Raw genomic sequence first — 41406 nt, 5'->3', positions numbered from 1 at the left:
CTCGCGTCGGTCGGCCGCGCCGACGGCCCGCTGCTGCCGGGTGCCGCGCCGCTGTCGTTCGACGCGTTCGCGCGGCGCGCGCTGACCGAGAAGTTCGACCTGTGCCAGTTCGAATTCGAATCGCAGCCGTGGCGCTTCGACCGCGCGACGGTGAAGCGCCTGCGCGTGCCGCTCGCACTCGCCGCGGCGACGCTCGGCGTGGCGGTGATCGGGATGAATCTGCACTGGTGGAAGCTGTCGCGCGAGCGCGATGCGCTGTCGGCACAGATCACCGAGACGCTGCTGTCCGCATTCCCGAAGACGACGACGGTGCTCGATCCGCCCGCGCAGATGCAGCGCCAGCTCGACCAGTTGCGCGTGGCAGCCGGCGAGCTGTCGCCGAACGATTTCCTCGCGCTGTCGAGCGGGCTGTCGCGATCGATGGGTGCGCTGCCGCTGAACGGCATCGCGTCGCTCGACTATCACGACCGGCGGCTCGACGTCGGCTTCAAGCCGGAGGTCAAGGTCGATCCCGATTTCACGCAGCGCCTCGCGCGTAACGGACTGTCCGGCGAAGTCGACAGCAACACGGGCAAATGGACGATCCGGAGCCGCTCATGAAGACGGAACAACTGAACCAGACGCTGGCCCAGTTCTGGGGCGAGCGCTCGCCGCGCGAAAAAATGCTGCTCGGCTGGGGCGGCGCCGTGCTGGCGGTCGCGATCGCGTATTCGGTGCTGTGGTCGCCCGCGCAGGAAGGCCGCGCGCGGATCCAGCGCGAGCTGCCGACGATGCGCCGCGAGCTCGCGCAGATGACCGCGCAGGCGAACGAGGCGAAGTCGCTGGCGGCCGCCGCGCAAGGCGTGGCACCGACCGGCCTCGCGCTGAAGGATGCGCTGACCGCGTCGCTGTCCGATCACGGGATGCAGGGTGCGCAGGTGCAGATCGTCGGCAACGGCGTGCAGATCCAGATGAAGAACGTGTCGTTCCCGGCGTGGACGCAGTGGCTCGACGATGCGCGCCGGCAGTTCAAGGTGCAGGTCGGCGAGGCACATGCCACCGCGCTGAAGGACGACGGCCAGGTCGACCTGACGGCCGTGATGCAACCGTCTACGCAGAAATGACGCAGTGGATGACGCAAGTGGCGGTCGGCCGATGAGGCCGGGGATGAAGCGGCTCGCCACCGCATTGCCGTGGGTACTGGCGGGCGGACTGGCGACGGCGGTGACGCTCGTCGCGCTCGCGCCGGCCGCGTGGATCGCGCCGCAGTTCGCGCGCGCGACCGGCGGGCACGTGAATCTCGTCGATCCGGACGGGTCGCTGTGGCACGGTTCGGGCACGCTGATGCTCGCGCCGGGGGCCGACCAGAGCGCGGCGACGCTGCTGCCGGGCCGGGTCGAATGGACCACGGGCTTCTGGCCGCTCCTGACCGGGCGCGTGCAGATGCGCATGCGGCAGACCGACGCGATGCCGGATGCGGTCACGCTCGATGCGACGTGGCGCGGCGCGGTGTTGTCGGCGGGCACGATGGCCGTGCCGGCGTCGCTGCTCGCGGGGCTCGGCACGCCGTTCAACACGCTCGACCTGCAAGGCGACGTGCGGCTCGGCTGGAGCGACTGGCGCCTGATCGGGAACAACGCGTTCGGCCAGCTGACGGTGACGATCGACTCGATGAGTTCGCGCATCTCGCGCGTGAAGCCGCTCGGTTCGTACCGCGCGGTGCTGCAGGCGAAGGGGGCCGGCGCCGATCTCGACCTGTCGACGACGCAGGGCCCGCTGTTTCTCGACGGCCACGGCAACTTCGGCCCCGGCCAGGGATCGTTCCGCGGCACCGCGCATTCGGCGCCCGAGCAGCAGGCGAACCTCGCCGGGCTCCTGAACCTGCTCGGCCACCCGATCGGGAACAACGAGGTTTCGCTGATCTTCGGCGACGCGCAGCGCTGACGCGCGCGTCGCCCTTTCCTTCCTACTTCTGCGCGAGCGGCGCGGCGACCGACGGTGCGGTGGCCGCCGGCGCGGCCGCACCGGACGCCGGCACGGGTGCGGGCGCGGCCATGTCGCCGTTCTCGCGCGCCATCTCCGCGACGTTCCACCCGCCGCCGAGCGCCTTCACGAGCCCGACCGACGACACCATCCGCTGCCCGGCGATCGTCGCGAGCTTCTGCTGCGCGGTGAACGCGGTGGTCTGCGCGGTCAGCACGTTCAGGTAGGCGACCGTGCCGGCCTTGTACTGGTTCGTGACGATCGCGAGCGCGTGCTCGGCGCTGTCGACGGCCTGCCGCTGCACGTCGATTTCCTGCGCGAGGATGCGTTGCGACGCGAGGTTGTCCTCGACGTCCTGGAATGCGGTGAGCACCGCGAGGCGGTACGCGGCGACGTCCTGGTCGTAGGTCGCACGCGCGGCGTCGGTCTGCGCGGCGCGCAGCCCTGCGTCGAACAGCGTGGCCGCGAGCTGCGGGCCGACCGTCCAGAAGCGGGCCGGCAGCGTGAACAGCTGCGACCACACCGAACTCTGGAAACCGCCGGTGGCCGACAGCGTGAGAGTCGGGAAGAACGCCGAGATCGCGACGCCGATCTGCTCGTTCGCGGCCGCCGCACGGCGCTCGGCCGCCGCGATGTCGGGCCGGCGCTCGAGGATCGCGGACGGCACGTCGACCGGCGTGATCGGCGGCTCGGCCGCGAGCGGATTCGGCGGCAGCGAGAAGGTCGACGCCGGTTCGCCGATCAGCGTCGCGATCGCATGCTCGTACTGCGCGCGTGCGACGCCGTTGTCGATCGACGCCGCCTGCGCGCTCTGCAGTTGCGTCTGCGCCTGGATCACGTCCGCGCGCGCGGCGACGCCCTGCGCGTACTGGTTCTGCGTGAGCGTCAGCGACCGCTGGTACGACTTCACGGTGTCGTCGAGCAGCTTCTGCAGCGCATCGGACGTGCGCAGCTGGTAATAGGTTTGCGCGAGCAGCGCCTGCTGCGACAGCCGCGCGTTCGCGAGATCGGCCGCGGCGGCCGCTTCGCCGGCGCGCTGCGCGCTGACGGTACGGCTCACCTTGCCCCACAGGTCGGGTTCCCAGCTCGCGTCGAGGCCGACGCTGTAGCTGTTGTTGATCGAACCGGACGAACCGCTGCCGAAACCCGACGACGAACCCGACGATATCGACGTGCGCGGCGTGCGGGCGCGCGAGCCCGACGCGGTCAGCCCGACGGTCGGGAAATACGCGGCACGCGCCTCGGTGACGAGCGCGCGCGCCTGCCGGTAAGCGGCCGCCGATTGCGCGATGGTCTGGTTCGATGCGTTGAGCTTGCCGATCAGCGCATCGAGCTGCGGATCGTTGTAGACCGTCCACCACGGGCCGCGATCGGTGCGGTCGGCGGGTTGCGCGACCTTCCAGCCGGCCGGCGCTTCCTTGTATGCGGCGGGGATCGACGTGTCGGGCCGGTGATAGTCGGGCCCGACGGCGCAGCCGGCGAGCAGCACGGCCGTCGCGACGGCGACGGCGGCGCTCAGCGGGCGAAGGGCGCGCGGGAGGGAGGCGTACGGCATGGTGATATTCCTGTCTGGGCGCGACGTCCGGCGAACGGCGTCGCGCGATGCGGTCGTCGTGCCGCTGGCGGACAAATGGTAACTGACGGCGGGATAGCTGCGCAGCCCAAAGGGTACGGTGCGCGGCGACAGGAATGTGTTACCGGCGCGAGCGGCCGGTTTACCGGCCATTACGGCTCGCTGGCCGGAAGACGGGCGGGCGATGCCGGCCGTGCGGGGCGCGGCCGGGGTTCGGACGGAACCCGGACGAAACAGTCAGGAAGACAGGCGGGAGGGCGCGCCGTCAGTGGCAGCGTGCGGGCAGCGGGAGCGGTTCGGCGGCGGGCCGCCATGTCGACGGCTCCGTCGCGGCCGGCTGGCCCGTGCCGCGCGCACCGTCTTTCGCGTTGCGCTGCCGGCGATGATCGAACCATGCCACCCCGAGCGCCGCGAGCGAGCCGCCCGGCACCACCAGCATCGTCACGTACAGCGCGATCTTCCAGCCGCGGTGCGGCCCGGAAAACACATGGTGAGCGGTATCGGTCAGGTTGCGGCGCAGCGCGCCGGCGGCATTTTTCAGGAACAGCATCGCGAACATCCTCGGGTGCCCAGCAGCGCGGGCGAATCGGTCAGAACATAGTCTCCGGCAGTGCAACATGCACGTCGTAACTGGTAGTCTCGAATAATATTGACTAAGCAATCAATTTTCAAGATACTGGGCGCGTCCAAATCCGAAACGCACTATTGCTGCGCGCGCAATCGCATGACCGGCGGCCTCTACGATCCCGAGAACATCACGCTGGAAACGAGCCTCGGCTATTACCTGTCGAAGGCGAAGCAGGCGCTCGTCGAGCGGATGGATCGCGCGCTCGAGCCGCTCGACCTCACCGCGCAGCAGATCGGCGTGATCCTGCTGCTGGCGCGCGGTTATGCGCGTACACCGTTCGAGCTGTCCCGCAAGATGTCGTACGACAGCGGCTCGATGACCCGAATGCTCGACCGGCTCGAACGCAAGGGGCTGATTGCCCGTTCGCGCAGCGAGCAGGACCGCCGGATGATCGAGCTGACGCTGACCGAACGCGGCGCCGAAGCCGCCCGTGCGCTGCCGTCGCTGATCGCGACCGCGCTCAACGCGCAGCTCGACGGTTTCTCGGCCGACGAGCTTGCGACGCTCACCGGCCTGCTGCAACGCTTCATCGCCAACGGGCCCGGCACGGCCGGCTGCCCGAAACCCGACGACGAAGCGGACTGCTGATGTGCGCGGAGGCCCCCATGTCTAGGTTAAGCGTTCGCTTATTTATCTGTCTGGGCAGAAGATGACAGGGCACGCGCTCCCCTTTTCCCTTTATCCGTTCCACCCGGCCGGGCTGCGCTGCGGCGCACACCCGTGCGTTGTGCCGGCGCGTCGCGCGCGCCGCGTCTAGGAGATTTCGATGTCCGCCACCACGGCATCCGCCGCCTCCCCCGCCGCCGAACCCGCGCCGCTGTCCGGCGGCGCACTCGCGCTGCTCACCGTCGGGCTGGCGCTCGGCACCTTCATGGAAGTGCTCGACACGTCGATCGCGAACGTCGCGGTGCCGACCATCTCGGGCAGCCTCGGCGTCGCGACGAGCGAAGGCACCTGGGTGATCTCGTCGTACTCGGTCGCGTCCGCGATCGCGGTGCCGCTTACCGGCTGGCTCGCGCGGCGCGTCGGCGAGGTGCGGCTGTTCACGCTGTCGGTGCTCGCGTTCACGATCGCGTCGGCGCTGTGCGGCCTGGCGACCAACTTCGAGACGCTGATCGCGTTCCGGCTGCTGCAGGGCCTCGTGTCGGGGCCGATGGTGCCGCTGTCGCAGACGATCCTGATGCGCAGCTATCCGCCCGCGAAGCGCGGGCTCGCACTCGGGTTATGGGCGATGACGGTGATCGTCGCGCCGATCTTCGGCCCGCTGCTGGGCGGCTGGATCAGCGACAACTACACGTGGCCGTGGATCTTCTACATCAACCTGCCGATCGGCATCTTCTCGGCGACCTGCGCGTATTTCCTGCTGCGCGGCCGCGAGACGAAGACGACGAAGCAGCGGATCGACGCGATCGGCCTCGCGCTGCTCGTGATCGGCGTGTCGTGCCTGCAGATGATGCTCGACCTCGGCAAGGACCGCGACTGGTTCAACTCGACGTTCATCGTCGCGCTCGCGCTGATCGCGGTCGTGTCGCTCGCGTTCATGCTCGTGTGGGAGGCGACCGAGAAGGAGCCGGTGGTCGACCTGTCGCTCTTCAAGGACCGCAACTTCGCGCTCGGCGCGCTGATCATCTCGTTCGGCTTCATGGCGTTCTTCGGCTCGGTCGTGATCTTCCCGCTGTGGCTGCAGACGGTGATGGGCTACACGGCGGGCAAGGCCGGCCTCGCGACCGCGCCGGTCGGGCTGCTCGCGCTCGTGCTGTCGCCGCTGATCGGCCGCAACATGCACCGGCTCGACCTGCGGATGGTCGCGAGCTTCGCGTTCATCGTGTTCGCCGGCGTGTCGATCTGGAACTCGACGTTTACGCTCGACGTGCCGTTCAACCATGTGATCCTGCCGCGTCTCGTGCAGGGGATCGGCGTGGCGTGCTTCTTCGTGCCGATGACGACGATCACGCTGTCGAGCATCTCCGACGAGCGGCTCGCGAGCGCGTCGGGGCTGTCGAACTTCCTGCGCACGCTGTCGGGCGCGATCGGCACCGCGGCCAGCTCGACGTTCTGGGAGAACGACGCGATCTACCACCACGCGCGGCTGTCGGAATCGGTGAGCGTGTATGCGCAGAGCACGACCGACTACCAGGGCGCGCTGTCGCAGCTCGGCATCGTCGGCCAGACGGCCAACGCGCAGCTCAACCAGCTCGTCACGCAGCAGGGCTTCATGATGGCGACCAACGACTTCTTCCTGCTGTCGGCCTTCATGTTCGGCGCGCTCGCGGCGCTCGTGTGGATCACGAAGCCGAGGAAGGGGGCGGGGCCGGCGATGGGGCATTGAAATCGGCAAGCGGTTCGAGGGTGACGCATGAAGTTGCTGCTCGACACACGCCTGCTTCTTCGGGCGGCAGCCGGTGCGGCCGAACTGCCCGCCCGCGCCGGTGCGCTCATCGAGGATCCCGCCTGTACACCGCTTTTCAGCGTCGCGAGCCTCTGGGAGATCGTCATCAAGCGTGGCCTGGATCGCGACGATTTCCAGGTGGACCCAAACGTGCTCCGTCGCAATCTCCTCGATGTCGGCTACGTGGAATTGCCGATCACGAGCGCACACGCACTTGCAGTCGAACAACTGCCGTCGATCCATCGAGACCCGTTTGACCGTCTCCTTGTCGCGCAGGCGATCTCGGAAGGCATTACGCTGCTTGCGCACGACCATACCGTCGCCCGCTATCCGGGCCCGATCAGGCACGTCTGAGTGCGCCGGGCATCGCCCGGCCGTCACGCCCTCGCCCGCAACCCGCCGAACGCCAGATCGTCGCCGGGCGCGATGGGCAGCGTCGCCCGCGCGACGTCGAGCCACGCGCGCGCCGCGTGCGACAGATACCCCTTCTTCAGCCAGCCGAGCGCGATCGCCCACGTGATTTCCGGCTCGACGATCGGCCGGCACGTGAACTGGCCCGCGTCGAGCCGCCGGCAGTACGGCTCGGGCAGCAGCGCGATGCCGACCCCCGCATGCACGAGCGCGGCCATGAAATCCCAGTGGCCGCTGCGGCTCACGATCGACGGCGTGAAGCCGGCCTGCCGGCACGCGTCCAGCACCGCGTCGTGCAGCGCGAGGCTTTCCGCGTAGAACACGAACGACTCGCGCGCGAGATCCGCGAGCGGCACGGCCGCGTGATCCTCCCAGCGCGACTCGCGCGGCGCGACGAGCCACAACGGCGCACGCACCATCGGCAGCCGCTCGAAGGTGCCGGGATCCACCGGCTCCAGCAGCCCGCCGAGTTCCAGTTCACCCGACGTCAGCGCGGCCTCGATCATCCGCGCGCCCTGCTCGAACAGCTTCAGCTCGATGTTCGGGTAGCGCTGCTTGTACGCGGCGATGATCGGCGTGAACAGCGAGCCGCCGAGCGGCGGGATGCCGATCGTCAGCTCGCCGCGCCCGAGCGTGCCGAGATCGTTCAGCTCCGACTGCAGCTGCGCCTGCGCGGCGAGCACATCCTGGCCGCGCTGGAACACGATCCGCCCGGCGTCGGTCAGCACCATCTGCCGGCCGTCCCGCAGCAGCAGCGGCGAACCGATCTCGTCCTCCAGCGCCTTCACCATCTTGCTGATGGTCGGCTGGGTCACGAACAGCCTGTCGGCGGCCGCCGTGAAGCTCTGCTGGCGAACCACCTCGACGAAGTACCGCAGTGCGCGCAATTCCATCGATCACTCCCCAGATTGGTGCAACAAACTCAATCAGAATTCCGAATTGGAATGATAAGGATAGAGACAAGTCATTTTATTTATGGTTAGGGGAAACCCTATACTCCTCCCATCGACGCAATATCTGTATGGAGCCTGCCATGACCAAGACGACCGCTACCGCCGCCGCCCGCCCCGCCGCTTCGGGCAGCATCGCGCACACGGGCCGGATCGTGCTGCAGGCCGCCGCGCTCGGCGTGCTGTGGATGGCGGTCGACTGGGCCGTGCGCAGGATCGGGCTGCCGATTCCGTCCGGCGTGATCGGCCTCGCGGTGCTCCTCGTGCTGCTGTTCTCGGGCCGCGTCGCGCCCGCGTGGGTCAAGGACGGCGCGAACTGGCTGCTGTCCGACATGCTGCTGTTCTTCGTGCCGGCCGCCGTCGCGGCCGTGCAGTACGGCGGGTTGTTCCGCGAGGACGGCTGGCGCATCGCGCTGGTGATGCTCGCCGGCACCGCGTTCGTGATGGTCGCGGTGGCCGTCGCGGTCGACCTCGCCGCGAAGCTCGAGCGCCGGCTCGCCGCGCAGCGCGTGTTCGCCGAACGCCGCCGCGCGCGCCTCGCCACCGTGTCCGCCCACTGAGCCGGAGCCCGCCATGTTGCCGCTGCTGTCGAGCCTGTCCGCCGACCAGGTGAATACCGCGATCTCCGTCGGCTGCTTCGTGCTGACGGTCGCGCTGTATTTCGCGTCGAAGCGGCTCTACGCGTACAGGAAGACGCTGCTGTTCTCGCCGCTCGTGTTCGTGCCGGGCGTGCTGGTGCTGCTCGTGCTGCTGACCGGCATCCCGTATTCGGTCTACTTCCGCGACACGCGCTGGCTGATGTGGCTGCTCGGCCCGGCGACGATCGCGTTCGCGGTGCCGATCTACGACTATCGCGACCTGATCCGCCGCCACTGGCTGTCGCTGTCGGTCGGCGTCGCGGTCGGGATCGGCGCGGGCGTGTGCGGCTCGCTGCTGCTCGCGAAGCTGCTGCACCTGTCGCCCGAGCTGCAGCGCTCGCTGATGACACGCTCGGTCTCGACCCCGTTCGCGCTCGCCGTCTCCGACAAGATCCATGCGCCGAAGGACCTCACCGCCCTCTTCGTGATCGCGACCGGCATCTGCGGGATGCTGCTCGGCGAGATCGTGCTCGCGCTGGTGCCGATGCGCACGCGGCTCGCGCGCGGTGCGCTGTTCGGCGCGGCCGCCCACGGCGTGGGCACCGCGAAGGCGCGCGAGATCGGCAGCGAGGAAGGCGTCGTGTCGAGCCTCACGATGATGATCGCGGGCGTCGCGATGGTGCTGATCGCGCCGCTGCTGTCGCTGTTGCCGATCTGACGTTGTCCGGGCGGGCGCCACGGCTCGCCCGCCCCACCGCTCCTCGCCTTTCCCGCCTGACGGAGCGCCGGCCCGCCGCCTCCGGCCGGTTTCCCCCGCCGTTCCTGCCCTGCATCGAGCCGCGCCGGCCGACAATCGGCTGAGATAGCCGCAAATCCCCCCTCTTTTCCGCCCATCAGGCTCGGCCCGGATGCCGAACAATGCATGCTACGAGACATCACGCACGCATCCACATGGCCTCCACGACCGCAAACCCGACCGCCGACAAGCCGGCTTCGTCCGGCAAGTTCAAGCGCATCGCGCTCATCGCCGTCATCGCGCTGGGCGCGGCGGCCGCCGCAGCCGGCGGCATGTACGTGTTCCTGAGCAAGGAAGGCGTCGGCCATGCGAGCGCGCCCGCCGAGCCGGCGCCGCTGGCCGCGCCGGTGTTCTTCCCGCTCGACCCGCTGACCGTGAACCTGCAGTCCGACGACGGCGCGCAGCACTACCTGCGCGTCGGCCTGTCGCTGAAGCTCACCGACCCGAAGGCGCAGGAGCAGCTGACCGCGCGGATGCCCGAGATCCGCAGCCGGATCCTGCTCGCGCTGTCGAACAAGCATCCCGAGGATCTCGCGACGCCGGACGGCAAACGTTCGCTCGCGAAGGAACTGCGGGAACTGATCGAGCAGCCGACGCAGCCGGGCAACCAGCGCGCGAAGGTCGACGACGTGCTGTTCACCGAATTCGTCGTCCAGTAACGCGGCCGAGAAAGGAGCGCGTATGGGCCACCAGGAGTTCATGTCCCAGGAGGAGGTCGATGCCCTCCTCAAGGGCGTCACGGGCGAAACCGATGCAGTCGACGAGCAGCGCGACACGTCGGGCGTCCGCCCCTACAACATCGCGACGCAGGAGCGGATCGTCCGCGGCCGGATGCCCGGCCTCGAGATCATCAACGACCGCTTCGCGCGCCTGTTGCGGATCGGCATCTTCAACTTCATGCGGCGCACGGCGGAAATCTCCGTCAGCCAGGTGAAGGTGCAGAAGTACAGCGAGTTCACCCGCAACCTGCCGATCCCGACGAACCTGAACCTCGTGCACGTGAAGCCGCTGCGCGGCACGTCGCTGTTCGTGTTCGACCCGAACCTCGTGTTCTTCGTCGTCGACAACCTGTTCGGCGGCGACGGGCGCTTCCACACGCGCGTCGAGGGCCGCGATTTCACGGCCACCGAGCAGCGGATCATCGGCAAGCTGCTGAACCTGGTGTTCGAGCACTACACGACCGCGTGGAAGAGCGTGCGGCCGCTGCAGTTCGAATTCGTGCGCTCGGAGATGCACACGCAGTTCGCGAACGTCGCGACGCCGAACGAGATCGTGATCGTCACGCAGTTCTCGATCGAGTTCGGGCCGACGGGCGGCACGCTGCACATCTGCATGCCGTACTCGATGGTCGAGCCGATCCGCGACGTGCTCGCATCGCCGATCCAGGGCGAGGCGCTCGAAGTCGACCGCCGCTGGGTGCGTGTGCTGTCGCAGCAGGTGCAGGCCGCCGAGGTCGAGCTGACCGCGAATCTCGCCGAAATCTCGTCGACCTTCGAGAAGATCCTGAACCTGCGCGCGGGCGACGTGCTGCCGCTGGAGATCGAGGACACGATCACCGCGAAGGTCGACGGTGTGCCGGTGATGGAATGCGGCTACGGAATTTTCAATGGTCAATATGCGTTGCGCGTGCAGAAGATGATCAGCGCGGGCGATTCGATGAAGGAAGGTGGATATGAGTGAGCTGAACCAGACGCCCGAGGACGACGCGCAAGCGATGGCCGACGCGGCCCTCGCGGCCTCGGCCGCCGCCGCGCAGGCGGCGCCGGCCGCAGCGGAGGAAGATCCGGGCATGGACGACTGGGCCGCCGCGCTCGCCGAGCAGAACCAGCAGCCGGTGCAGCCGGGCGCGACGGGCGCCGGCGTGTTCCAGCCGCTGTCGAAGGCCGCGGCCAGCTCGACGCACAACGACATCGAGATGATCCTCGACATCCCGGTCAAGATGACCGTGGAGCTCGGCCGCACGAAGATCGCGATCCGCAACCTGCTGCAGCTCGCGCAGGGTTCGGTCGTCGAGCTGGACGGCATGGCCGGCGAGCCGATGGACGTGCTCGTGAACGGCTGCCTGATCGCGCAGGGCGAGGTGGTGGTCGTCAACGACAAGTTCGGCATCCGCCTGACCGACATCATCACGCCGGCCGAACGCATCCGGAAGCTGAATCGATGAACGTGGCGAAGCCCGGCCGCCGTGCGCGCGTCGCGAGCGCGGTGGCGGCTGTCGCGGCCATCGCGGCGTCGCTCGCGTGCGCACCGGCCGGTGCCGCCGACATGAACGCGGTGAACAACGCCGGGGCGATCGCGTCGAGCGTGACCGTCGGTTCGGCCGCGCCGTCGCTGGGCATCGGCGCGGTGCTGCAGACCCTCGTCGGGCTCGCGGTCGTGATCGGTCTCGTGTTCGCATGCGCGTGGCTCGCGCGCCGCTTCGGCTTCCAGCACGTGCGCCGCGGCGGCCCGCTGAAGGTCGTGTCGAGCGTCGCGGTGGGCGCCAAGGAAAGCGCGACGATCGTCGAGATCGGCGACACCTGGCTCGTGCTCGGCGTCGCGCCGGGCAACGTGCGACTGCTGCATGCGCTGCCGGCCGGTTCGGCGGCGGCCGGCGCGACGACCGCCTCGACCGGCGCACCTTCCGGCGCCGCGCCGTCCGAAGGCGGCCTGCCCGGCACGTTCGGCTCGCGGTTTCGCGACGCGCTCGCGGGCGAAGCCGCGAAGCGCCTCGGTCGCGGGAAGGACCGCTGACATGGCGCCGCGCCCTCTTTCCGATCCCGCATTCCGATGAAACACGCATTCCTGCATCGCGCGGCGCGCTTCGCGCCCGTGCTGATCCTCTGCCTCGCCCCCGCGCTCGCATGCGCGCAGGCGAACGGCCTGCCCGCGTTCAACGCGAGCCCGGGCCCGCACGGCGGCACCACCTATTCGCTGAGCGTGCAGACGATGCTGCTGCTCACGATGCTGTCGTTCCTGCCGGCGATGCTGCTGATGATGACGAGCTTCACGCGCATCATCATCGTGCTGTCGCTGCTGCGCCAGGCGCTCGGCACCGCGACGACGCCGCCGAACCAGGTGCTCGTCGGCCTCGCGATGTTCCTCACCTTCTTCGTGATGTCGCCGGTGCTCGACCGGGCCTACAACGACGGCTACAAGCCGTTTTCCGACGGCTCGATGCCGATGGAGCAGGCCGTGCAGCGCGGCGTCGCGCCGTTCAAGACCTTCATGCTGAAGCAGACCCGCGAGACCGATCTCGCGCTGTTCGCGAAGATCTCGAAGGCCGCGCCGATGCAGGGCCCGGAAGACGTTCCGCTGTCGCTGCTGGTGCCCGCGTTCGTCACGAGCGAGCTGAAGACCGGCTTCCAGATCGGCTTCACGGTCTTCATCCCGTTCCTGATCATCGACATGGTCGTCGCGAGCGTGCTGATGTCGATGGGGATGATGATGGTGTCGCCGTCCACCGTGTCGCTGCCGTTCAAGCTGATGCTGTTCGTGCTGGTCGACGGCTGGCAGCTGCTGATCGGCTCGCTCGCGCAGAGCTTCACGTAAGCCGCGGAGGAAACGCACGATGACGCCCGAACAGGTGATGACCCTCGCGCACCAGGCCATGATGGTCGGCCTGCTGCTCTCCGCCCCGCTGCTGCTGGTCGCGCTCGCGGTCGGCCTCGTCGTGAGCCTGTTCCAGGCCGCGACGCAGATCAACGAAGCGACGCTGTCGTTCATCCCGAAGCTGCTCGCGGTCGCCGCGACGCTCGTGATCGCCGGTCCGTGGATGATGACGACGATGCTCGACTACCTGCGGCAGACGCTGCTGCACGTCGCGACGCTTGGCGTCGGCTGAGCCGCGCGCGCACGATCCGGCGGCGATGTTCTCGGTTACCTACGCGCAGCTCAACGGCTGGCTCACGGCGTTCCTGTGGCCGTTCGTGCGGATGCTCGCGCTCGTCGCGACCGCGCCCGTCGTGGGCCACGCATCGGTGCCCGCGCGCGTGAAGATCGGCCTGGCGGCGTTCATGGCGCTGGTCGTCGCGCCGACGCTCGGCGCGATGCCGGACGTCACCGTGTTTTCCGCGCAGGGCATCTGGATCCTCGTCACGCAGTTCCTGATCGGCGCCGCGATGGGCTTCACGATGCAGATCGTGTTCGCGGCCGTCGAGGCGGCCGGCGACTTCATCGGGTTGTCGATGGGGCTCGGCTTCGCCACCTTCTTCGATCCGCACACGAGCGGCGCGACGCCCGTGATGGGCCGCTTCCTGAACGCGGTCGCGATGCTCGCGTTCCTCGCGGTGGACGGCCACCTGCAGGTGTTCGCCGCGCTCACCGCGTCGTTCCAGTCGCTGCCGGTGTCGGCCGACCTGCTGCACGCGCCCGGCTGGCGCACGCTCGCCGCGTTCGGCACGACGGTGTTCGAGATGGGGCTGCTGCTCTCGCTGCCGGTGGTCGCGGCGCTGCTGATCACGAACCTCGCGCTCGGCATCCTGAACCGCGCGGCACCGCAGATCGGCGTGTTCCAGATCGGCTTTCCCGTCACGATGCTCGTCGGGCTGTTGCTCGTGCAGCTGATGGTGCCCAACCTCGTGCCGTTCGTGTCGCACCTGTTCGACATGGGGATCGATGCGATGGGGCGCGTGCTGACCGGCTGGCGCTGAGCGCATCCCGCCCCCGTTGGCTGCCTGTTCCGGCCCCCCGTTGCTGGAAAACCCCTAAAGGTTCCACTGTCCCGCGAAAGGTTGCGGAAGGTTTCACGTCCCTATACTCGTCGCAACGATGCAGCAAGCATCGCGCCTGACGAATACAACGAACGGAGACAACCCGATGCGACCCATCCTGCGCACCCTCGCCGTGGCAGCCAGCCTGAGCTGCGCGCTTGCCGCCCACCCCGCCCTCGCCGATGACGGCGGCAAGATCACGATCATGGTCGGCGGGATCGCGAAGCTCATCTACCTGCCCGCGCGGCTCACGCAGGAACTCGGCTACTTCAAGGACGAAGGGCTCGACGTCGAGCTGCTGTCGCAGCCGGCCGGCGTCGACGCGGAAAACGAGCTGCTCGCGGGCGCCGTGCAGGGCGTCGTCGGCTTCTACGACCACACGATCGACCTGCAGAGCAAGGGCAAGGACGTGAAGGCGATCGCCGTGTTCGGTCAGGTGCCGGGCGAAGTCGAGATGGTGTCGACCAAGGCCGCGCCGACCTTCAAGTCAATGGCCGATTCGAAGGGCAAGACGCTCGGCGTGACGGGCCTCGGCTCGTCGACCAGCTTCCTCACGCAATATCTCGCGCTGCAGCAAGGCGTGCCGTCGACGCAGTACACGATGCTGCCGGTCGGCGCCGACGCGAGCTTCATCGCCGCGATCAAGCAGGGCCGCATCGACGCCGGCATGACGACCGAGCCGACGGTATCCGCGCTCGAGAAGATGGGCGACGCGAAGGTGCTGGTCGACCTGCGCACGCTGGAAGGCACGCGCGCGGCGCTCGGCGGCACCTACCCGGCCGCGAGCCTGTACGTGCAGTCGGCCTGGGCCGATTCGCACAAGGCGCAGGCGACCAGGCTGGCGCATGCGTTCGCGAAGACGATGCAGTTCATCCACACGCACAGCGCCGAGGAAATCGCCGCGAAGATGCCGGCCGACTACCAGAAGGACAAGGCGCTGTACGTGAGCGCGCTGAAGGCGTCGCTGCCGATGTACACCGCCGACGGCAGGATGCCGGCCGACGGACCGGCCACCGTGCTGAAGGTGCTGTCGGCATTCAACCCGTCGGTGAAGGGCAAGCATATCGACCTGGCGCGCACCTACACGAACGATTTCGTGAATGCGAAGTGATCGATCCCGATAGCGGCGCGGGCGGCGGCGATCCCGCCGCCTTGCGTGCCCCGTTCCGGCCCGGTTGACCGGCCCGGCGTCGCCACGGTGCGGCGCCCTCCTCACCCGCAGGACGAATGCGATGAACCAGGCAGTCTCCCCGAGCACACCGGCGATCGAGTTTCGCAACGTGTCGTGCCGCTTCATTTCGCCGGAAGGCAAGGCCACCGTCGCGCTGCGCGACTTCAGCATGAGCGTCGCGCGCGGCGAGTTCATCGCGATCGTCGGGCCGACCGGGTGCGGCAAGTCGACGACGCTGAACCTGATCACCGGGCTGCTCAAGCCCGCGTCGGGCGAAGTGCGCGTGATGGGCCGCCCGGTCGACGGGATCGATCCGCGCATCGGCTTCGTGTTCCAGGCCGACGCGGTGTTCCCGTGGCGCAACGTGATCGACAACGTCGCGGCGGGCCCGCTGTTTCGCGGCCGCTCGAAGGACGTCGCGTATGCGCAGGCCGAGGAATGGATCCGCAAGGTCGGCCTCGACAAGTTCACGAAGCACTACCCGCACCAGCTCTCCGGCGGGATGAGGAAGCGCGTCGCGCTCGCGCAGACCTTCATCAATCAGCCGGAAATCCTGCTGATGGACGAGCCGTTCTCCGCGCTCGACATGCAGACGCGCACGCTGATGCAGGACGAGCTGCTGCAGCTCTGGTCCGCGAACAAGGGCTCAGTCGTGTTCGTCACGCACGACCTCGAGGAGGCGATCGCGCTCGCCGACCGCGTGTTCGTGCTGACCGCGCGCCCCGCGACGCTCAAGCGCGTGTACGAGATCGACCTGCCGCGCCCGCGCGTCACGTCGGAGATCCGCTACGACACGCGCTTCATCGAAATTTCCAAGGACATCTGGCACGACCTGCGCGAAGAAGTGCAGATCGGCTGACGCATACGCCGCACGGCAAGGACAGCAAGGACAGGAGCATGACCGACATGACGCTTCCCCCCACCGCCATCCCGGCGACGACGCTCGACGATGAGTCGCGCGCCGCGCAAACCCGGCTGCGCCGCCGCCGGCAACTGATCATCGGCCTGCGGATCGCGGTGCTCGTCGTCGTGCTCGGCGGCTGGGAACTCGCCGCGCGGCTCAAGTGGATCGACCCGTTCTTCTTCTCGCAGCCGACGCTGATCTTCGCGCAGATCCAGGACTGGTTCGTCAACGGCACGTCGCAAGGGCCGCTGCTCACGCAGGTGTGGGTGACGCTCGAGGAAACCACGATCGGCTTCCTGATCGGCTCGGTGGCCGGCGTGATCTGCGGGATCGTGCTCGGCCGCAACAAGCTGATGGCCGACGTGTTCGGCCTGTACATCCAGATCGCGAACTCGATTCCGCGCGTCGTGCTCGGCTCGATCTTCGTGATCGCGCTCGGCCTCGGGATGGCGTCGAAGATCGCGCTGGCCGTCGTGATGGTGTTCTTCGTCGTGTTCGGCAACGCGTTCCAGGGCGTGCGCGAAGCCGACCGCTACCTGATCGCGAACGCGCAGATCCTCGGCGCGTCGCGCCGGCAGATCACGACGTCGGTGGTGATCCCGTCCGCACTCTCATGGATTCTCGCGAGCCTGCACGTGAGCTTCGGTTTCGCGCTGGTCGGCGCGGTCGTCGGCGAATTCCTGGGTTCCAAGCAGGGCATCGGTTTGCTAATCTCCACCGCCCAGGGCGCGTTCAACGCGAGCGGCGTGTTCGCGGCGATGATCGTGCTGGCCGTGGTCGCGCTGGCCGCCGACTACCTGCTGACCTGGCTCGAGAAGCGGCTGCTGAAGTGGCGCCCCGCGGCGTTCTGAACGCCGCCGGCGCACGCCTGACATGACACTTCCGACCGCGCCGGCGCTCCCGGCGCGGTTCGGCATTCCGGAGAAGGAGCGCAACAGGATGGCGCACAGCCTGCGCGGGCGATTGCTGTGGTGGCTGCTGCTGCCGCTCGCGGTGTTCGTGCTGATCGCGGGCGCGATGTCGTACGACACCGCGCGGACCACGGCCGCGCTCGTGCAGGACAGCGCGCTCGTCGCATCCGCGCGCACGATCGGCGAGGACGTCGAATGGCGCAACGGGTTGCCGGTCGCCGACGTGCCGCCGGCCGCGCTGGAGATCTTCGAATCACCGTCGCGCGATTCGGTGTTCTACAAGGTGATCGACGGGCACGACCGCCTGCTCGCCGGCACGCCGGCGCTCGACGTGCCCGCGCGGCACGGCGTCGAGCCGACGCTGTACGACACGTCGCTCGACGGCGTTCCGCTGCGCGCGGTGGCCTACGATCGCCAGCTGTACGACGAAGGGCAGGTCGAGACGGTCACGGTGGTCGTCGCGAAGACGACGCGCTCGCATCGCGCGATGGTCGCCACGATCTGGCGGCCGCAGCTCGTGCGCCTGTCGCTGATGCTGATGCTCGCGATGGGGCTCGTGTACCTCGGCCTCACCTTCGAGATGCGCCCGCTGATGAAGCTGAAGGACGACGTGGCCGACCGCGGGCCGATGGAGCTGGAGCCGATCCGCCCCGAGCGGCTGCAGAACGAGCTGCGGCCGATCGTCGATGCGATCAACCAGTGCATCGCGCGCCTGAACATGCACACGGCCACGCAGCGCCGCTTCATCGCGGATGCCGCGCACCAGTTGCGCACGCCGATCGCGGTGCTCGACACGCAGATCCAGTACGCGCAGCGGCGCGGGCACGATGACCCGGAGCTCGCGTCGGTGCTCGACAGCATGCAGCGCAGCAGCCGCAAGATGGCCGACGTGACCGACAAGCTGCTGCTGCTCGCGCATGCGGAGGCCACGCCGTCGACGCTGCTGACCCAGCGCGTCGATCTCGCGGCCGTGGTATCGAGCGTGCTCGAGGAAACGATCGTGCTCGCGCAGCGGCGCAATATCGATCTCGGCGCCGATCTCGGCGAGCGGCTCGACGTCGCGGGCAGCGACAGCCTGCTGACCGCGCTGGTGATGAACCTCGTCGACAACGCGGTGCGCTACACGCAGCCCGGCGGCTGCGTGACGGTGGCCGCACGCCGCGACGGCGACGCGATCGTGCTCGACGTGATCGACAACGGCCCCGGCATCCCGGCCGAAGCGCGGCCGCACGTGTTCAAGCGGTTCTACCGCGTGTCGGCCGACACCGAAGGCTCGGGCCTCGGGCTCGCGATCGTCCGTGAAATCGCGCAGGCGCACGGCGGCAGCGCGTCGCTCGCGCCGGGGGCCGGCAATCGCGGTATCGTCGTGACCGTGCGGCTGCCCGCCTACGCCTGAAGAGAAGTCGCCATGAAACTCCTGCTGGTCGAAGACAACGCCGAACTCGCGCACTGGATCGTGAACCTGCTGCGCGGCGAGGACTTCGCGGTCGATTCCGTCGGCGACGGCGAGCGCGCCGACACGGTGCTGAAGACCGAACGCTACGACGCGGTGCTGCTCGACATGCGCCTGCCGGGCATCAGCGGCAAGGAAGTGCTCGCGCGGCTGCGCCGCCGCAACGACAACGTGCCGGTGCTGATGCTGACCGCGCACGGCTCGGTCGACGACAAGGTCGACTGTTTCGGCGCAGGCGCCGACGATTACGTCGTGAAGCCGTTCGAATCGCGCGAGCTGGTCGCACGGATTCGCGCGCTGATCCGCCGGCAGGCCGGCGTCGGCACGACGCAGCTCGTGTGCGGCGATCTCGTCTATGCGTTCGGCACGCGCGAATTCCGCTGCGGCGAAACGGTGCTCGCGCTGCGCCGCCGCGAGCACGCGATCCTCGAGACACTGATGCTGCAGCAGAACAAGACGGTGTCGAAGGCGCGGCTGATGGACAGCGTGTTCGCGCTCGACGACGAGCCCAGCGCCGACGCGATCGACATCTATATTCACCGGCTGCGCAAGCATCTCGCGGGCAGCACGGCCGAGATCATCACGCTGCGCGGGCTGGGTTACATCCTGCGCATGAAGAGCGCGCACGACTGACGGGCACGCCCCCGTCGCACCGGACGTCGATTCGTAGCACGAAAGATTTTGCCAGGCCAGCCGGACACCCGGCAGGCCCGCTTGCGCACGCCTGCCCGCGCCGTGATCGTTGCGCGTTCGGTGTTTTCACCGATCCGATTCCCGAGTCCGGGAAAGCGGCGTGAAGGATTGCCCCCTCTACGATGCTAGATGTCGGCCCCCTCGCTGTGGCCGTCAACATCCGGCATACATTGCGTACTGCCAACGAACAGATTTCAATGCGGCAGCTCGGAGGAGACGATCTTGAAACGAAAAACCCTTGCCCTTTCCATCGCGGCGGCAGGCCTGTGCGCCGGCACCCACGCGCAAGCGCAGTCGAGCGTGCAGCTCTACGGCCTGATGGACCTGAGCTTTCCGACCTACCGGACCCACGCCGACGCGAACGGCAAGCATGTGATCGGGATGGGCAACGAAGGCGAGCCGTGGTTCAGCGGCAGCCGCTGGGGCCTGCGAGGCGCCGAAGACATCGGCGGCGGCACGAAGATCATCTTCCGCCTCGAAAGCGAATTCGTGGTCGCGAACGGCCAGATGGAAGACGAAGGCCAGATCTTCGACCGCGACGCATGGGTCGGCGTCGAGGACGAGCGCTTCGGCAAGCTGACGGCCGGCTTCCAGAACACGATCGCGCGCGACTCGGCGGCGATCTACGGCGATGCGTACGGTTCCGCGAGGCTGTCGACCGAGGAAGGCGGCTGGACCAACTCGAACAACTTCAAGCAGATGATCTTCTACGCGGCCGGCCCGACCGGCACGCGCTACAACAACGGCGTCGCGTGGAAGAAGCTGTTCAGCAACGGCATCTTCGCGAGCGCCGGCTACCAGTTCAGCAACTCGACCTCGTTCGCGACCGGCTCCGCGTACCAGGCCGCGCTCGGCTACAACGGCGGCCCGTTCAACGTGTCGGGCTTCTACAACCACGTGAACCACAACGGCTTCAGGAACCAGACATTCTCGGTCGGCGGCAACTACACGTTCGACATCGTGCGCCTGAACGCCGGCTACTTCCGCTACAACGGCGACCAGGGCCCGCTCGGCCAGCGTCACGACGATTCGTGGACCGTGTCGATGAAGATCGCGCCGAAGGGCGCGCTCGACTACGAGCTCGGCTACCAGCAGATGCGCATCAAAAACGCCGCGAACAACGCCGACGGCTTCACGCCGAACGCGAACCTCGGCGCGTTCAGCCTGACCAACGGCGTCGCCAACGGCTTCAAGGAGACGATCTACGGGTCGGTGTTCTATCACCTGAGCAAGCGCACCGAGGTGTACCTGGCCGGCGACTACATGAAGCTGCACGGCGGCTACACGGTGTCGTCGACGTTCGGCGCGAAGAACCAGCTCGAACTGACGTCGGGCATCCGCACGCGTTTCTGACCTGCGGGCCGGCCATCCGGGCGGGGCTTGCGGTACCCCGCCTTTCCCTCCCTCCGGGATGTCTCCATGCGGGCACGCCGGCGCTTTGCGCCGACCGTGCCCTTTTTTTCGTCCTTTCCGCGGCGCTCCGGGGTGCCCGGACAACGGCCGCCGGCCGCCCGTGCGACAACCGGCCCGAAGCCGCTTGCGGCCCGTGGGGCGGGCGATCGCGGCCGATGCCCGCACGCTCGGCCCACATCGGCGCTTGACCTCGGCCGGTCGACTCGATAGCGTTTCGGGTTTGCCCGGGTGGCCATTGCCGCCGGTGCCGTGAGCGCGCCCGACGTCCTGGCGCGCGCGGCCGGGCTCCGATGGAAAAGACGATGCAGAAACTCGATGCGGCCAGCCCGCAGGCGATGTCGACCGATTTCACCGCCGACAACGTCGCGCGCCTGAAGGCGCTGTTCCCCGAACTCGTGACCGAAGGCCCCGGCGGCGCGTCGGTCGACATCGACGTGCTGAAGGCGCTGGTCGGCGATCGCACGGTCGGCGACGCCGAAGAACGCTACGGCTTCCACTGGCATGGCAAGCGCAGCGCGCGCCAGGCCGCGCTCACGCCGTCGACCGGCACGCTGCGGCCCTGCCCCGACGACAGCGTCGCGTGGGACGACACGCGCCATCTCGTGATCGAGGGCGACAACCTCGACGTGATGAAGCTGCTGCACAAGAGTTACGCCGGCAAGGTGAAGCTCGTCTACATCGACCCGCCGTACAACACCGGCAGCGATTTCGTCTATCCGGACGACTTCAGCGACAGCATCCGCCACTACCTGGCGATGACCGGGCAGACCCAGGGCGGCGTGAAGCGCAGCACCAACACCGAGGCGAACGGCCGGTTCCACACCGACTGGCTGAACATGATGTATCCGCGCCTGAAGCTCGCGCACGCGCTGCTGTCCGACGAAGGGCTGATCGCGGTGCACATCGACGAGCACGAAGTGCACGCGCTGGTGCTGATGCTGCGCGAGATCTTCGGCGAGGAGAACGAGCTGGGCGTCGCCGTGTGGGACAAGCGCAACCCGAAGGGCGACGCACGCGGCGTCGCGTACCAGCACGAATCGCTGGTGCTGTTCGCGCGCAATGCCGAGACGCTGCTCGAACGGGCGCCGCTCAAGCGCCCGAAGCGCAATGCGCAGCGCATGCTCGACGCCGCGCACGACGCCGTGTACCGCAGCGGCAACGCGAAGGACGCGCAGAAGGCGTACCGCGCGTGGATGAAGGCGCAGACCAACCTGTCGGGCGGCGAGGTGATGTACGACCGGCTGTCGGCCGACGGGCGCGTGTACCGTCTCGTGTCGATGGCCTGGCCGAACAAGAAGAAGGCGCCGGAAGAGTATTTCACGCCGCTGATCCACCCGGTCACCGGCAAGCCGTGCGCGATGCCGGCGCGCGGCTGGCGCAACCCGCCCGCGACGATGCAGGCGCTGATCGAGCGCGGCCAGATCGAGTTCGGCGCGGATGAAACCACGCAGCCGCAGCGGATCTACTACCTCGACGAGAACATGTACGAGAACGTGCCGTCGGTGCTGCCGTTCGCCGGCTCCGACGACGCGCTCCTGAAGACGCTCGGCATCCCGTTCGACCTGCCGAAGCCGGTCGATTTCGCGGCGGCCGTGATCGGCTGGTGCACGCGCGGCGACGACATCGTGCTCGACTGCTTCGCGGGCTCCGGCTCGACCGGCCACGCGGTGATGCAGGTGAACGCGACCGACGGCGGCGCGCGCCGTTACATCCTCGTGCAGTTGCCCGAGGCGCTCGACCGCCGCGACAAGACGCAACTGGCGGCCGCCGATTTCTGCGCGAAGCTGAAAAAGCCGCTGACGCTCGCCGAAATCACCAAGGAACGCCTGCGCCGCGCCGCGCAGCAGGTCGCGCGCGATTACCCGGAAAGCTATGGCGATCTCGGTTTCCGCGTGTACCGGCTCGACACGACCAACGTGATCGAGTGGGACCCGCGCCGCGACGACTTCGACCACGCGCTGTTCGCATCCGTCGAGCACGTGAAGACCGGCCGCACGGAAGACGACCTGCTCGCCGAACTGACGCTGAAGCTTGGCCTCGACCTGTGCACGCCGGTCGAGCATCACCAGGTGGCGGGCAAGACCGTGCACCTGATCGGCCGCGCGATCGTCGCGTGCTTCGATGCGCGCATCACGCGCGACGACGCGGGCCCGCTCGCCGACGGCATCGTCGACCTGCTCGACGCGACCGGCACGACGCACGACGTCACGTGCCTGTTCCGCGACAGCGGCTTCGTGGACGACGTTGCGAAGCTCAATCTCGCCGCGCTGCTCGAACAGCACGGCGTGAAGCGCGTGCGGAGCCTGTGATGCGGCTGCATTTCGAAGCGGATCTCGACTACCAGCGCGAGGCGATCGACGCCGTCTGCGACCTGTTTCGCGGCCAGGAATCGTATCGCGGCGACTTCAGCGTGCTCGCGAACGCCGCGCCCGGCACGACGGCCGCCGCGCAAGGCTCGCTCGGCTTCGCGGTGTCGGAACAAGGCGTCGGCAACCGGCTGTCGCTGACCGACGACGCGCTCGCGCGCAATCTCGCCGACGTGCAGCTGCGCGGCGGGCTGCCGCCGTCCGGCCTGCCCGGCTCGCGCGACTTCACCGTCGAGATGGAGACCGGCACCGGCAAGACCTACGTGTACCTGCGCACGATCTTCGAGCTCAACCGCCGCTACGGCTTCACGAAGTTCGTGATCGTCGTGCCGTCGATCGCGATCAAGGAAGGCGTGCACAAGACGCTTTCCATCACCGAGGATCACTTCCGCGCGCTGTACGCGGGCGTGCCGTACGACTACTTCCTGTACGACTCCGCGAAGCTCGGCCAGGTGCGCCACTTCGCGGCGAGCGCGGCGATCCAGATCATGGTGATGACGGTTGCCGCGATCAACAAGAAGGAAATCAACAACCTCTACAAGGACAGCGAGAAGACCGGCGGCGAGAAGCCGATCGACCTGATCCGTGCGACGCGGCCGATCGTGATCGTCGACGAGCCGCAAAGCGTCGACGGCGGGCTCGAGGGGCGCGGGCGCGAAGCGCTCGCCGCGATGGCGCCGCTCTGCACGCTGCGCTATTCGGCCACGCACGTCGATCGCCATCACATGGTGTACCGGCTCGACGCGGTCGACGCTTACGAACGCAAGCTCGTGAAGCAGATCGAGATCGCGTCGGCGATCGTCGAGGATGCGCACAACAAGCCGTATGTGCGGCTCGTCGGCGTGTCGAACCGGCGTGGCGCGATCAGCGCGCGCGTCGAGCTCGACGTCGCGACGGCGGCCGGCGTGAAGCGCCAGATCGTGACGGCTACCGACGGCGACGATCTCGAACGCCTGACCCGGCGCGCGCTGTATGCGGGGCTGCGGATCGGCGAGGTGCATGCGGTGAAGGGCGCCGAGTACGTCGAGCTGCGCCATCCGGAAGGCGAGGCGTTCCTGTCGCTCGGCGAGGCGTTCGGCGACATCGATACGCTCGCCGTGCAGCGCGAGATGATCCGCCGCACGATCCGCGAGCATCTCGACAAGGAACTGCGCCTCGCGGAGCGCGGCGTGAAGGTGCTGTCGCTGTTCTTCGTCGATTCGGTCGAGCGTTATCGCCGCTACGACGAGAACGGTGTGCCCGTGAAGGGCGACTACGCGCTGATCTTCGAAGAGGAATATGCGCGCGCGGCACGCGTGCCGGCCTACCGTGCGCTGTTCGACGGCGTCGACGTCGCACTCGAAGTCGAGCGTGCGCACAACGGCTACTTCTCGATCGACCGCAAGGGCGGCTGGACCGATACGAGCGAAAGCAGCGCGGCGGCCCGCGAGAACGCGGAACGCGCGTACGGTCTGATCATGCGCGAGAAGGAAGCGCTGCTGTCGTTCGACACGCCGCTGAAGTTCATCTTCTCGCACTCGGCGCTGAAGGAAGGCTGGGACAACCCGAACGTGTTCCAGATCTGCACGCTGCGCGACATCCAGACCGAGCGCGAGCGCCGCCAGACGCTCGGCCGCGGGTTGCGCCTCGCCGTCGACCAGGACGGCGAACGCGTGCGCGACCCGGGCGTGAACACGCTCACCGTGATCGCGACCGAGCGCTACGAGTCGTTCGCGGAGAACCTGCAGAAGGAAATCGAGGCCGATACGGGCATCCGTTTCGGGATCGTCGAGGAACACCAGTTCGCGGCGCTGCCCGTCCAGGAGGGCGACGCGCCCGCGCATGCGCTCGGCATCGAGCTGTCGCGCGTGCTGTGGAATCATCTGCACGAGCAGGGTTACGTCGATGCGCAGGGCAAGGTGCTCGACCGGCTGAAGGATGCGCTGCGCCAGAGCGCGCTCGTGCTGCCCGAGGCGTTCGAGATGCTGCGCGCGCCGATCGTCGCGACGCTGCGCAAGCTGTCAGGCCGTTTTGCCGTGCGCAACGCGGACGAGCGCCGTGCGATCGCGCTGCGGCGCGATGCGTCGGGCAAGGCCGTCGTGTTCGGCGAGGATTTCCGCGCGTTGTGGGACCGCATCCGTCATCGCACCGTGTACCGCGTCGAGTTCGACAACGCGAAGCTCGTGCGCGACTGCGCGGCCGCGCTGCACGACGCGCCGGACATCGCGCGCGCCCGGCTGCAGTGGCGCAAGGCCGAGATCGATATCGGCAAGGCCGGCATCGAGGCGATCGAGGTGGCCGGCGCTGGTACGGTGCTGCTCGACGAAGGCGAGCTGCCGCTGCCCGACCTGCTCACCGAGCTGCAGGACCGCACGCAGCTCACGCGCCGTTCGCTTGCGACGATCCTGGCCGACAGCGGCCGGCTCGACGATTTTCGCGTGAATCCGCAGCAATTCATCGCGGTCGCGGCCGATGCGATCAACCGCTGCAAGCGGCTCGCGCTCGTCGCGGGCATCGCGTATCGCAAGCTCGGCGAGCGCCATGTGCATGCGCTCGAATCGTTCGAAAGCGAGGCGCTGACGGGTTACCTGCGCAACCTGCGGCCCGACGCGCAGAAGTCGATCCACGAAGCGGTCGTGTGCGAGACGGACGCGGAGCGCGCGTTCGCCGATGCGCTCGAGGCGCACGACGGCGTGAAGCTGTACGCGAAGCTGCCCGCGTGGTTCCGCGTGCAGACACCGCTCGGCAGCTATCACCCGGACTGGGCCGTGCTCGCGGAGCAGGACGGCGGCGAGCGGCTGTACTTCGTCGTCGATACGCCGAATACGGACGGCCATGTGCCAAGCGAGCACGAGCGTGCGAAGCTCGCGTGCGGCGAAGCGCATTTCCGTGCACTGGTGGACGGCGACGGCGCGGCGCGCTTCGTGCGCGTCAGGCAGGCCGATGCGTTGTTCGAACCTGCGGTGCCGGTGGCAGGCGCCGGGCGGTGATACGAAGGGCGGCGATGAGCCGCCCTTTTTTCTGCGTTGGTGAACGTGCCGGACACCCTCGCCGCGCCCTCTTCACGCGACGGTTTCTCTTCCGTCAACCGCGTGAAGGCGATCCCTATTCCTGTACGAGTACGACGCGGTTACGGCTGGTTGCAAATCCGGTCGGCACGACGTTTCCGCGCGACGGCGGCGATGCGTTGCCTCGATGAAAAAAGGGCGCCGAAGCGCCCTTTTCCCGCATGCGTGCGCCGCGCTTACAGCGTGCGGCCGAATGCGTTGTGATGCGAACGATGCGTGGACGTCGACGCATGCGTGGTATGGCCATGCGTTTGCCCATGCGTGTGACCGCGACCCGGCTGCACGCCGGCGCGATCGGCGATCGTATCCGAGCGGTCGGCTGCGCGCGACAGGCCCTTGTCGCGGTCCCCCGCGTGCATGCCGTTCGAGTTGCTCAGCGCCTGGCCGCTCATGTGGCCGCCGGACATGCCGCCCGCGTTGCCGCCCGAGCCGCCTGCGCCATGACCGCCACCGTTGCCACCGCCATTGCCGCCGGCCGCCGCGTAGGCGGACACCGAGCCGAGCGCGAGCAGCGCGGCCGTCAATACGGACAGATATCGTTGCTGTTTCATCTTGTGCTCCCTGGAGCGCGTTCGTGTGACTGCATTCTATGAACGCGCCAAATTCGCGCCACACGACGTTGTAAATGATCGTAACGATGCGCGCGGCGCACATTCGTCGGATCAATCCGGGTGTTGCATGAACGGGGAACGAAGCAGGCGGTGGCGGCGCGTGGGCGCCGCCCCGGTGGTGAAGTGCTTACTGCGGCGGCTGCATGCCCTGCGCGGCGCCCTTGTGCTGCGCGGCCTGCTCCTGCGCCTGCTTCTTCGCCATGTGGTGGCCGACGATACAGCCGCCGACCGCACCGACGACCGCGTGGTGCCCCGCGTAGTGGCCGGCGACCCCGCCGACCACCGCACCCTTCATGCAGCCCGCCGCATGCGCGCTGCCGATCGTTGCGAGCGCCATGACAGCGGCGGCGGCACACAGCCTGATGTGACGAATGGGCATCATGTTGTCACTCTCCTCTCGTGGTGATCAGCCGGGCCGCTTAGTCCCAGCGGCCGCCGCGCCAGCCGCCATGGTCGCGCCACTCGTGCTCGCGCCATTCACGGCGGCGCCACTCGTGTTCGCGCCATTCGCGCCGACGCCAGCCATCGCCACGCCAGCCGTCATCGCGGTAGCCGACCGGCGCGTACATGACAGGCGGCGGCGGCGCGACGTAGACCGGTGCCGGCGCCGCGTAGACGCCCGGCACGCCGATGCCGACCGACAGGTCGACGTGGGCCGACGCGACCCCCGAAGCTGCCAGCGCCGCTACACCGAGAACTGCACCGAGAATAAGTTTCTTGCTCATCTCGCGACTCCCTGCACGTGTCGTGCGTCATGTGAATACGGTTCGGAGTCTAGGCACCGGACACAGACACAGGTGAAACGGGTATGCGAGACAGGTAACGGACGTTTACGGATGCCTGCAAAGCCTTGCGGGACAAGGGAGAGGCCATACTCGAAACACCGTTGCGGCGATGCATCGGGCCGGTAAAAAGGGCGTTTCGGCACGAAACCGGGCGATTCGATCGAGCTCGCCGGCGTGCGCGGGACGCGAACCGCCCGCACCGCGCGACGCGAGCGGTTCGCAACAGCGGGCGTTACGCGCGGATATCGTCGACGCTGCGCAGCCAGTGCACGCTGAACAGGTTGTCCGCGTCGGTCCACACGGTATCGGGCGCGAATCCCGCGCGGCGCGCGATCGCATGGAAGCCGTCGATCGTGAACTTGTGCGAATTCTCCGTATGGATGCGCTCGCCGGCGTCGAAGCGGAACGCGTGGCCGCGCACGTGCACCGTCTGCGCGATATCGCTGACGAGATGCATCTCGATGCGCTGCCGCTCGCTGTCGTAGAACGCGCAATGCGAGAACGCGTCGACGTCGAAATCCGCGCCGAGCTCCGCGTTCGCGCGCACCAGCAGGTTCAGGTTGAACTGCGCGGTGACGCCCTGCGCATCGTTGTACGCGTCGTGCAGCGTGCGCGCGTCCTTCACGAGATCGGCGCCGACCAGCAGGCCGCCGCCGCGCAGCAGCCGTGCGGCATCGCGCAGGAATGCGTCGGCTTCGTCCCGCGAGAAATTGCCGATCGTCGAGCCCGGAAAGAAACCGATGCGCCGCGCCGGTGTCGCGGTCAGCGCGGCCAGCTGCTCGGCCTTCGTGTAGTCGGCCGCGAGCGGCGCGACGTCGAGCCACGGATAGGCCGACCGCAGCCGCGCGGCCGCACCGTGCAGGTAGTCCGCCGAGATGTCGACCGGCACGTAGCGCGCCGGCGCGTTCGCATAGTTGCCGGCGAACGCGTCGAGCAACACGCGGATCTTCTCGAGCGAGCCCGCGCCGAATTCGACGAGTTCCGCATGCGGGCCGACGCGCCGCACGATCTCGGCCGCGCGATCGCGCAGGATGCCGAGCTCGGTACGGGTCGGGTAATACTCGGGCAGTTCGCAGATGCGATCGAACAGCGCGGAGCCGGCCGCATCGTAGAAGTATTTCGGCGGAATGCTGCGCGGCGTACGCGACAGTCCGTCGATCAGGTCGCGCTCGAACGCGCTCGGCCGCGAATCGCGGGCGGGTTGCTGGCCACCGCTCGTGGCCGTCTGGTCAGACGTCTCGCGCAAGTCGCACCCCCGTGAATTGCCAGCGCGCGGCCGGCGGAAAGAAATTGCGGTACGTCGGCCGTTCGTGCCCGGGCGGCGTCGCGATGCTGCTGCCGCGCAGGACCTGCTGGCCGACCATGAACTTGCCGTTGTATTCGGCGGCGACGCCCGCGAGCGGCCGAAAGCCCGGGTACGGCTCGTAGGACGAGCGCGTCCATTGCCACACGTGCCCGAGCATCTGCCGGATGCCTTCGGCGGGGAACGCGGCTTCCCATTCGAATTCGGTCGGCAGGCGGGCGCCGGCCCATTCCGCGTACGCGGCCGCTTCGTAGAAGCTCACGTGGCACACCGGTGCGTCGGGCGCGAGCGGTTCGATGCCGTGCAGGCCGAACGTGCGACGGACGCGCGTGGCGGCCGCATCGTCGTCGTCGGGCAGCCAGTACGCGGGCCCTTGCCACCCTTCCCGCTGCACCGTGGCCCAGCCGTCGGACAGCCAGAACTCGGGGCGGGTGTAGCCGCCGTCGGCGACGAACGCCGCGAACTCCGCGTTCGTCACGAGGCGGTTCGCAATCTCGTACGGCCGCACGAGCGCCGTATGACGCGGCCGTTCGTTGTCGAACGAGAACGCATCGCCGTCGTGGCCGATCTCGACGAGCCCGCCCGGCTGGTGAAGCCAGTGCAGCGCGCCCGCATCGCCCGCGGCCATTGCGTCCGCGTCCGTCCCGTTGCGCGGCCGGAACGCCGGCTTCAGCGGGTTGCACGAGAACGCGTGCAGCATGTCGGTGACGATCAGTTCCTGGTGCTGCTGCTCGTGATGCAGGCCGAGCACGATCTCGGGCGCGATCGTATCGAGCAGCGCCGCATCGGCGCCGGCCAGCGCGCGCAGCATCGCGTCGTCGACGTATTGCCGGTACGCATGCACCTCGTCGAGCGACGGGCGCGTGAGCAGCCCGCGCTGCGGCCGCGGATGGCGCGGGCCGAGCGCTTCGTAATAGGAATTGAAGAGGAACTGGAATGCGTCGTCGAACGGCGCGTAGCCGGGCACGCGGCGCATCAGCACGACGGTTTCGAAGAACCAGGTCGTATGCGCGAGATGCCATTTCGTCGGACTCGCGTCGGGCATCGACTGCACGGCCTGGTCTTCGGCGGACAGCGTCGCGGTCAACGCGACGCTATGGGTGCGCACGTCCTGGTAACGGCGCTGAAGCTGTGATGCAAGGAGGCTCATCGGTTTACCGTCCACGTCGCGATTCGCTGCGTTGCGTTGCCGGAAAAGGGAAAGCCTTGCGCATGATGCGCGCGGCTGACGTGCAACCTGCTGCTGCGTCGACGGGCAGCCGGCGCGCGCGCCGGGCCGCGAATGCGGCGTCACTTCATCTGCCCGTGCAGAACAGTATGGTCCAGAAATGTGAATGCTGCGAATCGGGATGCCGGTGAAACGCGAACGAAAGAGAAATGAAAGTGTTGGCTGCGCGCGTGCCGCACGCGTGACACGCCGGGCAGGCCTGCCGGTTCGGGCGTGAACGCCGTGCGCGACGCGCTGGTCCGCGCTGGCGGGCTGCTGACGCCCCATGACATCCGCGCAGCGATCGTGAGTGAATGCCCCGAGATGCCCGGATTTGTCTGACGAACGTGTGCGTGCACCACGACCGGCACGACGATGAACCGCCCCGCCCTTCGTCCGGGTCCGCGGCCAAACGCGCTTCGAAAAAATTTTTCGCCGATGTCACACACGCGGGGGGCTCGCTCGTCATGTCATCGGAACCCACACGAAAGGAGAAGGACCATGACTGCGAAACTCAATCCGTTTGCCGCCGCCCCCGCACTGATGAAGAGCTGGATGACCGTATCGGTCGCCGCTGCCGGGAGCCTCGAGCCGACGCTGATCGAGCTCGTCAAGATCCGCGCATCGCAGATCAACGCGTGCGCGAACTGCATTAACATGCACACGGCCGAGGCGCGCGAGCAAGGCGAGACCGAGCAGCGCATCTATCTGCTCGCCGCGTGGCGCGAAGCGCCCTGCTACACCGACCGCGAACGCGCGGCGCTCGGCTGGACCGAAGCGCTCACGCGGCTGTCGGAGGGCCACGCCGCACACGAAGCAGCCTACGCGGCGCTGAACGACCACTTCAGCCAGGAGGAACAGGTGAAGCTCACGCTGATGATCAACGTGATCAACGGCTGGAACCGGCTCGCCGTCGGCTTCGGGCTGTGGATCGACCCGGCCGACGCGAAGGCCGCCGCCGCGAAGATGGTGGACTGATGGCGACCCTCGACCCGGCCAGGGGCAGCGCCGAAGCACAGGCCGACGCGGCGGCGAGCTTCGACCCGCTGCGTCGCACGCTGATCCGCGTTGCGTACCGGATGCTCGGTTCCGTCGCGGATGCCGAGGACATGGTGCAGGAAGCGTTCATCCGCTGGATGGACGTCGACCGTACCGAGGTGCGCGTGCCCGAGGCGTTCCTGCGCCGCATGGTGATGCGCATGTGCCTCGACCAGCTGAAGTCCGCACGGCACCAGCGCGAGACCTATATCGGCCCGTGGCTGCCCGAGCCGGTCGTCGAGGAAGACGAACAGGAAGACGTCACGCTGCCGCTGCTGCTCGCGCTCGAACGGCTCTCGCCGCTCGAACGCGCGGCTTTCCTGCTGCACGACGTGTTCGGCCTCGAGTTCGACGAAGTGGCCACGACGATCCAGCGCGACCCTGCCGCGTGCCGGCAGCTCGCCGCGCGAGCCCGCACGCATGTGCGCGAGGCGCGGCCGCGCTTTCATGTCGAGAAACAGCACGGGATCGAATTGGCGGAAGCGTTTTTTGCCGCGTCACGCAGCGGCGACATGCGCACGCTCGGCGCGATGCTCGCCGAGGACGTGAGCCTGCATTCGGACGGTGGCGGCAAGCGCTCGGCGGCGGGCAAGCCGGTGTTCGGCTTCAAACGCGTGATGAAGGTGCACGAGTATCTGGCCGAGCTGTTTGCGACACATGCATCGAAGCTCGTGCGTGCCGGGTTCATCAACGGGCTGCCGGGTTTCGTCACGCTGGAATCCGATGGCGAGCTGCAGACCACGGCGCTCGAGATCGAGGACGGAAAGATCGTTGCGATCTATGTCGTGCGCAATCCTGACAAGTTGAAGCATCTGCATTGAGTGTGGCGGGATTGCGCGTCGGGTGCCGTGCGCAGGCACGGCCGCGATGCGCGCTGTTCACCGCCCTGCCGCCCTGCTTTACCGGCCGCCGGTGCGTGCTCGCGCTCGTGCTCGTTCAATCAATACGTGCCGACCACGACGTTGCGGATCACGATCATCAGGAAGCCGAGCAACGGCGTCGCGATCGCGAAACCGGTCGCCGCGAGCCAGTTCGTGCCGCCCTGCGCTTCCAGCAACGCGAGAAACGATTCGCGCGACGTCGCGTTCGGGCGCAGCTTGTCGATCCGGCGCTCGACGTGCGCCTTGTAGAGGCCGTTCCCGTACCAGCCGAGCGAAACCGCGATCCCGATCGTGACCGGGTCGAGCGTGCTCGATTCGAAGTATGTCGGGAAGAACAGCAGCTCGACCAGCGTGATCGCGAGCGACGCGCCGAGGACGGCCGCGGCCTGCCAGTACATGCATCGATACGCCATCCAGACCGGGCCCAGGAAACAGGCTGCCCAGTTCCACGACTGCCGGTTCTTGCGCGACGCGGCGATCGTCCATTTCCGCTCGAACCAGGCAGCCTTCTTGCCGACATAAGCGGCGATTTCGTCGTTGCTCGCGAGCGATGCGGCGGTCGTGACGTCGGACATGGTCGGGTGCTCTCAGTCGCGCGGGTCGCGCGTTGTTGTTTTGATGTGGTCGGATGCGGTGAAAATCGAACGGCGCAGCCGCTTCGGTCGCACACGATTCTACCCGCCGTGCAGCGCAGGTCGTAGCGTCACGGGCCAGGATGTCGGTGGAGATGCGATGCCGTGGATCGCGCAACGCATCGGGGCGATATGCGTCGTTTCGCGTTGTTTCGGCCGGAAAAAGAAAAACGCCACGCGAGGTTGCCGCGTGGCGTTTGTATGTTTGGCGAGCCGCGTTGCCTGTAGGCAATTTGCGCTGCCGGACCCCTTCATTTTGTTCGTTGGTAGGCTCGATTGGATTCGAACCAACGACCCCCACCATGTCAAGGTGGTGCTCTAACCAACTGAGCTACGAGCCTAAGAAGCCGCGAATTATAGAGAGGGTTTTTGAGGAGCACAAGCCCTTTCGTGAAAATTTTTTGAATCGGCGCGTGCGGGGGCAAACGATCGACGGTGCCTGGCGATGCCGGGCACGTCGCCTTCACCGCTTCGCATCACAGCAAAACGTGTCGATGCGCGGTGATGTTATCCACATTGCCCTCTGGATAACCGTCCGGCAAGCCTCTGGATTCACAGTGGAACGATTGAGGATATGTCGGCGAGTCTGTGAATCGACGAAAAGTTGTTCTGTGCTGCGCGGAGCTGTTCACGTGCGACACCCATGGTTATGCATCCCGCTTCGCGCTGAAAATTCAGTGCGTTACGGAGGTTATCCACTGTGAGGCACAGCGCTTGTTAACTATCACTACGTATATATACGAACTCTGTTAACACCTTTGGATAAGCACAGTCCGTCGACTGTGATCAGCCCGGGATATGCACTGCGTGCGGCGAACAGAAGAACGAATCGGGAAGCTGTGAAGCGCGTGGGTGATGTGCGAACCGTCATGTCTGTAGAATCGCGGGCATCCAGGATGCAAAGGCCCGGCGGACAGGCTCACGACACATGAACGATTCTTCGTTGTCCAGGCTCGACACGCTCGACATCGACACAGTCGTGCATCGAATGCAGCAACATCCGGGCGACATCGTGTTCGATCAACGCGTGTCGATCCCGGAAGCCGACGTCCTGTGCTGCCGCTACAAAGGCGAGCGATTCAACGTGAAGTTCGATCTCGACTACGGGGTGTTTGTCGATCGCGTCGGAAAGCTGTCTCGCCAAGACATCGAAGACATCGTCAGATGGCTCGCAACGGTGTGAACCGGATGACGAGAGGCACAGGCACATGATTGATTCTTTGACTGCGCTGCAGCGCTGGTACGAATCGCGTTGCGATGGCGTCTGGGAACACGCGCACGGCATCGAGGTCGTCACGCTGGACAATCCGGGATGGAAGGTGAAGCTCGACGGCGCGACGTCCGGCAAGGTGATCGATCTGTCGATCGAGCGCAACGAGTCGGACTGGATATCCGTGCGTGCGACCAGCGCTGAATTCGCCGGCTACGGCGGCCCGGGCAATTTGCCGGAGCTCCTCGCGCTCGCGGTCGAGTGGATTGACTGGCGCGCGACGAACGACGAAGGTCGAAGCGATCGATGAAGGCACCTGTCGACGAAATGCTGGCGACGGAGATTGCCGGCCATGTTGCGGTTGTCGTGACGAAGGTGGTGGCCGCCGCCGATGGGCTGGCACGGTTGGGCTTCGCTCGGCAATCCGGGCGCGGGGAATGGGCGATCGCCTGGCGCGGGCCGAGACAGTGCGTCATCGAAACGCGATGAATGCGGTGTGCGATCGCTCGATGTCTTCCACGGCGCGACGAAACCGAAGAAAGAACAGGGCGACGCAAGCGGCGCTCGCAACTGGAGTGAGTAATGGGACCGATCGTTTGCCATCGACACGGACGCGCTTCCACGGCGACAACATCGAAGGGTGTGGACGCACGCATCAGGTTGCGCGGGCAGTGTGTGCCCGGTGAACTCGTGAAGGTCTCGCTCGACCGGCCGAGATACAGCCGGGAGATGTGGATGTTGCGCGCCGAACTCGACGAGCACGAGGTCCATGCGATCTTCGTCGATCGGGTCGCGCACGTGAAGGCATTTCCGAAGATCGCGGCATTGGAGCGCATGCGCGCGTATGTCTGTCTGGCGTGTCTGGACGAACTGCTCGTGCGTTCCGGCGAGGTGCCTCATCAACCGACGACGAAAGAGCAGGCGTTCGATACGTCCGTCGTCGCGGCGAATGCAAAGTGGCCGAGCGATTTCGCGCGATGCGAACTTCACGGGCTGATCCGGCCGACGCGGTCGTCGCCGGATATCGAAACGGCGATTCTCACGATCGATGTGATCCGTGATTGTCACGTCGTGCGGGTGATCGATGCCCGTGTGAAGCACGAGCCCAAGTATTGGTTCGACGAAGCGTTTTTGCGCAAGGTGCTCGGGCCGGATATCGACATCGTCGATTCGACGTTCCGGATCGACGATCCGGCCATGTTCCTGCGGCTGCGGGACGCCGGTGAGTATGTGTGTCCGGTGTGCCTGCGGGAGGTGTTGAAACGCAGCGGCCTTGGCGATGACGCTGCGCCGGCGTGAACGCAAAGGAGAGGGCATGACGGGCAGGCAACCGGTGCCGTTGCGAGACGATCAATGATGACCGACACGATCGAGCAGTACGACATGACGGACGACGCCACCCGGCGCAAGATTTTCTGGCTGCTGCAACGCCTGACGAGCCTGTCGCTCTGGACGCGCAAGCGCGAGGCATTCGAGCGCTTCGCGAACGCGTACGAGCATGCAGTGAACATGTGGCCCGATGGTGATCCGGAGGCCATCCAGCGCACCCACTTTCCGATCATCGCCGACATTCTCGCGGCTTACGATCGAGGGCTGACCGAGCTGGCTCGAGGGAACCGGATTGGCTGGCGGAGCGGTGGGCCGTTCAAGCACGTGTACCGGCAATACCACCTTCTGGACGCGTATTTCTACCCTAATCCCGATTACTGGGATCGCGGTGGGCAGGTTGCCCCGTACCCGCCGAAGATTGACGCGCTGGCCCGACTGCTGCACGCATCGGAATACCAGATGGAGTATGCGCCGTTCGATTCGGACGATCGATTCGGCAACCTCGCACGTCTGCGCTCGGCAAGACAGCTGTTGTCCCCGGATGCCCATGAGCGCAACTTCCACACGCTTTCGTATCCGGTGTTTCCGGAGGAGCTGCCCGCGGTTCCAGAAGCTGTGGGCCCGATCATCTGGACCGGCCGGAAAGTGCCTTGCGACGGCATCTGGGAGCCTGTCGTCGTCAAGTGGTCGACGCGACCGGGCATCGTGCCGATCGTCATGCCCGGTTTGCGTAATGGAGGTTGCTTCAATTACTTCACTCGGGGCACGCGTGCGCCGCACCTGACGGACGATTTGCCGGGATTGTTCATCCCGACGTGCTGGCGATTGTTATGGGAAGACCGGCGTTACGTGAACGGCGTCATTCCCGACGAATCGCAGTATTTCCTCGAGCCGCGGCAAGCGCCGCAGACGAACCCGAACCCGTGATATCCGGAGAACACCATGAGCAAGCTGAATTTCGGCGAGGTCGATCGATGTTCCGTCCGGCTCAATACCGCGACGCTGCTCGGCCTGAAGGCCGCCTATGACGACTTCGCGAAAACCGGGCAGGATCTGCACAACTTCGAGATCTGCATCACGGACGAAAGTGCCGCGAGGGTCGATCCGAAACCGGACGACCACGTCATCGGCGTGACGTTTCTGGCGAAGATGCCTCCCGGCATGCGCGGGCTCGGCAATGCAAGTCCGCTCGGAACGTCGACGGGATACGTCATCTCCCCGGAGACCGGCGAGATTCTCAAGGTTCATCTGACCAAGTGACCTGGGCGGCGGTGAAGGTGGTCAGCCTTCGTATGTGGGTAACCGCGGCGCAAATGACGTGAAATGCTGTGCGAGCAATAGGTGAGCATGCGCTCGGATCGCAAGCGGAGGGCGGATCCCGGCGAATTCCGACCGTGACAAGCCGATCCGGATACGTGAGCCCGCGACTGAGTGCAGAAATGCCGGCTCCACGATGCGGGCGCGGGGGAAAGTGCATCACGTTCGTGCGCTTGCCGACGTGCCGCATGTGGACAACCCGCACGCCCAGCCAGTCGAATCGCTGTGCTTCGGACAGGTGAGCGCCATGCACTCGACCATGTGAATCAGCCCGAATGCCTTGTTGGACAGGGATTGTCCGGAATAGAGCAGGTGATGGGAAGAATGTTCGCGCGACCCGCCGTGATCGAGTGCCATGTGGATATCGAGCAGCCAAGACACTCGAAATCCTGTGCATTCAACGGGTGAGGGTACGCGAATGTGGTGAGGATGTTTGCGTCACCTCCCGGGTTGTGGATATCACGCTTCCACGCAACTCGAAACGCTGTGCAGACCCAAGGTGAGCGAACCGAACGATATCAGCATGTAGCGTCACCACGATCAAGCTGACCGGCCTCCACGATTCCCGGTGCGGTTCAGACACCGACTCGACCGGCGTCGCGAGAGAAGGCGGCATATACCAGGACAAAGTCGCACGGCGAGGATGATCGTTCGCTATGCTGCCGGTGACAACGCACCTATCCATCGGATACACATGAGCGCAACTGCGCGGATCATTCTCAAAGCCATGCTGAGCCTCCCCATTGCCTTTGGGCTCGCCTATCCCCTTGTCCATCCTTCAGAAGACGGTGGCGTTCTCGGCGAAATGGAGAGGCTTGGGACAATCGGCGGCATCGTCGTCATCACGGTTTTCCTGGCTCTGGTCTATGCCTACGCGAGCGACCTGAGGACTACCCTGAAATCGGTCAACCAAGGATCGCGTGCGGCCGAACCCAACAGCGTCTGGCTCATGTTCCTCTTGCCGTACAACTTCATCGAGGATTTCTTCATTATTTCCAACGTGGCGAAGTCCCTGGAAGCGGAGTCCCGTATCAATCCGGCGCTGTCGGGTCTGCGCTCGTTCGGCCGGATCAGTGGCATCGGGTGGTGTCTTGCGCAGGTTGTTTCGTTGATACCCGATACCCTTGGCTCCATCGCCGGTGGCGTTGCAGTTTTCCTCTGGGTTTGGCACTGGGTGTTCGTGCGTCGAGCGAACAAGATGCTCGCCGGCAGCCAGGTCTCGGTGGCGACTCTACCTGGACGGACAGGATCGTAGCCATCCTTGGAAGCCGGATCGCTTACCCGTGATCGATGTGGACATCCTGTTCCGCAGCGACTCGAAACCCTGTGATTCCCAAAGGTGAGGGCACCGGAGCGGCTTCGATGTGCATAACAGCCAGGGAAAGTCAGTCGAAACACTGTGCAAGCGAGTGGTGAGCGTGCGCCCGTTCAAGCCCGCCGGGCCGCACCACAAAAGGCGCTGGCGGCCACCCCCAACCGCCGACCGGGCGCGCATCCTGCTACTTCAAGTCTGCTGATCGAGCGCCTGCACGACCGCTTTCTCCGCGAGGCTCCCGGCCGGCCCGACCACCGCATAGTTGAGCCCGTTCACCGACCCGTACCGTGCGAGCAACGCGCCATCCACACGTTGCCCGGCCGGCAGCAGGCGATGTTTCGATTCTGCCGGCCGCAGATAGAAGCTCAGCGTCCGCCCGGCCTCGTCTTCATAGAGCACCATCGCAGCCGTGGCCCCGCTGTCCGTCGTGAACAACCGCCCACCGACCGGCCTGAACCCCGCAGCGCTCAAATCCGGCAGCCGCGCCGATGCCCCGACGCGCCGGGTGAGCCACCCCTGCAAATCGCCCGCACCGGTCGGCCGGTAATCCACCTTGGCCGTCTGATCGACCACCATCATCCGGTAAGCCTCGACTGCATCGCTCATCGGTGCGATGGGCGGCGCCGCGTTCCATCCACGCGCCTGCCATCCGCCGAATGTCCCCAGCCCGACGCAGAACACGAACGAAGCCGCGATCGCGAACCGCATCCGTGTGCGCTCCGCCTGCCTGCCGCGAATGGCGGCAGGATCCAGCGCAAGGTTATCCGCCGGCATCCGCACGCTTTCCAGCGCGGCCCGCAACCGCTGCGCATCCTGCTGCCATTGCTTCACCTGTTCCGCGCGCGCCGGATGCAGCGCGAGATAACGCTCGACCGCGGCGCGCGCATCGTCGTCGAGCTGGCCGTCGACGTAGGCCTGGAGGTCGTGTTCGTTCGGAGGCGTGTTCATTTCTTCATCAATCGCAAAGAAGGAGCAGGAAGCTCGCCGTCGCTGAGCTGGCGCAGCGCCTGGCGCGCGCGGGAGAGCCGCGACATCACGGTGCCGATCGGCACCTCGAGCAGGTCGGCGACTTCCTGATAGGTGAAGCCCTCGACTGCGACGAGCAGCAGCAGGCTGCGCTGTTCGTCGGAGAGCCGGCCGAACGCTTCGAGCGTCGCGCGTGCCGCGAATTCGCGTTCGGCGGACGGCCAGTGCGCTTCGTCGTCGTCGCGGATGCGCCCGAGCAGCCACGCGTAGCGCTTCGCGCTGCGTTTGCCGTCGAGAAACTGCCGGTACAGGATCGTGAAGAGCCAGCTGCGCAGCGACGCGTCGTCGCGACGGCTCGTCCAGCGCGACAGTGCGCGCTCGAGCGTCGACTGGACGAGATCGTCGGCCGCATGGACGTCGCGCGCCAGCCAGAGCGCGAAGCGTCGCAGCCTGGGGATGAGTTCGCGCAATGCGTCGTCGTCGAGGGCGGTGGAGGGCATGGCCGGGCCGGTTGCCGAATGGGTAGAGATGCCGCGTAAGACGCTGGTGGGCGCCGCTTATTCCACCAGCATAGGAAAAAAATTTTCGTGGAATAAAGCGGCGCGGGTGGCGTCCTACGCGGGTTCGACAATGACCTGATGGTCGGGAGCACATTCATGGAGCGATCTTCTTCCTCTTCTTCGCCGCAGCGCGAGCCCGGGCGCGGGTGGTGGCGCTGGGCCGCGATCGGCGGCGCGGTGGCCGGCGTGGCCGTGGCGTTCGGGTATGTCGGCGGGTGGTTCGCGCCGGCGCGTCTGACCCCGCACCGGATCGTCGACGCATTGCAGACGGCCGGCGGCGGCATTCACCCGGGTTTCCGGCGCAATCACGCGAAGGGCGTGTGCGTGACCGGTTACTTCGAAGGCAACGGCGCCGCGAGCGCGTATTCGGTCGCGCCGTTCTTCAAGGCGGTGCGCACGCCGGTGGTCGGGCGCTTCGCGTTGCCGGGCGGGAACCCGTACGCGCCCGACAGCAGCGTGCCGATCCGCAGCCTCGCGCTGAAGCTCACCGCGCCCGATGGCGAGCAATGGCGAACCGGGATGAACGCGATGCCCGTGTTTCCGGTGGCGACGCCGCAGGCGTTCTACGCGCAATTGATGGCGACCCGGCCCGATCCGAAGACGGGCAAGCCCGACCCGGCGAAGGTAAAGGCGTTTTTCGGCGCGCACCCGGAGGCGGGCGCGTTCCTGCAATGGGTGAAGGGTGCGAAGCCGAGCGCGAGCTACGTCACCGAAAGCTATTACGGATTGAACGCGTTCTACTTCGTCGACGCGGCCGGCAAGCGCCAGGCGGTGCGGTGGCGCGTTGTGCCGGAGCAGACGGCCGGCGCCGGCGACGTCGCGACGGCGGCGGACCCGAACGTGTTGCAGCAGGACGTGACGCAGCGCATCGCGGCGGGTGCGCAGAAGTGGAAGCTGCTGGTCACGTTGGCGGAGCCTGGCGATCCGGTGGACGACGCCACGAAGGTCTGGCCCGAGCAGCGCACGACGATCGACGCGGGCACGCTCGTGCTCGACCGCGTGGAGGCGCAGGACAGCGGGCCGTGCCGGGATGTGAATTACGACCCGACGGTGCTGCCGCAGGGGATTCAGGTGTCGGGGGATCCGTTGCTGGCGGCGCGCTCGGCTGCCTATGCGGATTCGTATCTGCGCAGGACGAGTGAAGAGGCCGGTGTGGCGGGCGTGGCCAGGTTGAGTTCGGAGGGACGGTGATGAAGACTTCTGCGACGTTTGGTTTGCCCGCGAGGGTGCTGCACTGGGTGATGGCCGCGATGATCATCGCGATGTTGTTCATCGGGGTGGGGATGGTGGCGTCCGTTTCCGGGCGGCACGAGGTTCTGGTGGCGATTCACAAGCCGCTGGGTGTGGCCGTGCTGGTGCTGGTGTGCGTGCGGATCGTGGTGCGGGTGTTGTCGAAGCCGCCGGCGTTACCCGAGGATCTGCCGTGGTGGCAGAAGGTGGCCGCGCACGGATCGCATCTCGTGCTGTATGCGCTGATGGTCGCGATGCCGCTGATCGGGTGGGCGATGCTGTCGGCGGGCGGGTATCCGGTGACGTTGGGCGGCGGCGTGCAGCTGCCGGCGCTGGTGTCGGCTGATCCGGTGACGTTCGCCTGGCTGAGGGTCGCGCATCGTGTGCTGGCCTATCTGTTCTTCTTGACCTTCCTCGCGCACTTTGCGGCGGCGCTGTATCACGGACTGATTCGGCGGGACGGTGTGGTGAGGGCGATGGTGGGGCGGTAACTGACGGAAGGTTGAGTTCGCGGCGGCGGGGCTGTACACGGGCGACCGGGGCAGCTCTTGCCGTGCCGCTTTTATATGACCACTGGGTAGGCTCGGCTGCTCCCGGCATAGCATGTCAAAAATATTTCACGAAAGGGGTTGCGGAGACCGGGGCAGGTGCTTAGAATCACGCCTCTTTCGCGCTAACGGAAACGCAGCGCGGGAGAAGAAGGGAAGCGGTGCTGTTGAAGTTGGTTTTAGCAACTCCAGTACATACGAAATTAAACCGCAGTCGTCGCAACGAAGTAGTTAAAAAAGTTGTTGACGAGTTTTAAAAAACGGTTAATAATCTCGCTTCTCTGCTGCTGAAAACGCAGCGCTGCCGGGAGACACGAAGTTCCTCGCAGATTGCTCTTTAAAAATTAACAGCCGATAAGTGTGGGCGCTTGATGAAAGCGAGCTGATCTTCGGATCAGATAGCAAAAGTATCAAGAGTCTCACACTAAAGTAAGTCAGGTTTATGAAGTGATTCATATTCCTGTCAGCTTTGAGTGAGCGACCGGTTCTTAACCGAACCGAAAACAGTAACAGGTTTAAACTGAAGAGTTTGATCCTG

The 41406-nt window shown here is 66.8% G+C and carries 46 protein-coding genes and 1 tRNA gene; 34 read left to right on the top strand and 13 right to left on the bottom strand.

The window, feature by feature from the left end:
* The 3 genes from gspL to DPV74_RS14580 all read left to right on the top strand — a co-directional run.
* A partial coding sequence (gene gspL / locus DPV74_RS14590; protein ID WP_119337448.1) for a type II secretion system protein GspL occupies positions 1-600 on the top strand: 600 nt, incomplete at its 5' end.
* A complete protein-coding gene (gene gspM, locus DPV74_RS14585; RefSeq protein WP_021162223.1) occupies positions 597-1103 on the top strand; it encodes a type II secretion system protein GspM in 507 nt (168 codons plus the stop codon). The genes gspL and gspM, both read left to right, overlap by 4 nt.
* Positions 1104-1134: 31 nt before the next feature.
* Positions 1135-1923: a type II secretion system protein N gene (locus DPV74_RS14580; RefSeq protein ID WP_060357228.1), complete on the top strand. Its 789-nt coding sequence runs from the start codon at positions 1135-1137 to the stop codon at positions 1921-1923.
* 22 nt (positions 1924-1945) lie between these two features.
* Here the strand turns inward: DPV74_RS14580 and DPV74_RS14575 are convergent, their stop codons facing one another.
* Together DPV74_RS14575 and DPV74_RS14570 are read right to left on the bottom strand one after the other, a co-directional pair.
* Positions 1946-3517: an efflux transporter outer membrane subunit gene (locus DPV74_RS14575; protein WP_119337447.1), complete on the bottom strand. Its 1572-nt coding sequence runs from the start codon at positions 3515-3517 to the stop codon at positions 1946-1948.
* A gap of 283 nt (positions 3518-3800) precedes the next feature.
* A complete protein-coding gene (locus DPV74_RS14570; protein ID WP_119337451.1) occupies positions 3801-4085 on the bottom strand; it encodes a multidrug ABC transporter ATPase in 285 nt (94 codons plus the stop codon).
* Between the two features lie 174 nt (positions 4086-4259).
* Here DPV74_RS14570 and DPV74_RS14565 point away from each other — a divergent pair, with 174 nt between their 5' ends.
* From DPV74_RS14565 to DPV74_RS14555, 3 genes are all read left to right on the top strand, one after another.
* Positions 4260-4751 carry a MarR family winged helix-turn-helix transcriptional regulator gene (locus DPV74_RS14565; protein ID WP_027788745.1) on the top strand — a complete coding sequence of 164 codons (492 nt, stop codon included), beginning with the start codon at positions 4260-4262 and terminating at the stop codon, positions 4749-4751.
* A gap of 178 nt (positions 4752-4929) precedes the next feature.
* Positions 4930-6492, top strand: coding sequence for a DHA2 family efflux MFS transporter permease subunit (locus tag DPV74_RS14560; RefSeq protein WP_027788746.1), 1563 nt, complete (start codon positions 4930-4932; stop codon positions 6490-6492).
* Between the two features lie 27 nt (positions 6493-6519).
* Positions 6520-6906 carry a type II toxin-antitoxin system VapC family toxin gene (locus DPV74_RS14555; RefSeq protein ID WP_119337446.1) on the top strand — a complete coding sequence of 129 codons (387 nt, stop codon included), beginning with the start codon at positions 6520-6522 and terminating at the stop codon, positions 6904-6906.
* Positions 6907-6929: 23 nt separating this feature from the next.
* Here the strand turns inward: DPV74_RS14555 and DPV74_RS14550 are convergent, their stop codons facing one another.
* Positions 6930-7856: a LysR family transcriptional regulator gene (locus tag DPV74_RS14550; RefSeq protein WP_027788749.1), complete on the bottom strand. Its 927-nt coding sequence runs from the start codon at positions 7854-7856 to the stop codon at positions 6930-6932.
* A 140-nt stretch (positions 7857-7996) separates the two neighbouring features.
* Between DPV74_RS14550 and DPV74_RS14545 the strand changes: the two genes are divergently transcribed.
* The 17 genes from DPV74_RS14545 (at position 7997) to DPV74_RS14465 (ending at position 25858) form a co-directional block, all read left to right on the top strand.
* Entirely contained in the window at positions 7997-8473 is a 477-nt protein-coding gene (locus DPV74_RS14545) for a CidA/LrgA family protein (protein ID WP_027788750.1), read from the top strand.
* A gap of 13 nt (positions 8474-8486) precedes the next feature.
* Positions 8487-9209: an LrgB family protein gene (locus DPV74_RS14540; RefSeq protein ID WP_048024005.1), complete on the top strand. Its 723-nt coding sequence runs from the start codon at positions 8487-8489 to the stop codon at positions 9207-9209.
* Positions 9210-9409: 200 nt separating this feature from the next.
* Positions 9410-9946 carry a flagellar basal body-associated protein FliL gene (gene fliL, locus DPV74_RS14535; RefSeq protein ID WP_049097223.1) on the top strand — a complete coding sequence of 179 codons (537 nt, stop codon included), beginning with the start codon at positions 9410-9412 and terminating at the stop codon, positions 9944-9946.
* A gap of 22 nt (positions 9947-9968) precedes the next feature.
* Positions 9969-10967 (top strand): flagellar motor switch protein FliM, encoded by a 999-nt coding sequence (gene fliM, locus DPV74_RS14530; RefSeq protein ID WP_027788752.1) that lies wholly within the window; start codon positions 9969-9971, stop codon positions 10965-10967.
* Complete coding sequence (gene fliN / locus DPV74_RS14525; RefSeq protein WP_021162235.1) at positions 10960-11451, top strand: flagellar motor switch protein FliN; 492 nt, start codon at positions 10960-10962, stop codon at positions 11449-11451. Before fliM ends, fliN begins: the two co-directional genes overlap by 8 nt.
* Complete coding sequence (gene fliO / locus DPV74_RS14520; protein WP_027788753.1) at positions 11448-12020, top strand: flagellar biosynthetic protein FliO; 573 nt, start codon at positions 11448-11450, stop codon at positions 12018-12020. The genes fliN and fliO overlap by 4 nt, the downstream gene beginning before the upstream one ends.
* A gap of 36 nt (positions 12021-12056) precedes the next feature.
* Positions 12057-12818 carry a flagellar type III secretion system pore protein FliP gene (gene fliP / locus DPV74_RS14515; RefSeq protein WP_027788754.1) on the top strand — a complete coding sequence of 254 codons (762 nt, stop codon included), beginning with the start codon at positions 12057-12059 and terminating at the stop codon, positions 12816-12818.
* Between the two features lie 19 nt (positions 12819-12837).
* Positions 12838-13110 carry a flagellar biosynthesis protein FliQ gene (gene fliQ / locus DPV74_RS14510; protein WP_021162238.1) on the top strand — a complete coding sequence of 91 codons (273 nt, stop codon included), beginning with the start codon at positions 12838-12840 and terminating at the stop codon, positions 13108-13110.
* Between the two features lie 25 nt (positions 13111-13135).
* Complete coding sequence (gene fliR / locus DPV74_RS14505; RefSeq protein WP_059694492.1) at positions 13136-13918, top strand: flagellar biosynthetic protein FliR; 783 nt, start codon at positions 13136-13138, stop codon at positions 13916-13918.
* Positions 13919-14084: 166 nt separating this feature from the next.
* Positions 14085-15089 carry an ABC transporter substrate-binding protein gene (locus tag DPV74_RS14500; protein ID WP_119337450.1) on the top strand — a complete coding sequence of 335 codons (1005 nt, stop codon included), beginning with the start codon at positions 14085-14087 and terminating at the stop codon, positions 15087-15089.
* A gap of 121 nt (positions 15090-15210) precedes the next feature.
* Complete coding sequence (locus DPV74_RS14495; protein WP_027788757.1) at positions 15211-16008, top strand: ABC transporter ATP-binding protein; 798 nt, start codon at positions 15211-15213, stop codon at positions 16006-16008.
* 38 nt (positions 16009-16046) lie between these two features.
* On the top strand, positions 16047-16904 hold the full coding sequence (locus DPV74_RS14490) for an ABC transporter permease (protein WP_119337445.1): 858 nt from the start codon (positions 16047-16049) through the stop codon (positions 16902-16904).
* A gap of 88 nt (positions 16905-16992) precedes the next feature.
* Positions 16993-18360 (top strand): sensor histidine kinase, encoded by a 1368-nt coding sequence (locus DPV74_RS14485; protein WP_060316438.1) that lies wholly within the window; start codon positions 16993-16995, stop codon positions 18358-18360.
* A 12-nt stretch (positions 18361-18372) separates the two neighbouring features.
* A complete protein-coding gene (locus DPV74_RS14480) occupies positions 18373-19050 on the top strand; it encodes a response regulator (protein WP_027788760.1) in 678 nt (225 codons plus the stop codon).
* Between the two features lie 282 nt (positions 19051-19332).
* A complete protein-coding gene (locus DPV74_RS14475) occupies positions 19333-20463 on the top strand; it encodes a porin (protein ID WP_060174938.1) in 1131 nt (376 codons plus the stop codon).
* Positions 20464-20813: 350 nt separating this feature from the next.
* The gene (locus tag DPV74_RS14470) at positions 20814-22832 is read left to right on the top strand and encodes a site-specific DNA-methyltransferase (RefSeq protein WP_060084390.1); all 2019 of its coding nucleotides are present in this window, start codon (positions 20814-20816) and stop codon (positions 22830-22832) included.
* Positions 22832-25858, top strand: coding sequence for a type III restriction-modification system endonuclease (locus DPV74_RS14465; RefSeq protein ID WP_119337444.1), 3027 nt, complete (start codon positions 22832-22834; stop codon positions 25856-25858). The genes DPV74_RS14470 and DPV74_RS14465 overlap by 1 nt, the downstream gene beginning before the upstream one ends.
* Positions 25859-26112: 254 nt before the next feature.
* Here the strand turns inward: DPV74_RS14465 and DPV74_RS14460 are convergent, their stop codons facing one another.
* The 5 genes from DPV74_RS14460 to egtB form a co-directional block, all read right to left on the bottom strand.
* Complete coding sequence (locus tag DPV74_RS14460) at positions 26113-26487, bottom strand: hypothetical protein (protein ID WP_060197243.1); 375 nt, start codon at positions 26485-26487, stop codon at positions 26113-26115.
* Positions 26488-26674: 187 nt separating this feature from the next.
* A complete protein-coding gene (locus tag DPV74_RS14455; protein ID WP_119337443.1) occupies positions 26675-26929 on the bottom strand; it encodes a hypothetical protein in 255 nt (84 codons plus the stop codon).
* Positions 26930-26966: 37 nt separating this feature from the next.
* Entirely contained in the window at positions 26967-27272 is a 306-nt protein-coding gene (locus DPV74_RS14450; protein WP_060174934.1) for a hypothetical protein, read from the bottom strand.
* 292 nt (positions 27273-27564) lie between these two features.
* Positions 27565-28578 (bottom strand): L-histidine N(alpha)-methyltransferase, encoded by a 1014-nt coding sequence (gene egtD, locus DPV74_RS14445; protein ID WP_119337442.1) that lies wholly within the window; start codon positions 28576-28578, stop codon positions 27565-27567.
* Complete coding sequence (egtB, locus tag DPV74_RS14440; RefSeq protein WP_027788768.1) at positions 28562-29785, bottom strand: ergothioneine biosynthesis protein EgtB; 1224 nt, start codon at positions 29783-29785, stop codon at positions 28562-28564. Before egtB ends, egtD begins: the two co-directional genes overlap by 17 nt.
* 558 nt (positions 29786-30343) lie before the next feature.
* Between egtB and DPV74_RS14435 the strand changes: the two genes are divergently transcribed.
* On the top strand, positions 30344-30820 hold the full coding sequence (locus DPV74_RS14435) for a carboxymuconolactone decarboxylase family protein (RefSeq protein WP_119337441.1): 477 nt from the start codon (positions 30344-30346) through the stop codon (positions 30818-30820).
* Positions 30820-31701: a sigma-70 family RNA polymerase sigma factor gene (locus tag DPV74_RS14430; RefSeq protein ID WP_119337440.1), complete on the top strand. Its 882-nt coding sequence runs from the start codon at positions 30820-30822 to the stop codon at positions 31699-31701. Before DPV74_RS14435 ends, DPV74_RS14430 begins: the two co-directional genes overlap by 1 nt.
* A gap of 119 nt (positions 31702-31820) precedes the next feature.
* Here the strand turns inward: DPV74_RS14430 and DPV74_RS14425 are convergent, their stop codons facing one another.
* Entirely contained in the window at positions 31821-32336 is a 516-nt protein-coding gene (locus DPV74_RS14425) for a DUF2628 domain-containing protein (RefSeq protein ID WP_060174931.1), read from the bottom strand.
* A 321-nt stretch (positions 32337-32657) separates the two neighbouring features.
* Positions 32658-32734, bottom strand: a tRNA-Val gene (locus DPV74_RS14420).
* 587 nt (positions 32735-33321) lie between these two features.
* Between DPV74_RS14420 and DPV74_RS14415 the strand changes: the two genes are divergently transcribed.
* The 6 genes from DPV74_RS14415 (at position 33322) to DPV74_RS14390 (ending at position 36192) form a co-directional block, all read left to right on the top strand.
* Positions 33322-33576, top strand: coding sequence for a hypothetical protein (locus tag DPV74_RS14415; protein WP_119337439.1), 255 nt, complete (start codon positions 33322-33324; stop codon positions 33574-33576).
* A 25-nt stretch (positions 33577-33601) separates the two neighbouring features.
* Positions 33602-33913, top strand: coding sequence for an Imm53 family immunity protein (locus DPV74_RS14410; RefSeq protein WP_060280116.1), 312 nt, complete (start codon positions 33602-33604; stop codon positions 33911-33913).
* Complete coding sequence (locus DPV74_RS14405) at positions 33910-34092, top strand: hypothetical protein (protein ID WP_119337438.1); 183 nt, start codon at positions 33910-33912, stop codon at positions 34090-34092. The genes DPV74_RS14410 and DPV74_RS14405 overlap by 4 nt, the downstream gene beginning before the upstream one ends.
* Positions 34093-34293: 201 nt before the next feature.
* Complete coding sequence (locus DPV74_RS14400; RefSeq protein ID WP_162923037.1) at positions 34294-34902, top strand: hypothetical protein; 609 nt, start codon at positions 34294-34296, stop codon at positions 34900-34902.
* Between the two features lie 57 nt (positions 34903-34959).
* On the top strand, positions 34960-35859 hold the full coding sequence (locus tag DPV74_RS14395; protein WP_119337449.1) for an Imm72 family immunity protein: 900 nt from the start codon (positions 34960-34962) through the stop codon (positions 35857-35859).
* A gap of 15 nt (positions 35860-35874) precedes the next feature.
* Positions 35875-36192 carry a hypothetical protein gene (locus DPV74_RS14390; protein ID WP_119337436.1) on the top strand — a complete coding sequence of 106 codons (318 nt, stop codon included), beginning with the start codon at positions 35875-35877 and terminating at the stop codon, positions 36190-36192.
* A 216-nt stretch (positions 36193-36408) separates the two neighbouring features.
* Here the strand turns inward: DPV74_RS14390 and DPV74_RS14385 are convergent, their stop codons facing one another.
* Complete coding sequence (locus tag DPV74_RS14385) at positions 36409-36630, bottom strand: hypothetical protein (protein ID WP_162923036.1); 222 nt, start codon at positions 36628-36630, stop codon at positions 36409-36411.
* Positions 36631-36943: 313 nt separating this feature from the next.
* Here DPV74_RS14385 and DPV74_RS14380 point away from each other — a divergent pair, with 313 nt between their 5' ends.
* Positions 36944-37504 carry a hypothetical protein gene (locus DPV74_RS14380; RefSeq protein ID WP_060062193.1) on the top strand — a complete coding sequence of 187 codons (561 nt, stop codon included), beginning with the start codon at positions 36944-36946 and terminating at the stop codon, positions 37502-37504.
* Between the two features lie 249 nt (positions 37505-37753).
* Here the strand turns inward: DPV74_RS14380 and DPV74_RS14375 are convergent, their stop codons facing one another.
* A complete protein-coding gene (locus DPV74_RS14375) occupies positions 37754-38512 on the bottom strand; it encodes an anti-sigma factor (protein WP_059694507.1) in 759 nt (252 codons plus the stop codon).
* Positions 38509-39030: a sigma-70 family RNA polymerase sigma factor gene (locus tag DPV74_RS14370; protein WP_021162275.1), complete on the bottom strand. Its 522-nt coding sequence runs from the start codon at positions 39028-39030 to the stop codon at positions 38509-38511. Before DPV74_RS14370 ends, DPV74_RS14375 begins: the two co-directional genes overlap by 4 nt.
* 156 nt (positions 39031-39186) lie before the next feature.
* Between DPV74_RS14370 and DPV74_RS14365 the strand changes: the two genes are divergently transcribed.
* On the top strand, positions 39187-40281 hold the full coding sequence (locus DPV74_RS14365) for a catalase family peroxidase (RefSeq protein WP_119337435.1): 1095 nt from the start codon (positions 39187-39189) through the stop codon (positions 40279-40281).
* Positions 40281-40811: a cytochrome b gene (locus DPV74_RS14360; protein WP_175757937.1), complete on the top strand. Its 531-nt coding sequence runs from the start codon at positions 40281-40283 to the stop codon at positions 40809-40811. The genes DPV74_RS14365 and DPV74_RS14360 overlap by 1 nt, the downstream gene beginning before the upstream one ends.
* Positions 40812-41406: the final 595 nt, after the last annotated feature.

Origin of the sequence: Burkholderia sp. HAN2018 (assembly GCF_024704855.1) — a bacterium.
Classification (GTDB): Bacteria; Pseudomonadota; Gammaproteobacteria; order Burkholderiales; family Burkholderiaceae; genus Burkholderia; species Burkholderia cepacia.
The sequence above is the reverse complement of the archived record's forward strand: the minus strand, read 5'-3'. Positions and strand labels throughout refer to the sequence as shown.

What these genes read in the sequence shown, in the direction of transcription:
- gspM (WP_021162223.1), top strand. Translation starts at nt 597, where the DNA reads ATGAAGACGGAACAACTGAACCAGACGCTGGCCCAGTTCTGGGGCGAG.
- DPV74_RS14580 (WP_060357228.1), top strand. Translation starts at nt 1,135, where the DNA reads ATGAGGCCGGGGATGAAGCGGCTCGCCACCGCATTGCCGTGGGTACTG.
- DPV74_RS14575 (WP_119337447.1), bottom strand. Translation starts at nt 3,517, where the DNA reads ATGCCGTACGCCTCCCTCCCGCGCGCCCTTCGCCCGCTGAGCGCCGCC.
- DPV74_RS14570 (WP_119337451.1), bottom strand. Translation starts at nt 4,085, where the DNA reads ATGCTGTTCCTGAAAAATGCCGCCGGCGCGCTGCGCCGCAACCTGACC.
- DPV74_RS14565 (WP_027788745.1), top strand. Translation starts at nt 4,260, where the DNA reads ATGACCGGCGGCCTCTACGATCCCGAGAACATCACGCTGGAAACGAGC.
- DPV74_RS14560 (WP_027788746.1), top strand. Translation starts at nt 4,930, where the DNA reads ATGTCCGCCACCACGGCATCCGCCGCCTCCCCCGCCGCCGAACCCGCG.
- DPV74_RS14555 (WP_119337446.1), top strand. Translation starts at nt 6,520, where the DNA reads ATGAAGTTGCTGCTCGACACACGCCTGCTTCTTCGGGCGGCAGCCGGT.
- DPV74_RS14550 (WP_027788749.1), bottom strand. Translation starts at nt 7,856, where the DNA reads ATGGAATTGCGCGCACTGCGGTACTTCGTCGAGGTGGTTCGCCAGCAG.
- DPV74_RS14545 (WP_027788750.1), top strand. Translation starts at nt 7,997, where the DNA reads ATGACCAAGACGACCGCTACCGCCGCCGCCCGCCCCGCCGCTTCGGGC.
- DPV74_RS14540 (WP_048024005.1), top strand. Translation starts at nt 8,487, where the DNA reads ATGTTGCCGCTGCTGTCGAGCCTGTCCGCCGACCAGGTGAATACCGCG.
- fliL (WP_049097223.1), top strand. Translation starts at nt 9,410, where the DNA reads ATGCATGCTACGAGACATCACGCACGCATCCACATGGCCTCCACGACC.
- fliM (WP_027788752.1), top strand. Translation starts at nt 9,969, where the DNA reads ATGGGCCACCAGGAGTTCATGTCCCAGGAGGAGGTCGATGCCCTCCTC.
- fliN (WP_021162235.1), top strand. Translation starts at nt 10,960, where the DNA reads ATGAGTGAGCTGAACCAGACGCCCGAGGACGACGCGCAAGCGATGGCC.
- fliO (WP_027788753.1), top strand. Translation starts at nt 11,448, where the DNA reads ATGAACGTGGCGAAGCCCGGCCGCCGTGCGCGCGTCGCGAGCGCGGTG.
- fliP (WP_027788754.1), top strand. Translation starts at nt 12,057, where the DNA reads ATGAAACACGCATTCCTGCATCGCGCGGCGCGCTTCGCGCCCGTGCTG.
- fliQ (WP_021162238.1), top strand. Translation starts at nt 12,838, where the DNA reads ATGACGCCCGAACAGGTGATGACCCTCGCGCACCAGGCCATGATGGTC.
- fliR (WP_059694492.1), top strand. Translation starts at nt 13,136, where the DNA reads ATGTTCTCGGTTACCTACGCGCAGCTCAACGGCTGGCTCACGGCGTTC.
- DPV74_RS14500 (WP_119337450.1), top strand. Translation starts at nt 14,085, where the DNA reads ATGCGACCCATCCTGCGCACCCTCGCCGTGGCAGCCAGCCTGAGCTGC.
- DPV74_RS14495 (WP_027788757.1), top strand. Translation starts at nt 15,211, where the DNA reads ATGAACCAGGCAGTCTCCCCGAGCACACCGGCGATCGAGTTTCGCAAC.
- DPV74_RS14490 (WP_119337445.1), top strand. Translation starts at nt 16,047, where the DNA reads ATGACCGACATGACGCTTCCCCCCACCGCCATCCCGGCGACGACGCTC.
- DPV74_RS14485 (WP_060316438.1), top strand. Translation starts at nt 16,993, where the DNA reads ATGGCGCACAGCCTGCGCGGGCGATTGCTGTGGTGGCTGCTGCTGCCG.
- DPV74_RS14480 (WP_027788760.1), top strand. Translation starts at nt 18,373, where the DNA reads ATGAAACTCCTGCTGGTCGAAGACAACGCCGAACTCGCGCACTGGATC.
- DPV74_RS14470 (WP_060084390.1), top strand. Translation starts at nt 20,814, where the DNA reads ATGGAAAAGACGATGCAGAAACTCGATGCGGCCAGCCCGCAGGCGATG.
- DPV74_RS14465 (WP_119337444.1), top strand. Translation starts at nt 22,832, where the DNA reads ATGCGGCTGCATTTCGAAGCGGATCTCGACTACCAGCGCGAGGCGATC.
- DPV74_RS14460 (WP_060197243.1), bottom strand. Translation starts at nt 26,487, where the DNA reads ATGAAACAGCAACGATATCTGTCCGTATTGACGGCCGCGCTGCTCGCG.
- DPV74_RS14455 (WP_119337443.1), bottom strand. Translation starts at nt 26,929, where the DNA reads ATGATGCCCATTCGTCACATCAGGCTGTGTGCCGCCGCCGCTGTCATG.
- DPV74_RS14450 (WP_060174934.1), bottom strand. Translation starts at nt 27,272, where the DNA reads ATGAGCAAGAAACTTATTCTCGGTGCAGTTCTCGGTGTAGCGGCGCTG.
- egtB (WP_027788768.1), bottom strand. Translation starts at nt 29,785, where the DNA reads ATGAGCCTCCTTGCATCACAGCTTCAGCGCCGTTACCAGGACGTGCGC.
- DPV74_RS14435 (WP_119337441.1), top strand. Translation starts at nt 30,344, where the DNA reads ATGACTGCGAAACTCAATCCGTTTGCCGCCGCCCCCGCACTGATGAAG.
- DPV74_RS14430 (WP_119337440.1), top strand. Translation starts at nt 30,820, where the DNA reads ATGGCGACCCTCGACCCGGCCAGGGGCAGCGCCGAAGCACAGGCCGAC.
- DPV74_RS14425 (WP_060174931.1), bottom strand. Translation starts at nt 32,336, where the DNA reads ATGTCCGACGTCACGACCGCCGCATCGCTCGCGAGCAACGACGAAATC.
- DPV74_RS14415 (WP_119337439.1), top strand. Translation starts at nt 33,322, where the DNA reads ATGAACGATTCTTCGTTGTCCAGGCTCGACACGCTCGACATCGACACA.
- DPV74_RS14410 (WP_060280116.1), top strand. Translation starts at nt 33,602, where the DNA reads ATGATTGATTCTTTGACTGCGCTGCAGCGCTGGTACGAATCGCGTTGC.
- DPV74_RS14405 (WP_119337438.1), top strand. Translation starts at nt 33,910, where the DNA reads ATGAAGGCACCTGTCGACGAAATGCTGGCGACGGAGATTGCCGGCCAT.
- DPV74_RS14395 (WP_119337449.1), top strand. Translation starts at nt 34,960, where the DNA reads ATGACCGACACGATCGAGCAGTACGACATGACGGACGACGCCACCCGG.
- DPV74_RS14390 (WP_119337436.1), top strand. Translation starts at nt 35,875, where the DNA reads ATGAGCAAGCTGAATTTCGGCGAGGTCGATCGATGTTCCGTCCGGCTC.
- DPV74_RS14380 (WP_060062193.1), top strand. Translation starts at nt 36,944, where the DNA reads ATGAGCGCAACTGCGCGGATCATTCTCAAAGCCATGCTGAGCCTCCCC.
- DPV74_RS14375 (WP_059694507.1), bottom strand. Translation starts at nt 38,512, where the DNA reads ATGAACACGCCTCCGAACGAACACGACCTCCAGGCCTACGTCGACGGC.
- DPV74_RS14370 (WP_021162275.1), bottom strand. Translation starts at nt 39,030, where the DNA reads ATGCCCTCCACCGCCCTCGACGACGACGCATTGCGCGAACTCATCCCC.
- DPV74_RS14365 (WP_119337435.1), top strand. Translation starts at nt 39,187, where the DNA reads ATGGAGCGATCTTCTTCCTCTTCTTCGCCGCAGCGCGAGCCCGGGCGC.
- DPV74_RS14360 (WP_175757937.1), top strand. Translation starts at nt 40,281, where the DNA reads ATGAAGACTTCTGCGACGTTTGGTTTGCCCGCGAGGGTGCTGCACTGG.